Below are 56,749 nucleotides of genomic sequence, written 5' to 3' on the forward strand. Positions count from 1 at the left end.
GCCGGGACAGGGGCCGGCCGTGACGGGTCCCGGAAGCCGGTGCGGATCGTGAAACTCGACCGCACCACCAGCAAGAACCTGCAGAACCTGCTGACCACCCAGAACCCCGAACAGATCACCCAATTCATCACCGGCCAGCTCGCCGGCGGGAAGAACCTCCTAGAGGCGGCATCCACCGGACGGTTCGCCACCGGCACCCTGCGCACCGCCATACAGCTGCGAGACCAAACCTGCCAGGCCTACCAATGCACCGAACCGGCATACCGCACCGAGGTCGACCACCAGACCAGCTACGAAACCGGCGGGCCCACCAGCGCGGCGAACTCCCAGCTGCTCTGCCGCCACCACCACGAACTCAAAAGCCACCGCCTCCTGCCAGAACTCAACACCAGCACAGACCCACCACCCGACTAGAACAACGGCGGCCAGACCACACCGGCCGCCAGAGCTCACGCCGTCATCACAGCAGCCAGCCGCACACCCCACCGAGGACCCCAACCCCAGGGACCAGCCGGAGCCTCGTGCGGCCAGGCACCCCTGCACTCCCCCGCCGCGGCGGAACGGGACACGAAACTTGACAACTCCATAGCGCCCCCGGGCCTGCGTTCCTGCTGCGGCCGTTAGTGCTGCCCTAGATGGTTCCGGGCGAATTCCAGGGATTCGGCCAGCATGCGTTCCCGCTCCCCGACCTTCCTTGCTCCACGGGTGGCGACCTCTACTGCCACTGCACCCTGGAACCCGGTTCCGCCGAAATCCGGTGCGCCGAGAAGGTCCAGTGCTTCACTCACCCGCTGATTCCCATGCCCGGGCACCAGGTGGTCATCCTTGAACCCGTTGGACCATCCGTCGGTGAGGTGCACATGCCGCAGCCGGGATCCCAGCTTCCTGACCGCCTCATAGGAGTCGTCCTCTGCGGTCGCGGCATGAGAGAAGTCCCAGGTCACGTGCGGGTAGGGAAGGTCCACTGGGTTCCAGTGCGGCAAGTACATCTGCGCCTCGCGTCCGCCGGCGCGCCACGGGTACATGTTCTCCACCGCAATGGTCACCCCCGTGCGCTCCTCGATGGCGGCAATGCCCTCTGCGAACTGGGAGGCATAGGTGCCCTGCCAGCGGAAGGGCGGGTGAGCCACCACGACGTCGCAGCCGACTTCCTGAGCGAGGGCGGCAGAACGCTCCAGCTTCTCCCACGCCGAACCCCATACCTGTTGGGTCAGCAGCAGGGTCGGGGCATGGATCGCCAGTACGGGCATGCCGAATCGCCATGTGTGCTCGTTGAGCACCGAGGCCTGTTGGGTCTCGGCGCGATGGGTCACCATGACTTCCACCCCGTCGTAGCCGAGGTCCTCGGCGATGGAGAAGGTCTCGGCCACGCCCATCGGGTAGACCGAGGACGAGGACAGGCCCACTGGAATCCGGGGCGGCTGCTTCTCAGCCACGGGCGTGCTCCACGGCGATGGCGCGGACATCCTTATGAGTGGGCCGGCGCAGCGCACGGTCGAGGTCCACATGCCCCACGGCCGGCGCGTGCGGGATCTCTACCGAGGTGTCGCGGGCCAGAGCGTCGAGCCGGCGCAGGATCAGGCCCTCGCGCAGCGCCCAGGGGCAGATCGTGAGCTGCTCCACCCCGAAGGTCTTCATCGCAGTCTCGGCCACCAAGGCCCCAGCGAACACCTGGGCCGACCGCATCTGGGAGACCCCCGGCAGCTTGGCGCGCTCGGCGGAGCTGAGCTCCCCGAGCTGCTTCACCAGGGGTTTGAGGTCCTTGGCCGCCAGGGTCCGCTTCACATAGGGGCCGGCGGCCGAGGGAGCTGCGCCGGTGAGCCGCCCAAGCGATCGGAACGTCTTGGAGGTGGCGGTGATCTCCACCTGGTCGCGCAGCTGCGGGAACTCCCGCCGGGCGGCGTCCATCTCCTCGCGCACATAGGCCTTCAGCGCATTGACCTCCGCTTTGGTCGGGGGGTCCTGGCTGAGCCACTGGCGGGTGAGCCGGCCTGCGCCCAACGGAACGGACAGGGCGGTGGAGGGCAGCTCGTCCTGTCCGTAGGCGATCTCCAGCGAGCCGCCGCCGATGTCGAAGTTCAGGGTGTGCCCGGCGCTCCACCCGCGCCAGCGACGCACCGCGAAGAAGGTCATGGCCGACTCCTGGGCGCCGGTGAGCTCGGTGAGCTCCACATCTGCTTCGGCCTGCACCCGCGCGATGACCTCAGCCCCATTGGCGGCCTCGCGGATCGCCGAGGTGCAGAAGGAGAGCATGTCCTCAGCCCGATGCCGGGCCGCGAAGCGCACCGCCTCAGAGATGAAGCCGATCAGCTTCTGCTGCCCCTCCTCGCTGATCGCGCCCGCATCGTCGAGGTACCGCACCAGGGACAGCGGACGCTTGTGGGAAGCGAACGCCTCCGGCTTCGCCCCGATATGGGCATCCACCAGCAGCAGGTGCACGGTGTTGGAGCCGATGTCCAGCACACCCAGACGCATGACGTCCCCTCCGTGGCTCGTTCAGGCCTTCGTGGCAGTACGACGCCGCCCGCCCGACTTCTTCTTCGCCGGGCCCTTGGCTCTCTTCTCTGCGAGCAGTGAGTATGCCTGCTCTGCGGTCAGCTGGTCCAGCGAGACGCTGCGCGGAACAGTCGCATTGGTCTCCCCGTCCGTCACGTAGGGGCCGAACCGGCCGTCCTTGACCACCACAGGCTTCTCCGTGGTCGGGTCGGCGCCGAATTCCGCCAGCGGAGGCTTGGCCGTGCCGCGTCCGCGCTGCTTGGGCTGGGCGTAGATCTTCTTCGCCTCCTCCAAGGTGATGGTGAACAGCTGCTCCTCCGACTCCAGGGAGCGGGAGTCGGACCCCTTCTTCAGGTAGGGGCCGAAGCGGCCGTTCTGCGCGGTGATCTGCTCGCCGTCGTCGTCGGTGCCCAGCACCCGGGGGAGAGAGAGCAGCTTGAGCGCGTCCTCAATGGTCACCGTCTCCAGGTCCATGGACTTCAGCAGGCTGGCAGTGCGTGGCTTGGGCTGCTTGGGCTTCTTCTTGGGCTTCGGTTTGCCGTTCTTGTAGTACTCGGTGGGCTGAGCGTCCATATGGGCCTGGATCTCTTCCTCAGTCATCTCCTCGATGACCTCGGTGACATAGGGCCCGTACCGGCCGTCCTTGACCACAATCTCACGCCCGGTCTCCGGGTCGGTGCCCAAAACCCGCCCGGAATGCTGGGCCTGTTCGAAGAGTTCCTCGGCCTTCGCGGCAGTCAGCTCGTCCGGGGCGAGGTCGGCCGGGATATTGGCGCGCAGCGGGTCGCCGTCGGGATTCTCCGGGTCCGGGCGCTCCAAATAGGGGCCGTAGCGGCCCACGCGGACCTCCACGCCGTCGGCGACCTCGATGGTGTTCACCGCGCGAGCGTCGATCTCGCCGAGATTGTCCACCACAGCCTTCAGGCCCTCTTCGCCGGAGGACGCCCCGAAGTAGAAGCCCTGCAGCCAGGCCTCCCGCTCGATCTCTCCGCGGGCGATCTGGTCCAGGTCGTCCTCCAGCCGGGCGGTGAAGTCGTAGTCCACGTACTGGCCGAAGTGCTCCTCCAGCAGCCGGATCACGCTGAATGCGGTCCAGGAGGGCACCAGGGCGGAGCCCCGTTTGGTCACATAGCCGCGGTCCATGATGATGGAGATGGTCGGCGCATAGGTGGAGGGCCGGCCGATCTCCCGCTTCTCCAGCTCAGCCACAATGCTGGCCTCGGTGTAGCGCGCCGGAGGCGAGGTCTCATGGCCCTTGGCCTCAACATCAGTCCCGGTCAGCGGCTCGCCCTCGCTGAGCTCGGGCAGACGCTTGTCCTTGGACTCGGTCTCCTTCTTCTCCGAGTCGTCGGCGACCTCCTCGTAGGCGGCGAGGAACCCGGGGAAGGTGATCACCGTGCCGGAGGCCCCGAAGGTGGCGCGACGGCCGTCCTGGGCGGTGCCGGTCAGCCGCACACTGGCGGTGAAGCCCTCGGCATCGGCCATCTGGGAGGCCACCGTGCGCTTCCAGATCAGCTCATAGAGCCGGAACTCGTCGGCGGACAGCTCGGACTTCACCTGGCGGGGGGTGCGGAAGGAGTCCCCGGCCGGGCGGATCGCCTCGTGAGCCTCTTGCGCGGTCTCATTGCGGCGGGAGTAGTACCGGGGCTTCTCCGGGACTGATTCGGCGCCGTAGAGCTCGCGGGCCTGCTTGCGGGCGGCGTTGAGCGCCTCAGTGGACAGCGTGGTGGAGTCGGTACGCATATAGGTGATGTAGCCGTTCTCATACAGCCGCTGCGCTACCTGCATGGTCACCCGGGAGGAGAACCGCAGACGGCGGGCCGCGTCCTGCTGCAGGGTGGAGGTGATGAACGGCGGCTGGGGTCGGCGGGAGTAGGGCTTGTCCTCCACCGAATCCACACGGAACCGCGCCTGGGTCAGCGACTCAGCCAGGGACTCTGCGTCCTCGCGGGTGAGAACGACGACGTCGCGGCGGGACTTCTTCAGCTCCCCGGTGTCGGTGAAATCACTGCCGGTGGCGATCCGCTCGTCGTCGACTGCGTGCAGCTTGGCCGAGAATTCTTCGCCGCTGTCGGTGGCGAATTGGCCGGAGAGGTCCCAGTAGGAGGCCGGCACGAATGCCATGCGTTCGCGTTCGCGCTCCACAATCATGCGGGTGGCCACCGACTGGACGCGTCCGGCCGAGAGTCCCTTGCCCACTTTGCGCCACAGCACCGGGGAGATCTCATAGCCGTAGAGGCGGTCCAGAATCCGGCGGGTCTCCTGGGCGTCCACCAGGTCGGTGTCGATCTCCCGCGGGCTCTGCATGGCACGCTGGATGGCCTCTTTGGTGATCTCGGTGAAGGTCAGCCGGTAGGTGGGCACTTTGGGCTTGAGCACCTCGTAGAGGTGCCAGGCGATGGCCTCCCCTTCGCGGTCGGCGTCAGTGGCCAGGTAGAGCTCATCGGCGTCCTTGAGCAGCTTCTTCAGCTCCCGGACCTTCGACTTCTTGGACTCAGAGATCACGTAGTAGGGCTCAAAGCCGTTCTCCGGATCCACCGCGAACTTGCCGAAGGGCCCCTTCTTCATGTCCTGGGGGAGCTCCGAGGGCTGCGGCAGATCGCGGATATGCCCGGCGGAGGCGTCCACGATGAAATCATCGCCGAGGTATTTGGCGATGGAGCGGGACTTGGCCGGGGACTCGACGATGACGAGCTTCTTGCCTTCGGGCACTGATCTCCTTGATACGAATTGGTGGGTACGGTGCAGCTGCGGGGCGCCGTCGAGTGCTCACTATATATGAGACGACGACGGCGTCTGACCCGCGCTGGCGGGTTCGATGAAGCCGTCCTGGTAGAGCTCCAGCACCTCGGCGCGCAGCTGATCCTCCGCAGCGTCGGTCAGGGAGCACACCGCGGTGATCAGCTGGGAGGCAGTGTATTCCCCGTCCGCGGCGGCTAAGAAGCCGGCGGCCGCGGAGCTGATGGGACGGCTGCGGCGCAGACCTGCCCCCTGGCGGGCGAAGATGACCTCCGGGTGGGCGGCGCCGAAGCGCTGGTAGCGCTCCTCGGTGACATCGACAGCGGTCACCAAGGCGGTGTTCAGCACCTGATCCGGCTGCTGCAGGACGGCTGCGGCCCGGTCGACGACGTCTCCGATCACCGGACCCAGCGGCTGCTGCACCTCGCCGGTGATCTCTTCGAAGTGCTGCCACCGCTGCTGGTGGTCCCGCCGGCGCAGCCAGATGAGGCCGAATCCGATCTGGTCGACCTCGCGCTGAGCGAAGTCTCGCAGGTAGTCGGCGTAGCGGCGGCGGTACTGGTCGATGCTGCGTTCTTCGGAGGCATCGCGCAGCCAGGTCTCGGCGTACTCGGCCGGGGTCTGCACATCGCGCTGGATGAACCAGGCCTCCAGATCGGCCTGCTCCACCCAGGCCTTGGGCCGCTGCCACCAGTGCGCCGCACCGCGGGGAACCTCCCAGTTGCCCAGCATCTGCGCAGTGCCGCCGGCGGCGAGCACCCCAGGCAGTTCGGTGATCAGCTCACCCATGAGCTCATCGCCCTGCCGGCCGCCGTCGCGGTAGGTGTAGCGGTCCGTCTCCGTCTCCTGCGGCGAGCGCGGTGTGATCACAAAGGGCGGGTTGGAGACCACCAGGTCGAAGCGCCGGCCCGCCACAGGCTCCAGCAGGCTGCCCTGGACCAGCTCCACCCGGTCCTGGAGGTGTTCGGGGTCCAGGCCCAGGGCTGAGGCGTTGAGCACCAGGTTGAACCGGGCGAACTCCAGCGCGCGGGCCGAGAGGTCGGTGCCGGTGACGTGCTCGCAGTGGTCCAGCAGGTGAAGCAGCTGGATTCCGCAGCCGGTGCCGATGTCCAGACCGGTGCGCACCGGCCGCCGGTGAGTGATCGAGGCCAGGGTCAGGCTGGCCTGACCGACGCCGAGCACGTGGTCGTGCGGCAGCGGGCCGGCCACCTGGTGGGCGGAGAGATCACTGGTGACCCACATATCGCGGGTGCCGGCGCGGGTCTCCACCTGGTAGGGGCGCAGGTCCACCAGCGGGGCGACCTCAGAGTCGGAGCGCCGGGTGATCAGCCCCAGCTGCTGCAGCCCGGCAGCGCCGGTGCGTGGCAGGGCGGCGTCCACCTGTTCGGCGGTGACTTCCAGCGACACCAGCCACAGGGCGGTCAGCACCGCACAGGCCTGCTCCGGGGATTCCAGGATGCGCAGCTGGCCGGGAACCACCTGTTCACGGTCCAGCGCAGAGACCGCTTCGGGGCCCAACACCTGTGCGACGCCGTGGTGGGTGAAGTCGGCGTCGGCAAGGTCGTGGGCCAGCGCAGTGATCAGGTCCACGTCCTGCGCAGCCGGCGGCGAGGAGCTGAGCGTCATCGCAGCCTCATACGCTCACCGACTCAGCGGCCTGGTGGCGGCGCCGCGGCCGTGTCAGGGCTCCGGAGTTGGGGTGCTGGGGGTTTTCGGCCAGCCGCTTCCGGCAGGCTTGGCACCGAGTGGTCTCTGGGATGTGCCGGCAGTCGGTGCAGTAGAGCTGCAGGGTGGAGCAGCCGCGGTCGAGGCAGTTGTAGAAGGTTGAGGTCGGCGCCGCGCAGCTGACGCATTCGCCGATGGTCTTCGCCTGGTCGCTGAACCGGGTGTTCATCCGGCCGTCGAAGACGTAGAGCTCGCCCTCCCAGTATCCGGAGTCGCCGTAGGTCTCCCCGTAGCGGACGATGCCGCCGTCGATCTGGTAGACCTCCTGCCAGCCGCGCTCCTTCATCAGCGCGGAGAGCACCTCGCAGCGGATGCCCCCGGTGCAGTAGGTCACCACAGGCTTGTCCTTGAGGTGGTCGTACTTGCCGGAGTCCAGCTCGGTCACAAAGTCCCGGGTGGTCTCAGTCTCCGGCACCACCGCGTCTTTGAAGCGGCCGATCTGGGCCTCCATCGCGTTGCGCCCGTCGAAGAAGGTGACCTCCACGCCCTCGGCCCGCTTGGCCTCCACCAGCTGGTGCACCTGTTCGGGAGAGAGGTGCTCACCGCCGCCGATGACGCCGTCGTCGTTGACTTTGACCTCATCGAGGCCGAAGGCCACCAGCTCGGGCCGGACCTTGACGCTCAGCCGCGGGAAGTCCTCTGCCCCGCCGTCGGACCATTTGATCTCCATCCCGCGGAAGGGCTGGTAGCTGCGGGTCTGCTTCACGTACTGCTTCACCGCTTTGAGGGGTCCGCCGACGGTGCCGTTGATACCGTGCTCCGAGATGATGATGCGGCCTCGCAGCCCCAGTTCGCGGCAGAGAGTGTGCTGCCAGAGCTTGACGGCCTCAGGATCTTTCAGGGGCACAAACTTGTAGTACAGGGCGATGCGGGATGTGCTCACACCCTCCAGAGTACGCGGGTTTCGCTGCCGGCACATACGCCCCTGATCAGGGGCTCAGGCCCTGCAATCCCGGGGATGGAGGATGTGCTGCCGACCACTGAGATGAGGGGCACCCCCTACCATCGGAGCCGACACTCCCTATATGTTGGGAGTGAGCGAGCCGGGACCCGGCTCCGAATGAGTACGTGCAGTTGAGAGAGTGAGCCGGGCCACAGGCCATCGCCGCGATGGCCGGGAAGCGGACGAACGGAGTGAAGAATGACTTCTGAGCTGAGCGATGCACTGGTCCAGACGTGGGTGACCGGCTGGGCCCGCACCCACGGCTATGAAGTGCGCCATGACGGCAATGTGCACTCCGCACGTCTGAGCGCTGATTCCGACGACTGGGAGTACGTTATGTTCGACCCCAGCGAGGCGGACCTGCGCAAGGCCGCCTCGGCTGTGGCGAAGAGCCCCAACCGGCTGCTGACCGTCATCGCCGAGCCGGATTCGGACATCATGGCGGCCAAGGAGGTCGACGGGCTGAGCCTCATCAGCGATGAGGAGAAGCTGATGGTCGCCGATATGGAGATCCAGGATGTGGAGGATCCCATCACTCCGGAGAGCTTCACCGCCCACCGCGAGGATTTCGAGGGCTGGACCCTGTTCACCGTGAAGCAGGGGGAGAATGTGGCCGCCCGCGGCCGGATGGCGGCGGTGGATGAGTTCTGCATCCTGGACCGCATCTACACCTCCCCGGACTACCGGCGGCAGGGGCTGGGCACCTTTGTGACCCGCGCGCTGCTGGCCATCGCGCATGAGCACGACGTCGAACAGGGACTTCTGGTGGCCACCGCCGACGGTCAGGAGCTCTACGAGTATTTGGGCTGGACGCATCTGGGCGATGTGCACGTCTTCGGCTCCCCGGATTCCGGCGGCCGCAGCCGTCCCTCCCACTCGCAGATCGACGAGGAGATCTCGCAGTAGACGCTGAACACGGCGCCCTTGAGCTGCTGCGCGCCGCGGGGCTGCCCACTGAGGTGGGGCCTGAGGCGCGGATCCGGCATATCCGAACCCTCCCGGCTCGGCAGGCGGAGACCGCCGACTGGCCGGCGTGGGTGCCGGCTGAGCTGCGGGCCGCCTATCGCCAAACCGGTGCGGGCAGGCTCTACGCGCACCAGGTGGAAGCAGCTGAGGCGCTGCATGCGGGCAGGCACGTAGTTGTCGCCACCGGCACGGCCTCGGGCAAATCGCTGGCCACCCAGCTGCCGGGTCTGGCCGCTGTCTGCGGCGCTCCTGCCTGCGATGGGGTGGCTGCCCACCCCACCGGTGAGGCGACTGTTCTGTACCTGGCCCCCACCAAGGCGTTGGCCGCTGACCAGCTGGAGGCGCTGCAGGAGCTGGCAGAGACCGTAGGGGCTGCCGGTCCGGCTGGGGGAATCCGGCCGGCCTCCTATGACGGTGACACCGATCCCCAGACCAGGCAGTGGGTGCGGCGTCACGCCAATGTGGTGCTGACGAACCCGGATATGCTCAACGCCGGGATTCTGCCCAACCACCGCGGCTGGGCTCAGTTCCTGGCCCGGCTGCGGTATGTGATCGTCGATGAGGCGCACACCGCCCGCGGGATCTTCGGTTCACACACTGCGCTGCTGCTGCGCCGACTGCGCAGGGTGGCTCGCTCCTACGGTGCTGACCCGGTCTTCGCCGGCGCCTCGGCCACCAGCGGCAGCCCAGCAGAGAGCTTCGCCCGGCTGATCGGCGAAGCCTGTCCCAACCAAGACCCCTCGACCAACCACGATGCACACCGGACAGTGGTGGCCGTCACCCGTGACAGCTCCCCCCATGCGCCGGTGGATGTCTACCTCTGCGAATCGGCGGCTTCAGAGATCTCAGGGGACAACGGGGCGCCGCTGAAACGCAGCCTGACCGTGGAGGCCGCCGACCTGCTCACCGATCTGGTGGTGGCAGGGCGCCGGACTCTGACGTTCATCAAGTCTCGGCGCGGAGCAGAGACCATCGCCGCCGTCGCCCGCGACCAATTGGCAGAGATTGATCCCGCGCTGAGAGAGCGTGTGGCCGCCTACCGCTCCGGCTATCTGACCGAGGAGCGGCGCCAGCTGGAGGAAGCTCTGCGGACCGGGCAGCTGCTGGGCGTGGCCTCCACTCCCGCGCTGGAGCTGGGGATCGATATCGCCGGACTGGACGCAGTGATCATCGCCGGATGGCCGGGCACCCGGGCCTCCTTCTTCCAGCAGCTGGGCAGAGCCGGACGCGCCGGGCAGCGCGGCGCGGCCTTCTTCATCGCAGGCGACGACCCGCTGGACGCCTATCTGCTGGAGACCCCGGAGACAATCTTCGACACTGCAGTGGAGGATGCGGTCACTGACCCGCTGAACCCCCATGTGGCCGCGCCCCACCTGCTGGCTGCCGCCCAGGAGATGCCGCTTGTGCCTGAGGATATGGGTCAGGAGGGACTCTTCGGGCCCCTGGAGTGGCTGGTGGACTCGCTGACCAGCCAGGGGCATCTGCGCCGTCGCCCGCGCGGCTGGTTCTTCGCCCACGACGACGTCTCCGCGGCCTCCTGGGTCAGACTGCGCTCCGACGGGGCCGGACCCTGCACCATCGTCAACGCCGAGGACGGCACCGTCATCGGAGACATCGGTGCTGCCCAGGCGCAGTCGCAGGCCCACCCCCAGGCGGTCTATGTCCATCAGGGACGCAGCTACCTTGTGGAGGAGCTGGACCTGGAGCAGGGCACGGTGCTGGTCACCCCGGCAGACCCGCCGTTCTACACCCAGGCCCGGGAGACCACCTCCATTGAGGTGATGCAGACACTGCGGGAGCAGGACTGGGGAGATTTCCAGCTGCGGTTCGGGGAGGTGGAGGTCACCTCAGCGGTGATCGGGTTCCAGCGCAAAGCGCTGGGCAGCTCGGAGGTGCTCTCCGATGAGCCGCTGGACCTGCCGCCCTCGACCCTCCGGACCCACGGGGTGTGGATCACCGCACCGGAGACCGCGCTGGTGCGGGCCGGGGTCATCGTGGAGCATGTCCCCGGGGCGCTGCATGCTGCCGAACACGCCATGATCGGACTGCTGCCGCTGCTGACCAGCTCAGACCGGTGGGACATCGGCGGGGTCTCCACCGCACTGCATCGCGACACCGAGCTGCCCACCATCTTCGTCTATGACGGCCACCCCGGCGGCGCCGGCTTCGCCGAACGCGGCTTCGACATGGCCCTGCAGTGGCTGCGAGCCACCGAAGAGACGATCGCCGCCTGCGACTGTCCCGAAGGCTGCCCGCGGTGCGTGCAAAGCCCCAAATGCGGGAACCGGAACTCTCCGCTGCACAAGCAGGGGGCGCTGAACCTGCTGCGCGCCGCCGCAGGCGAGGCTTCCGCCGGTTAAGCCAGCTGCATCCCTCGGCGAGATTTCCCCTGGAAGAACCCCGGGGCCGGGGCGCGCCCCTCACTCCACAGTCCCACCAGGTGGCGCCCGCTCCAGCGGTGCTCCCCCGCACAGTGGACATGTCCCTGCCGCCAGGCAGGGGCAGCGTGCGGCCGGAGAGCCCGGCCGGGAAGGGAATTCCGATGCCACAGATACGCGAAACCACACCTGAGGACCACCGGACGCCAAGCGCCGCCCTGCAGAGACTCCACCGCGAGGAGGAGGGCCTGGCCACCGCCGAGTACGGCATCGTCATGCTTGCCGCAGTGGCTTTCGCAGGCCTGCTCACCGCCGTGCTGAGCTCTGAGACTGTCCGCGGCTGGCTGGAAGCACTGGTGCAGCAGGCGCTCAACGCCGGATAGGGAGCTGCGGTGCACACGCGCCAGACCATCCGGCACCAGGAGAGTGAGCGCGGCTCGGTCACCACTGAGTTCGCCGTCGCGCTTCCAGCGGTGGTGCTGGTGCTGCTGCTGGTGGTCTCGGTGGCGCTGGCCGGCGCCGCGCGCGTCGCGCTGGAGGATGCCGCCCGGGCCGCTGCCCGGGAGCTGGCCCGGGGCGCGTCCGCCGAGACGGCCCAGCAGACGGTGGTCTCCACCGCCGGCGCTGATGCAGAAGTCCACATCACCCAGCAGGGAGCCTATACCCATGTGCGGCTGACTCAGCCGGTGAGCATCCTCGGGCTGGTGGAAACAGGAGCCGAGCACACCGCTGAGGCACAGGTGCGCACTGAGCATGCCGGAGGGATGCCGTGACCGGAGGGATGCCGTGAACAGGTCGGCGGCGAACCGATGCACCCGGCGCGGCCCATGCGAGGAGCGCGGTTCGGGCACTGTGCTGGCTGTGGGCCTGCTGGGCGTGCTGGTGGTCCTGGTTGCGGTGGTCTACGCGCTCGGGCTGGCGGCGGCGGTCAACACCCAGGCCGCGCGGGCCGCAGACTTAGCAGCCTTGGCAGCGGCGGACACCGCCCGGGGGCTAGCGCCCGGGGACCCCTGCACCGAAGCCCGCCAGGTGGCCCAACACAACCAGGCGGTGCTGGAGGACTGCAGAGTCGGCGGCGCCTATGCCGGAGAGGTGCGGGTGCAGGTCAGCCGGGAGGCCACGATGGGCGCATTCGGCCACTTCCTGCCGCTGCCGCCGCTGCGCGCGACTGCTTCGGCCCGAGCAGGGCCTCCGGAGGCGCTGGAGGCCGACCCGCCGGGAGCCGACAGCGGGTAGATAGACTCACACTCCATGGAGACCAGCGCGCACACTGCAGACACCCATGAGGCGATCAGAGTCGAAGGGGCTCGTCAGAACAACCTGCAGAACATCTCGGTCACCATCCCCAAGCGGCGCCTGACAGTCTTCACCGGGGTCTCCGGTTCGGGGAAGTCCTCGCTGGTCTTCGGCACGATCGCTTCAGAGTCCCAGCGGATGATCAATGAGACCTATTCCGCTTTCCTGCAGGGGTTCATGCCGCAGCTGGCCCGGCCCGATGTGGATGTGCTCGAGGGCCTGACCACCGCCATCATCGTGGACCAGGAGCGGCTGACCGCCAATATCCGCTCCACGGTGGGAACAGTCACCGACACCCATGCGATGCTGCGCATCCTGTACTCCCGGATCGGTGAACCGCACATCGGCTCGCCCAACGCATTCTCCTTCAATGTGGCCACCGCCTCCGGCAAAGGAGCCCTGACAGTGGAGAAGTCCTCCTCGCCCAGCAAGCCGCAGCGGGCCGAATTCACTGTGCTCGGCGGTATGTGCCCCCGCTGCGAGGGCACCGGCAATGTCACCGACCTGGACATCGACCAGGTGGTGGACCGGTCCAAATCCCTCAATGACGGCGCCATCACGGTCCCGGGCTACAAGCCCGGCCGCTGGTCAGTGCGGTTCTACGCCGAGTCCGGATTCTTCGACCCGAACAAGCCGGTCGGCGAGTTCACCGAGGACGAGCTGCACCATCTGCTCTACCAGGAGCCGGTGAAGCGGAAGATCGGCGGGGCAAATATGACCTACCAGGGGCTCATCCCGCAGATCCAGAAGTCCTTCCTCTCCAAGGACCGGGAGGCGATGCAGACCCATATCCGCGCATTCGTAGACCGCGCAGTCACCTTCATCGCCTGCCCCGACTGCGGCGGCACCCTGCTCAACGAATCCGCCCGCAGCTCCAAGGTGGGGGGCATCAGCATCGCTGAGGCCTGCGCCATGCAGATCACCGACTTGGCCGAATGGGTCCGCTCCCTCCACGCTCCGGAGGTGGCACCGCTGCTGAAGTCTCTGGGCAAGACCTTGGATCACTTCACCGAGATCGGACTGGGCTACCTCTCCCTGGACCGGCCCTCCGGAACGCTCTCCGGCGGAGAGGCCCAACGCGTCAAGATGATCCGCCACCTCGGCTCCGCGCTGACCGATATCACCTATGTCTTCGACGAGCCGACCGCGGGCCTGCACCCGCACGACATCCAGCGGATGAACAAACTGCAGCTGCGCCTGCGGGACAAGGGCAACACGGTTCTGGTGGTCGAACACAAGCCGGAGGTCATCGCCATCGCCGACCATGTGGTGGATATGGGACCTGGTGCCGGCACCCAGGGCGGAGAGGTGGTCTACACCGGAGACGTGCACGGACTGGCCAGCTCCGGAACGCTGACCGGCAACCATCTGGCCTACCGCGCCCAGCTGAAGGAGCAGGTGCGCACCCCCGCCGGTGCGGTGGAGATCCACGGAGCCGATACCCACAATCTCAACAGCGTGGACGTTGATGTCCCGCTGGGTGTGCTCACCGTGGTCACCGGGGTGGCCGGATCGGGCAAGTCCTCCCTGATCCACGGGCATCTGGCGCTGGACAATGGGACCCCCAGGGAGGAGGTGGTGGCCGTGGACCAGGCACCCATCAAGGGTTCGCGCCGCTCCAATCCGGCCACCTACACCGGCCTGCTGGAACCTGTGCGCAAAGCTTTCGCGAAGGCAAACGGCGTCAAACCGGCCCTGTTCAGCGCCAATTCGGAGGGCGCCTGCCCAGCCTGCGCGGGGTCCGGGGTGATCGAGACGGATCTGGGCATCATGGCCACTGCCACATCCCCCTGCGAGGAGTGCGAAGGCCGCCGCTACCGCCCAGAAGCGCTCGAATACACCCTGGCGGACCGCAGCATCACTGAGGTGCTGGATCTGTCGGCGGCTGAGGCCCTGGAGTTCTTCAGCTCGCCAGAGGCCAGACTGCCCGCGGCCGCCAAGATCCTGCAGCGGCTGTGCGACGTCGGCCTGGGATACCTGCGGCTGGGGCAGCCGCTGAACACACTCTCCGGCGGCGAGCGCCAGCGCATCAAGCTGGCCACCCACATGGGTGGCGACGGCGGCATCTACATTCTCGACGAGCCCACCACCGGCCTCCACCTAGCCGATGTGGAGAACCTGCTCGGACTGCTGGACCGGCTGGTGGACTCGGGCAAGACGGTGGTGGTGATTGAGCACCACCAGGCTGTGATGGCCCACGCCGACTGGATCATCGACTTAGGACCGGGAGCCGGGCACGACGGCGGCGAGATCGTCTTCACCGGCACACCGCAGCACCTGACCAAAGCAGAGACGGTCACCGGCCAGCACCTGGCCGACTATCTCCGGTGAATCCCCGGCGCTCCGGGCTGAATCCCCACGGCACTGGCCGGAATCCCCACGGCGCCGGCTGGAATCCCCAGTGCCTCAGGAAGCATGCTCAGCACCACCGGCACCACTCCCAGCAGGATGAACGCCGGCAGGAAGCAGACTCCCAGCGGCAGCATCATCTTCACCCCCAGCTCCTCAGCGCGCCGCTGAGCCTCATGCCGGCGGGCGGTCCGCAGCTGCTCGGCAGCGGCCATCAGCATCGAGGCGCTGGGGGCGCCGGTGGCGTGGGCGAAGCTGAGCTGCTCACACACTGCGGAGAGCTGCTCGTCCCCACGCACCTGTTCGGCGGCCTGCTCCCAGCCGGCCCCGGCGGCCAGGGCGTGGTGCACCCGGCGCAGGTCTGCGGCCTCCGGCACGGCGTCGGCAAGTCGGATCAGCGCCGCCTCTATCCCTACGCCGGCCTGCAGCAGCGCCGCGGCGAGATCCAGCAGCATGGCGGCGTCGGCCGCCGCATCCGGCTGGGTGGAGCCGCGTCCCCGGCGCAGCCTCAGCCTCCCGCGCAGCGGCCTGCCGGTGGGTCCGGCGCCGGGCATCAGCAGCAAGGCTGAGGCCGTCACCAGGACGGCGGCAAGGATCCCCCACAGCTCACTCATCGCCCACCGCCGCGATCATGCGCGCACTCCAGAAGCCTCCTGCTGCCAGAAGCGCCAGCCCGGCGGTCAGGCACAGCGTCCCCCAGCCGCCGCCGAGCAGGGCAGCTAGCGGTGAGGCTCCCATGATCTGCCCGAGCATCACGCCGCCGATGGGCAGCAGTGTGAGGATCTGCTGGGTCAGCTTCGGCCCGGCCACCGCGGTGCGCACCTGGGCGGACAGCTCCGCGCGGTCCTCTGCCGAACGGGCCAGCTGCTCCACGAGTCTGGACAGCGGCGCTCCGGTGCGTTCTGACAGCCTGGCCACCCCAGCCAGGCGGTGCAGCAGTGTGCGCAGTGCAGCCGCATCGCAGTGCGATGCAGCTCTGCGCAGCCCCTCGGCGGCCCCGAGTCCGGTGTGCAGCGAGGCGGCGACGGTGGAGCACACCGAGCTCAACGGATGCTCCGGCGCAGTGCGGCGCCAGTGCGCGGCCAAATCTGCCCATGCCTGAGCCTCGCTCCGGCCGGACTGCAGCAGAGCAGCGTACTGCCGCAGCAGAGCGGCGGTCTCCTCCGGCTGCGGCTCCGCGACTGCCTTCCGCATCCTCAGCAGAGAGCCGGCGGCTCTGCGCAGCGTGAACGTACGGGGCACGGGGCGCCTGGGGCCGGCATCCGCAGGGGGGAGCAGCACCAGGATCGCCGCGACGCTCAGCGCCGCCGCTGGTGCCCACGCCAGCAGGCTCATCTCAGCAGCTCCTGCCAGGGCCCGGTCTGCCATCCTGGGCCGCGCCGCAGACTGTGGTGCTCCCAGGTCAGCACCGGGAGCATCTGCAGACGTCCGTCCCGGTAGGCGACCTGCGACAGCTCCACCGGTGTTCTTCTGGTCCCGTGACGCTGAACATGGATGACCACGTCCAGTGCGGCGGCGGCCTGCACGGCGACGGTCTCCGGCGTCATGCCGGCCAGCGCCCCCATGGCCGCAAGACGCGCCGGCACGGCGTCCGAGGAGTTCGCGTGCACTGTGCCCGCGGCTCCCTGATGTCCGGTGTTCATGGCGGTCAGAAAATCGCGCAGCTCCGCGCCCCGGCACTCCCCGACAATGAGGCGGTCTGGACGCATCCGAAGGGTCTGGCGGACCAGCTGGCCCATATCCACCTGGCCCGCTCCCTCCACATTGCCCTGGCGCTGCTGCAGGTGCACCACGTGCGGATGCACGGGCATCAGTTCTGTGGTGTCCTCCACCACCACGATCCGCTCACCTGCGGGCACTTCGCCAAGCATCGCCCCCAACAGGGCGGTCTTGCCCGATCCGGTGGCTCCCGAGATCAGGCAGTTCATCCGCTGCCCCACCACCGCCCCGATGACCTTCAGCCACTCATCGCGGGCCTCCCACTGATTCGCCAGCTGCTCCAATGAGGCGGTGGACCGGCGAGCCACCCGCACGGAGATGAGGGTGCCCTCCACGGCCACCGGCGGGATCACCGCGTGGATGCGGTACGGGCCGATCCGGCCGTCGGCGCACGGATGGCCCTCGTCCAGCCGGGCCCCTGCCGCCGCAATCAGTCGGCGCGCCAGCGTGCGGGCCTGCTCTTCGGACTCCAGCTGCACCCCGGTGCTGCGCAGCCCCTGCTCGCCGTCGGTCCACACCGTCCGGCTGCCATCGAGGATCACGTCCGTGACTCCCTCGGCGTCGGCGAACTGCTGCAGCGGACCGAGGCCGACCAGCTCGTCACGCAGCCGCTTCACCAGCTGCGCCGCAGTGGCTGAGCCCAGGGCTAGGCCTTCGACGCGCACCAGGTCAGCGATCCGGGCCGCGGTGACCGGTTCTGCCGAAGTGGTCAGCTTCTCCCGCAGAAGCTCCAGCTGCGGCTCATCCATCCCATCCCTCCGGCGGCTCGATGTGCAGTCCCTGAAGCAGCCCGGCGACAATGCGAGCACCCCGCCTGCTGCGCAGCAGGTGGTAGGCCTCACCCACATGGTCGCTGCGCGCCAGCCAGCGCTGTTCGGCCAACTCGGCAGTCACCGGGAGACCGACAGCCTGCTGCATCTCTTCCGGACCCCATCCGGCGGCTGCAGTGCGATTGAGCGCCAGCACCGCAGCCGAATGCGGCAACAGCTCCCGCAGCCGCTTGGCTGCCGCCGCTGCCCGCGGGGAGGCGCGGGCGACCAGTATGGTGCGCTCGGCCGGCTCCGGCAGCGCGGTGATGATCTCGGCCCGGGTGCCGACGTCGACAATGACTGCATCGAAGGCCCGGCGGGCGGCCCGGAGCACGGCAGGAAGAAGGCGGCGGCAGTGCTGAGGATCGGCGCTGCCGGTGAGGACCGCCACCCCGTCGGCCCCAGGCAGCGCATTGGCAAGATGCTTCGCCGAGATCTCACCTTCGGTGGCCAGCAGCCGCTCCCAGTCCAGGCGACCCTCAGGCAGACCGTGGTCGCCCTCCAGCTCGCTGCGGTGCGCACCGGTGACCAGCTCCAGCGCCCCGCTTCCCGGGCCCGGGCAGGCATCCAGCAGCGCCGGGCGCTGACCGCGCACCGCCAGCTCTGCCGCGCAGAGGTAGGCCACGGTGGTGGCTCCCGCTCCGCCGCCGGTGGACGCCACCGCCACCACTGGGCCCTGCGCCCGGTCCAGCACCCGGGAGACCAGCACTTCGCTCAGCCACCGTTCGGCCTGCGGCAGCGGCACTGGCACCAGTCCAGGTTGGGCCGCTGCGGCCTCCCACAGGGCAGACGGCTCGTCGCCCACCAGCAGGACCCCCTCTGCCTGGGCAGCGGTGGGCGGCAGAGCCTGCGGTGTGCACAGCACCGCAGCCCAGTCGCCGTCGGGGGCCTCGCCCCAGGAGGGGGCGGTGTGCAGGCGCACCCCGGCCACCGCGGCCAGCAGCGCGATCTCCTCATGCAGGGATTCCTCCGCACCGATCAGCAGCACGGCATCCTCCTGCGGCAGCTGGTCCGCACGATCTCGGTAGGCAGCCTCTGCTTCGCGGCGTCTCATGAGTGTGAGTCTGCACAGCGGCGCCCCCAGCCACCGAGCCGCCCATCCCGCCGTGCCCGCGCCGGCGTGGCTTCGCCTGTGCCCGGCTCCCTGGGGAAATATTCAGCCGGACCAGGTGCTGCGCGGCACGGGCTGAGAAGCCCCCGGTTCACAGTTCACGCGGCGCAGTTCAGGCTCGCGGAACTCACGCGCGGTGATACAGCAGCGGGTCCAGCTCCCGGGAGGCGTCCCAGGGATGCTCCAGACCCAGCCGATCGAGGATCCGGTCCAGCAGTATCCCGGTGAAGCCCCAGACCAGCACCGGGTCAGAGGAGCCCGCTCCGGTGTCGGACCCCTCCAGCAGGAACGCCGGGGAGGGCAGTCGGTGGCCGCCGCGCCGGACCACCGCGGTCCACCGGTTTGACGGGTCGGTCAGAGCAGCGGTGCGTACCTTCAGCACCCGGGCGACCTCCCCAGAATGTGGGGTGAGCACACCCGGGTCCTCGGTGCAGGCCAGAACCGGGGTGACAATGAATCCGCTGACCGGCACCAGCGCCTGAGGAAGCGAACCGACCACCTGTACGCGAGCCGGGTCCAGGGCTACTTCTTCTTGGGCCTCGCGCAGCGCTGCAGCGGCGACGTCGGCGTCGAAATCCTCCACCGCGCCGCCGGGGAACGCCACCTGACCGGGATGCTTGGCCAGCGCGGCGCTGCGTTCTGTCAGCAGCACCCGGGGGCCGTCAGCCTCCGGCCAGAACAGCACGAGCACGGCGGCGTGGCGGCTCTGCTCCATCGGCACTTCCGCGCCGGGCCGCAGGTTCAGCGGGATGCGGCGCCACCACCGGCCTTGGGCAGCATCCTCAGGGTGCTGCCGGGTGAAGTCTGCCCCCTGCTCAACCAGCCCGCCCAGTGTCCGGCTCAGCTGCGTGAGGCTCTGCGCGTCAGGCACTGAGCGTGTAGCCCTCCTCGCGCAGCTGGCGGCGGGTCCAGCCGGCACGCAGCTTCTCCAGCAGGTCCTCGCGCCCCGGGGCCAGCTCGTACTTCAGCAGCTTCTTCGCCTCCTCGGGGTCGGTCTCCCCTGTCCCGTAGCTGGGGCACAGCTGCGCCACCGGGCACGCCCCGCAGGCCGGGCGCCGTGAGTGGCAGATGCGCCGGCCGTGATAGATCAGCCGGTGACTCAGATCCGTCCAGTCCTTGGGTTCGAACAGCTCGGCGACGTCGCGCTCGACCTTCACCGGGTCAGTCTCCTCGGTCATTCCCAGCCGGCGGGCCAGGCGCCCAAAATGGGTATCCACCGTCAGGCCGGGTTTGCCGAAAGCATTGCCCAGCACCACAAACGCCGTCTTCCGGCCCACACCGGGCAGCTGGACCAGCTCCTGCAGGGAATCCGGCACTTCACCGTCGTGGTGCTCCACCAGCGCATTGGACAGCCCCAGCAGCGCACGCGTCTTGGCCTGGTAGAAGCCGGTGGGACGGATCAGCTCGGCCAGCTCCTGCTCGTCGGCGGCGGCCATGGCGAAAGCGTCGGGGTAGCGGGCGAACAGCCGTGGGGTGGTCTGGTTGACCCGCACATCGGTGGTCTGGGCAGAGAGCACGGTGGCCACCAGCAGCTCAAACGGGTTCTCAAAGTCCAGTTCGGCCACCGCATAGGGGAAGGTCTCCCCCAGGATGCGATTGATCCTGCGCACGCGCCGCTTCTTCCCGATCAGGGTCTTGTCCACCGGTGTGTTCTGCGCCATTCGAACCATCCTATGCATCCGGCCGCGGCCGCAGCAGCACCGCGCAGTGAGCTGAATCACATCATTGCCGCTCGTCTCGCCTCAATCTGGCGCACGCGCTATTGTGATGCTGGACACAGACGTCACAGAGACCGTTGCGCGGCGGCGATCGGTACACCGTGCCGCTCCCTAGAGCCGGCGATGAGCGGTCTCGCGAACAGGAGGAGCGCATGACCACGACTTCCCGATCCGAGAGCGTTCAGACCTTCCCTCCCAGTGAAGCGTTCGCAGCCGACGCCGTGGCCACGGCGCAGAAGTACGAGGCCGCCAAGGCCGACCGGCTCGGCTACTGGGCCGACCAGGCGCGCAGCACCCTGACGTGGGACAAGGACTTCACCGAGACGCTGGATTGGTCGGAAGCGCCGTTCGCCAAGTGGTTCATCGGCGGTGAGCTCAACGCCGCCTACAACTGTGTGGACCGGCACGTGGAGGCCGGGCACGGGGACCGGGTGGCCATCTACTTCGAGGGCGAGCCTGGGGACACCCGGACTCTGACCTATCAGGACATGGCCGAAGAGGTCGCCCGCGCGGCCAACGCATTCGAGTCCCTGGGCGTGACCAAGGGCGACCGGGTGGCCATCTATATGCCGATGATCCCGGAGACTGTGGTGGCCATGCTGGCCTGCGCCCGGATCGGCGCCATCCACTCAGTGGTCTTCGGCGGATTCTCCTCCGATGCGCTGCGCTCGCGGGCGGACGACGCCGAGGCGAAGCTGGTGGTCACGGCCGACGGCTCCTACCGCCGCGGCAAACCCTCCCCGCTGAAGCCGAATGTGGACGCCGCACTGGCCGCCCCAGGCCACACCGTGGAGCACGTCGTGGTGGTCCAGCGCAACGGCGAGAACGTGGATATGGAGTCCGGCCGGGATATCTGGTGGCACGATCTGGTGCCGCAGCAGTCCGCCGAGCACGCCTACGTGCCGCACGACTCCGAGCATCCGCTGTTCATCCTCTACACCTCCGGCACCACCGGTAAGCCCAAGGGCATCCTGCACACCACCGGCGGCTACCTGACCCAGACCGCGGTGACCCACCGGGACAGCTTCGACCTGAAGCCGGAGCAGGACATCTACTGGTGCTCGGCCGACGTCGGCTGGGTGACCGGGCACAGCTACATCGTCTACGGGCCGATGGCCAACGGCGCCACCCAGATCATCTACGAGGGCACTCCGGACACCCCGCATAAGGGTCGGCTCTGGGAGATTGTGCAGAAGTATAAGGTCACCCAGTTCTACACGGCACCGACTCTGATCCGCACCTGCATGAAGTGGGGCCGCGAGATCCCGGATCAGTATGACCTCTCCTCGCTTCGGGTGCTGGGCACTGTGGGCGAGGCGATCAACCCGGAGGCCTGGATGTGGTTCCGCGAGGTGATCGGCGCCAACAACGGTCCGGGCAATCCGCCCAAGGAGCACCCGGCCCCCATTGTGGACACCTGGTGGCAGACCGAAACGGGCGCCCACATGATCTCCCCACTGCCCGGCGTTACCGCCACCAAACCCGGCTCGGCGCAGACCCCGGTGCCCGGCATCGAGGTCGAAGTGGTCAATGAGGAGGGTAAGCAATTGGGCCGCGGCGAGGCAGGCCTGCTGGTGATCAAGGAGCCCTGGCCGGCTATGCTGCGCGGCATCTACGGGGACCCGGAGCGCTACAAGGAGACTTATTGGTCACGCTTCGGGGATCTGTACTTCGCCGGCGACGGCGCCCGGTACGACGACGACGGCGACATCTGGCTCATGGGCCGGGTGGACGACGTGATGAACGTCTCCGGGCACCGGCTCTCCACCACGGAGATCGAATCGGCCCTGGCGGCCCACGAGGCCGTGACCGAGGCCGCTGTGGTCGGCGCGAAAGACGCCACCACCGGCGAGGCGGTGGTCGCCTTTGTGATCCTCACCGGCGCGGCCGCTGAGGGCGCCGATACTGAGGCCCTGGAGCAGGAGCTGCGGGCGCACGTGGGCAAGGAGATCGGTCCGATCGCCAAGCCGCGCAATGTACTGGTGGTTCCCGAGCTGCCGAAGACCCGCTCCGGCAAGATCATGCGGCGCCTGCTGAAGAACGTGGCCAACGGCGACGAGGTGGGCGACGCCTCCACCCTGGCGGACCCCTCGGTGATGGAGAAGATCGCCGAGGATATGCGCACCAAGCACGGCAGCTGATCCATTCCGGCTGAGCGAAAGCGGCGGGCACCCCTCCGGTGGCGAGGCTGGGTCCCGCCGCTTTCGCATAGGCTGGCCCTATGACTGGGCGACTGCTGATTGTGCATGGTCCGAACCTGAACCTGCTGGGCACCCGGGAGCCGGAGATCTACGGCACCGGCACCTTGGAGGACATCAACGCCCTGTGCCGCGCCGCAGCCGCTGAGCACGGCCTTGAGACGGAATTCGTGCAGTCCAATCATGAGGGTGTTCTGGTGGACGCGATCCAGGCCGCCCGGGGCTCGGCCGACGGCATTGTGATCAACCCGGCCGCCTACACCCATACGTCGGTGGCGATCGCCGATGCCCTGGCCGCCGTCGGGCTCCCCACCGTGGAGGTCCACCTGTCCAATGTGCATGCCCGGGAGCCGTTCCGCCGGCACTCCTATGTCTCACCGCATGCCAGCGCTGTGATCGCCGGTGCGGGGGCCAACGGCTACCAGTTCGCCGTGGAGCATCTGGCTGACCTGCTGCGCGGCTGAGCAGCCGTTTTCTCAGCCCGCCTCCACCTCGGCGTCCGAGCGAAGGACACAGAACAGGTTGCCCTCCGGATCGGAGAACACCACCCACCCGGACCCCGGCCCATAGATGCCCCGGTGATCGGCCACCTCCGCGGCCCCGAGCGCACGCACCCTCTCGATCTCGGCATCCCGCGTTCCGCCTCGCGGACGCAGATCCAGGTGGATCTGCCTGGTGGGCGAGGGGTCTTCAACTTCCAGAAACAGCATCCGGTGTCCAGTACCGGGATCGACGATCATGCAGTGATCGTGCCCGGGCCCATTGGGGTCACCGGGGACGTCAGTGTAGTCCAGCAGGCGCTTCCACCATTCGGAGAGCTCATAGGCGTTGGCGCAGTTGATGGTGGTGTGAGATACGTAACACGTCATGCCCCGACTCTACGCCCGACTGCTCGGCCCGCCGCTCGGCCTGCGCTGCGGAGAGTCAGCGGTCCACGCACTGGCCTGTGGAGACAGTGTCGGTGAACGTATCGGGGGCAGCCAGCACGTCCCCGGCGCTCTCTGCGGTCACCGCGAATCCCACCGAATTGCCCTCCACGGCCCGGGCGAAGACCACCCCGGCCACCTCGCCGTCGGCGTTGACCAGCGGACCGCCGGAGTTGCCCTGCCGGACATCGGCGCTGACCTGGTAGATCTCCAGCTCAGAGGGGGACCCGCCGTAGATGTTGTTCACCGAGGACACGTCGCGAGCCTGCACCAGGGCTGGGCCGGCCACGAACGGCCCGCCGGAGGGATAGCCCATCACATAGCCCTGCTCCCCCGGCTCCATAGGTCCGCCCACCGGCGCAGGAGCAGCCGCTAAGGTGTCCACTGCCAGCAGCGCGATGTCGCTGGCCGGGTTGAAGTAGACCGCCCGGCCGGTGACCACCTGCCCGTCGGGCAGCTCCACCGAAGGTTCACTCACCCCAGCGACGACATGCGCATTGGTCACCACCCGGTTCGGCGAGACGGCCACGCCGGATCCAGTCTGGGACTGTCCGCAGGCCTGCGCAACGCCGGTGACCCGGGCGACCGACTGCGTGGTTGCCAGGGCGGCCTCGGTCAGTTCGCCGCCTTCCGGAACCTCCTCCGCCTCAGGGACCAGCAGCTGGGCAATCTCCGGGATGTCTGAGGCCATCACAGTGCTGCGGACCTCAGCGAACATGGTCTCCACCGAGTCGGGCACCGCCCCATCGATGGTCTGCAGCACCACCGACTGCCGCATGTGCTGGTTGACCTGGGGAAAGCCCATGGCCTGCACAGAGAAGCTGAGCGCTGCGATCACGATCAGCGCGACCGCCAGATTCAGCGCCCCGCCGATCAGCGAGCTGACAGTGCGCACCATCGGGGAGCGGAAGAGCCGCTGGACCTCCGAACCGGCCGCAGTGCCCAGCGCATGGCCGGCGGCGATGAGCACCAGAGCGCAGCCGATGACCGCGGCGATGCGCCCCAACGGATGCGGAACCCAGCCGGCCACCAGCGGGATGGCGAAGAACGCTGCGGTGGCGCCCACCAGGAATCCGGCGGCTCCTCCGATGGTGACCCAGACGCCTCGGGCCAATCCGGCCACCAGGAATCCGATCAGCACCAGCACCAGCACTACGTCCAGCAGCGTCACGCCCGCCGGCCCCCTTTCACCTGCATCAGTCCGCCCCTAAGAATGGCACATCTGCTGCCCGGCGGGTTGAGGTGGGGCAACACGTGGCCGAAAGACCCTTGAAAAGTATTAGCTTGTCATATGTTGGACCTGATAACTTCTAAAGGAATACTGCTGACAGTCCAAGACTCAAGAATGGATCGGCCATGGATCTCGACGTGCTGCGCCGCGCCCCCCTCTTCGCCACGCTCGATGACGATGTCTTCGCAGCGCTGACCAATGAGCTCACCGAGGTGGAGCTCTCCCGCGGGTCGTCCGTGTTCCACGAAGGCGATCAGGGCGATCAGCTCTACTTCATCGTCTCCGGCAAGATCAAACTGGGCCGCTCGACCCAGGACGGCCGTGAGAACCTCCTTGCTGTGCTGGGCCCCGGCGAGATCTTCGGCGAGATGGCGCTGTTCAACCCCGCTCCGCGCACCGCCACCGCCACCGCGGTCTCCGAGACCCGACTGGCAGGCCTGAAGCATCAGAGCCTCAAGGACGTCATCACCTCCAACCCGGACGTCTCCGTCCAGCTGCTGCAGGCCCTGGCCCAGCGCCTGACCCGCACCAATGAGTCCCTAGCTGACCTGGTGTTCTCCGATGTCCCCGGGCGTGTGGCCAAGGCCCTGCTGGACCTGGCCGACCGCTTCGGCCGTCCTGCCCCCGACGGCATCCTGGTCACCCACGAGCTGACCCAGGAGGAGCTGGCCCAACTCGTCGGCGCCTCCCGCGAGACCGTCAACAAGGCGCTGGCCGAGTTCGTCCAGCGCGGCTGGCTGCGCCTGGAGGCCCGCGCCGTGGTCATCCTGGACATCCAGCGCATCCGCCAGCGCTCCCGCTGAGCCCGCCAGTCCGGGCCCGCACCCGCTCCGGCGCGCGTCTTTCGTGAGTTAGGCTGGGGCCATGGCTGAACTGACCCAGTGGGAATACGCGACCATTCCGTTGATCATCCACAACACCAAGGGCATCCTCGACCAGTGGGGCGAGGACGGCTGGGAGCTGGTCACCGTGCTTCCGGGCCCCGACGGCAACGCCCCGGTCGCCTACCTGAAGCGCCCCAAGCAGTAGTCCCTCTCGCCCCGCAGGAGCACCTGAATGTCTGCCGTTGAAGACCGCCTGTCCGAACTGGGTCTGACCGTCCCCGAGGTTGTCCCGCCCGTGGCCGCCTACCAGCCCGCCGTCGTCGCTGACGGCGTCGTCTACGTCTCCGGCCAGCTGCCGCTGGTCAACGGCGAGCTTCCGTCCACCGGAAAGGTAGGCGCGGAGGTCACCGAGGAGAAGGCCTACGAGCTGGCCCGGATCTGCGGACTGAACCTGATCGCCGCGCTCAAGCAGGCCGTCGGAGACCTGGACCGGATCACCCGGATCGCCAAGGTCGGCGGATTCGTGGCCTCCACCCCGGAGTTCACCGGCCAGCCGAAGGTCATCAACGGCGCCTCCGAGCTGCTCGGCCACGCCTTCGCAGACGCCGGCGCCCATGCCCGCAGCGCCGTCGGCGTCCCAGTGCTGCCCCTGGACACCCCGGTCGAGGTGGACCTGATCGCACATGTCGCCTGAGCGCGACGTCCTGCCGGTCATCGTCGGCACGGACCTCAACGCCTACCACATGGCCGCCTCCTTCCATGAGGCCTACGGCATCCGGCCGCACCTGATCGGCAAGGTGCAGATGGGCTTCACCCACTACTCCACCATCATCGGGGCCACCACCTTCGTGGACAGGCTCGACGACACCGAGGTCTTCGTCCCCACTCTGCGCGACTATGCCGAGCAGCTGGACACCGACGCCGAGCTGCTGCTGGTGGGCACCAACGACCACTATGTCCGGCTCATCGTGGAGAACTCCGAGGCCCTGGCCGAGCACTACCGGTTCAACTACCCCAACGAGACCCTGCTGAACCAGCTGCAGGTCAAAGACCAGTTCTATCCCCTGGCCCAGCAGCACGGCCTGCAGATCCCGGAGACCCACATCCACCAGGTCGGGCAGCCGCTGGAGGCAGAGATCTCCCGGTATCCGGTGATCCTCAAACCCGGCGACGGCGTGCAGTACTACCGGCACAAGTTCCCCGGCCAGGAGAAGGTCTACCGGCTCTACAGCTACGACGACGTCGCAGCCACCATTGAGACCATTGAGGCCAGCGGGTACCGGGGCACGGTGATCATCCAGGACTTCATTCCCGGCGACGACACCTTCATCTGGGACTCGGTGCTGTATCTCAACAGCGAATCCCGCGCGGAGTTTGTGAACTTCGGTCAGGTGGTGCTGCAGGAGCATGAGGCCTCAGCCATCGGCAACTACACCGCCATCGTCTCCCGGTTCAACCGGGAAGTGATGACCCAATTGAAAGATTTCCTTGAGGCCGTGGGCTACACCGGTCTGGCGAACGTGGACCTGAAGTATGACGCCCGCGATGACGCGTTCAAGGTGCTGGAGGTCAATGTGCGTCAGGGCCGCTCCTCCTGGTACGCCACAGCGCAGGGCCACAACCTGGCAGCCGCGCTGGTGGAGGACGTGATCTATGGCCGGCGCAGCAGCGAGTGCACCTTCGTGGACGAGGAGGTGCTGTTCACGGTGGTGCCCACCAGCATTCTGCGCCGCTACGTCACCGAACCTGCGGTGCACGCCGATGTGGTGCGCCTGATCAGGGAGAAGAAGGTCCGCAACCCGCTGTACTACAGCGGGGACCGCCGGGCGCACCCGAATTCGCTGCTGCGGCTGGCCTGGCTGACCGTGCGCGGTATGCGCTACCGGAAGAAGTACGCCCGCGCCACCTGGCGCGACCAGCTCTGAGCGCAGATCAAATCTCGGTCTCCGGGGTCCGCTCAGCCCTCACGCCCGGCGCCGGGGCCGGCCTGCCGGTGGTGCAGGGCGTCACTGACCTCAGCCAGTTGTGCTCGCAGCGCCTGGATCTCCTCGCGCAGCTCGGCGGCCCCAGGCCCGGATGCTGAGCCAGGGTGCGAGTCCGATGGGGTCTGCGCCTCCGCCTGTGACGCGGCGGCGGGCTGGCCGTGCTGCTGCTGGCTGTCGTGCTGCGAACTTGCCTGGAACTGGCTGCTCTGGACGCTGGGCATGTCATGCAGGGTGTTCATCGCATCCACGATGACCGCGATGATCAGGTTCAGCGCGGTGAAGGCCGCCAGCACGATGAACGGTATGAAGAACGCCCACGCCCAGGGGTGATGGTCCATGGCGGGGCGCACGATGGTCTCCCAGCTGGAGAGGGTGGCGATCTGGAACAGGCTGAACAGGCTGGCGCCCATCGTGCCGAAGAACTCCGGCATCGTCTCGCGGAAGAAGGTGGTGGCCATCACTGAGGCGACGTAGAAGATCAGGGCCAGCAGCGCACCGGTGGAGAGGATCCCCGGCACCGCGTGCAGCAGTGCGGCTACCACCTTGCGCAGCTGCGGAAGCGCGGACACCAGTCTGAGCACACGCAGTACTCGCAGCGCCCGCAGCACCTCGAAGCCGCTCCCGGCAGGCACCAGCGCCACCGCGACCACCACAAAGTCGAAGACGTTCCACGCATCGCGGAAGAACCGCCACCCGAAGGCCAGCAGCTTCAGCAGGATCTCCACCACAAAGATGGCCAGGCAGATCGTGTCGATGCCCACCAGCACCCCACCGGCGGCAGAGGCGATCCTCTCCGAGGTTTCCAGGCCCAGCACCACAGCGTTGATCAGGATCACCAGGATCACGAACCGCTGCACGGGTGCGGATTCCACCCATTCGCCCAGCCGGCGTCGCCAGGGGGCATGGTGGGGTGAGGTCAGATGCGAGGCAGGAGTGGACATCGCAGATATCGTATCCGCTCCCGCCTCGACGCCGCGCCGCCGGAGGCGGGGAATCAGCCTCTGTTCAGGCCCCCATGGAGGCGGACCAGGCATGGTGCAGCTTGGCAAAGTAGCCTCCGGCATCGATGAGCTCCGCCGGAGATCCGTCCTCCACCACGCGTCCGTCCTCAATGACCAACACTCGGTCGGCGATCGCCACGGTGGAGAGCCGGTGGGCGATGATCAGAGCAGTCCGGTTCCCCAGCAGGCGCTCCAGCCCCTGCTGCACCAGCTGCTCGCTGGGCAGATCCAGCGATGAGGTGGCCTCATCCAGGATCAGCACCGCCGGATCCGCCAGGAAGGCGCGGGCGAAGGAGACCAGCTGCCGCTGTCCGGCCGAGATCCGCCCGCCGCGTTTGCTGACGTCAGTGTCGTATCCCTCCGGCAGGGCAGTGATGAACTCGTGGGCGCCCACCGCCTGGGCCGCAGCGATGATCTCCTCTTCGCTGGCATCAGGGCGGCCCAGGGCAATGTTGTCCCGGATCGAGCCGGAGAACAGGAAGGCCTCCTGGGTCACCATGGCCACGTGCCGGTGGTGGTCGGTCTCGGCGAGCTCACGCAGCTCCACCCCATCCAGGGTCAGGGACCCGGACGTGACGTCGTAGAACCGGGCGAGCAGCTTCACCAGGGTGGACTTTCCGGCGCCGGTGCGGCCCACCACCGCTACGGTCTGGCCGGCGGGGATGTGCAGGTCCAGCTGCTTCATCACCACCGGGGCGTCGTCGCTGTATCTGAACTCAGCATCCCGGAACTCGATCTCCCCGCGGCATTCGGGCAGCCGCTTCGGCCGGGGGACCTCGCGGACCTTGGGCGCCTCCTCCAGCAGGCCGGAGACCTTCTCCAGGGCTGCGGTGGCCGACTGAAGCGAGTTGTAGAACATCGCGATCATGTCCAGCGGCTGGAAGACCCGCTTGGTAGCCAGCGCGATGGAGGCCAGCAGACCGGCGCCCAGATCCCCTTCCAGCACCCGGAATCCGCCCCAGAGCAGCACCAGGGCCACCGAGACGTTGCCGATGAGCATCAGCGAGGGCTGCAGCACCCCGAAGAGCCCGATGGAGCGGACCATATCGTCGCGGTAGATCTTGGCCAGCCTCTTGTACTGGCGTGAGCGGGCGTTCTCCCGCCGGAAGGCCTGGACTGCGCGGATGCCGGTCATGGTCTCCACAAAGTGGACGATCATCTTCGCGCTGGAGATGCGGGTGCGGCGGTAGGCGACCTCCGCGTTGCGCTGGTACCAGCGCCCCAGGAAGTAGATCGGCACGATCGCAGCCAGCAGCACCAGCCCGGACCGGAAGTCGGTGGCCCAAATGTAGAGCGTGGTGAAGAGCATGAACATCAGGCCCTGCACCAGCTGGTTGACTCCGCCGTCGAGCAGCTCCCGCAGCGCCTCCAGGTCTGAGGTCTGCCGCGAGATGACCCGGCCGGAGGTGTAGTCCTCGTGGAAGTCCAGGCTCAGCGCCTGGGTCTTGCGGAAGACCTCATCACGCAGCTTGAACAGCATCGCCTGGGAGGCCTCGGCGGTCATGCGGGTATAGAAGTACAGCAGCACACCGGCGGTGACCGCGCAGATCAGGTAGAGCCCGGCGGGGACCCACAGGCCCGTCATGTCCCCGTCGATCAGCCGCGGGAGCCCCCAGTCGATGGCCAGCCCTCCGGCGATGAACGGCGTGGCGGCCTGGGCGCCCTGGGAGACGACGACGGCGAGGGCGGTCAGCAGCAGCTTCAGCCGCACCCCCTTGGAGGCGCGCACCAGCAGGCCCAAAGACCGCCGTCGGATGAACTTCCGCTCCTCGGGGGTGAGTTCTACGTCCTCTTCACCGGCGGTGCCGCGCAGATGGCGGAAATCGTCTTCTTCGGGCGCCGGCGCATCCTGGGAGAGGTCCAGCTCGCCGCTTCCGGCCACAGCAAAGGGCAGCTGGTCCTCAGCGGTATGGTCCCCGGTAGTGCTCGGGCGTCCGTTGCTCGGCGTCGGCTGCGCGGCGCGGGTGCGGGTATCCTGGGTCATCGCGGCACCTCCTGATGCTCGGAGGTCACTGGGCCGGTCCGGGCATCGACGGTCTGCGGTGCCGCGTCCTGTTCGGCGGGGATGGCGTCCATCAGCTGCTCGCCGGTGGGGGCGGGGGGCTTCATAATGGCCCGATAGGTCCCGCTGCGCTCCAGCAGTTCGGCATGGGTGCCGACGTCGATCACCTCGCCGCGGTGCAGGACTGCCACTCGGTCAGCCAGCGCCACTGTGGAGGGGCGGTGAGCCACGATCAGTGTCGTGGTGCCGCGCAGCACATCGCGCAGCCGCGCCGTCACTCGCTCCTCAGTGCGCACGTCCAGGGCGGAGAGCGGATCATCCAGCAGCAGCACCGACGGTTTGGCGGCGATGGCCCTGGCCAGCGCCAGCCGCTGCCGCTGACCGCCGGAGAGGCTGAGTCCCTCTTCGCCGATGCGGGTGTCCAGACCCTCCGGCAGGTTCTCCACGAACTCGGCGTCGGCGGTGTGCAGCGCCTCGGCGAGCACACTGTCCAGCTGGTCGGCCTGCGGCGCCTTCTCCCGCGGCGGGTGCTGGGGGTCCTCGGCGTCGCGTTCGTGACCGGTGCCCAGCAGCACATTGGAGCGCACCGAGGCGGAGAACAGGGTGGGGTCCTCGAAGGCCACGGCGATCCGCGAGCGCAGGTCCGGCAGATCGTAGTCGCGCACGTCCACGCCGTCGACCCGGACTGATCCGCCGGTGACGTCGTAGAGCCGCGGGATGAGGTTCAGCAGGGTGGAGGTGCCGCCGCCGGTGGCGGAGACCAGCGCCATCGTCTCGCCGGGCTCGATGCGCAGGTTCACCCCCTTGATCAGATCTTCAGTCGCGTCGGGATAGCGGAAGCGGACGTCCTGCAGCTCCACCACTCCGCGTTCGGGCGCGGTGGCCGGCTGCTCCGGGGAGACGATGTCCGGGGTCACGTCCATCACGTCCACGTGGCGGTCGATGGCGGTCTTGGCCATGAACACCATGCCGATGAGCATGCCGATCCCCTCGATGGGGTTCTTCAGCACCACCGCGGTGGCGAAGAAGGCCACCAGGGCGCCTTCGGAGACCGCTCCGGTGGCCACCTGCCACAGGCCCACAAAGATGCAGGCGGCCAGCACACCTTCGGGCAGCAGGACCATCAGCATCTGGAACTTGGCCAGGGTGCGCATCTTGGAGACTTCCAGCTCCCGCAGGCGGCCTGCCTCGCGGACGAAGCTGCTGCGCGCCCAGTCGCTGCGGCCGAAGGCCTTCAGCACCCGGATCCCGTGGACCGACTCCTCCACTTTGGTGGCGACCTCGCCGGCCTGGTCCTGGGATGACCGGGAGTAGTGTACGAACTTCTTCCGGAAGGCCGGGCCCAGCAGGATGACGGGGACGGCCGCGCAGAGGAACAGCAGCGCCAGGGCCGGCACGGCGCGGAACATCAGCACGAAGCCGACCAGCACGGTGATGGAGGCGGTCACCAGCATCAGCGAGCCGAAGGCGAAGAAGCGGCGCAGCATATTGAGATCCGCGATCGCACGGGACTGCAGCTGACCGGCCTCCCAGGCGCTGTGGAACGTCGAGGACTGGTGGATCAGCCGGTCGAAGAGCGAGGTGCGCATACTGGTCTCGGCGTCGGAGGCCGGCGGAATCACGAAGTACCGGCGCAGATAGACCAGCACAGCCTCGAGCACGCCCAGGGCCAGCACCACGGCGAAGGCTGCCCACACCACGGAGGTCAGGGCGCTGTCGGCCTCGAAGTTGTCCACCATGGCGCCGAGCACCTGGGGGATGGCCAGGGCGATGATCCCGGCCCCGATGGCGGCGAGCACGCCGAAGGTCCAGCGCAGCTTCAGCCCTTCGAGATAGGGAACCAGGCGCGCCAGTGCTTGAAGGAGGGTTCGACGTCGTCCGTTCTCGACGTCACGCTGCGCCCGCTCAGACTGTTGCATATCGCAACTACTTTACTCCTTGTGAAATGCGCCGTCCACTGGGATTCCGGGGCTGGGTCGGCAGCCTCCGGCAATCCTTGCAGGAGGGGTTGAAGAGATGCGCCGGATGAATTGACGGCCTCGTTACCATGGTAGCTATGGCGTCTCGCAAGTCCCCTCTTTTTGACACGGCTACCACCGTGGGCAAAATTATGTCCTTCCTGGGCATCAGCGCCCTGTGCGGCCTGCTCGCTGCGGGTCTGGTCTTCCCCCTGGCGGCCACCGGGGGCGCAGCCGCCTCGGCCGGCAGCGACGTGCTGGAGGAAGTTCCCACGGAGCTGGCCGAAGAGCCGCTGTCCACCCCATCGCGGATCTACGCCAACGACGGCGAGACGCTGCTGGCCACCTTCTATGAGGAGAATCGCCAACCGGTCAGCTATGACCAGATCTCCCAGCACATGAAGGACGCGCTGATCGCCATTGAGGATGAGCGGTTCTTCGAACATGGCGGCGTCGACGCTCAGGGTGTGGCCCGCGCCATGGTCCACAACCTGACCCGGCCCACCCAGCAGGGCGCCTCCACGCTGACCATGCAGTACGTCAACAATGTGCTGAACAACGCCTCCGTGGTCCGCGGTGAGGGAACGATTCTGGGATCCTTCGCCCAGGAGAAGACCTATGCGGACAAGCTGCGTGAGATGAAGCTGGCGGTCTCGGTGGAGCAGGAGATGACCAAGGAGGAGATCCTTGAGGGCTACCTGAACATCGTGATGCTCGGCGGCACCAACTACGGGGTGGAGGCCGCTGCCCAGTACTACTGGGGCATCCCGGCCTCAGAGCTGAATATTCAGCAGTCGGCCACTCTGGCGGGACTGGTGCAGTCGCCCAACTACTATCGGCCGGACCAGAACCCGGAGGCGGCCCTGGAGCGGCGCAACGTGGTACTGGGGACCATGCTGCGCAACGGCTTCATCACGGAGGAGGAGTACGACGAGGCCGTCGCCTCTGAGCTGGACCTCGACGTGACTCCGACGCGCTCCGGTTGCGTGGAAGCCACCATGGGCCACTACTTCTGCGACTACGTGGCGAAACTTATCCGCAACGACGAGACATTCGGCGAGACGGAGGAGGACCGCGAGCGTCTGCTGTACCGCGGCGGATTGAACGTGGTCACTACTCTGGACCCGGATGCACAGACAGAGGCCGAGGACACTGTCTACGAAACAGTGCCGGTCGACGATCCTTCCAATAACCGCGCCTCCCTGATCTCTCTCGATCCCGAGACCGGCAATATTCTGGCCATGGCCCAGTCGACGGTGTATGACCCGGAGCCTGAAGACGGCAATACCACCGTGAACTACAACCTGAACTTTGAGTACGGGCAGTCCGGAGGCTTTAACGTCGGTTCAACCCTCAAACCGTTCATCGCCGCAGCCTACGTGGAGGAAGGCGGCTCCATGGACGACGTTGTCGATGCCTCAGTGGATGAATATGAGTATCACGAGGAGTGGACTGCCTCCTGCATGCCTGGCGGTACCGTTCCACTGCTTCCCGACGGGGAAGGTGATGAGTCCGAGGCGTGGACACTCGAGAACGTCGGCGACAACATGAATCGCCGTATGACCATCGACTACGGCCTGTACTACTCAATCAACACCGCCACCGCAGCGACCGCACACGATATGGACCTCTGCGCCATTGACGACATCCTCGACCGACTTGAGATCAAGCGCGCCAAAGAGTTCAACGGCACCTTTGACGTGAACCTGGCCAGCACCCCTGCTGCCATGCTCGGCGCTGCAGAAATCTCTCCCCTCACGTTGGCTAGGGCATACGGCGCATTCGCCAATGATGGCGTCATCTGTCAGCCGCGTGCGCTGCTGGAGGTCACTGACCAGCAGGGCACTGAGTATGACCTTCCCGAAGAAGATTGCGAGGAGAGGGTCGACCCCGACGTCATCGCGCAGGTCAATGACACGCTCGTCAACATTGCAGAGCGTCCGCTCGGAGATTCTCCCTTCACCCCCGGCAATCCGCCATTCCCCATGCTTGGAAAGACCGGCACTGCCGCGGGATCCTCCAATACGTGGTTCGCCGGTTCCACTGAAGGCATGACGAGCGTGGCCCACATCGGCCGGACAGATGGCAACGCGCGGCAGCTGACGCCGACCATCAATGGCGTTACCTATGAGGACGGCTTCTACGGCTCCTCGCTGGCCCAACCCATGTGGTACGACTACATGGTCGAAGTGGCCGAAGCCTATCCCACCGGGGATTTCCGCGAATCCTCCAATTCTCCGTTCAGCGACCGCCGCGATTACCGCTACAGCTCGCCGATCCCGGGATCCAGCTCCGACAACGGCGACTCGGACGACGACGACTCAGACGACGACTGAGCCATGAGCACTCCGCTGGTGCGCGCGTCGGTCACCGGCGCGGGCGCACTGACTGCGCTCGGCGCTGCCGCGCTGGTCTACGCCAACCGGGTGGAGCTGACCCGCTTCACCCTTCGGCGTGCCGCGGTACCCGTAGCCGGGCTGCCCGGGCCGCTGCGGATCCTGCACATCTCCGATATCCACTATGTGCCCGGGCAGCGGAAAAAGCTGCGCTGGCTGCAGCGGCTGGGCGAGCTGGAACCAGACCTGGTGGTCGACACCGGTGACAACCTCTCTCGCCAGGATGCTGTGCCGGAGGTTCTTGACGCCCTGGCTCCGCTGCTGCAGTTCCCCGGCTGCTTTGTGCCCGGCTCCAATGACTACTACGCACCCCGGTGGAAGAACCCGCTGAGCTATCTGGCCGGACCCTCCCACCTGAGTCCGGATGCTCAGACACTGCCCACCGGCGACCTGTTCTCCGCCTTCGAGCAAGCTGGTTGGGCAAATCTGACCAACGCACACAGCGCCGCCGAGGTCGCTGGCCTGCGCGTGGAGTTCTCCGGGGTGGACGACCCCCACCTGAACCAGGATGAGTTCAGCGGCTGGACCGGGTACCAGGACCCCAGCCTCCCGCGGCCGGACCTGCGGATAGGCGTGGCGCACGCCCCGGTGCGTCGAGTGCTGCAGACCTTCGCCGACTCGGGGGCCGACCTGGTGCTGGCCGGCCACACCCACGGCGGGCAGGTCTGCCTGCCCAGTCTCAGCGGCCGCGGGCGAGCGCTGGTGACCAACTGCGATCTGCCTGCGGCCCACGCCAAAGGGCTTCATCAGGTCCCGGCATCCGACGGCGGGCGCACCTGGGTGCACGTCTCCGCAGGGATCGGCACCTCGGCTAAGGCGCCGATCCGCTTCTTCTGCCCTCCCGAAGCCACCCTGCTGACGCTCACCCCCGCGTAGAGCAGACCGGGCCATATCCAGCGCGGCGGGAGCCCCACCGGATATCTCACCCCCGCGCAGACCTGACCGAACAGGACCACCGGGCAAAGTCAGCTGGCAGCGCGGGGGCGGCACCCCTGGTCCTGATTCACCACGGATCCCGACTCAGCGGGGACCGATTCAACGGGCCCGACTCACCGGGACTCCTCCGTGTCAGGGACGCCCTTCAACTCAGGGACCCGGAACTATCAGAGGCTCGGTTCAGCTCCGGTGATGCGGCGGAAGGCGTCCACATAGCGTTCGCGGGTGGCGCGAACAATATGCTCCGGCAGCGCGGGAGGCTCCTGGCCGCCGGCACGGTCCCACCGGGAATCCGGGCTGGTGAGCCAGTTCCGGACGAACTGCTTGTCGAAGCTGGGCTGCGGGCCGCCGGGCTGCCACGCTTCTGCGGGCCAGAAGCGGGAGGAGTCCGGGGTCAGCACCTCATCTGCCAGTACCAGTTCGCCGTCGTCATCCAGCCCGAACTCAAACTTGGTGTCAGCCAGCAGGATCCCCGCCTCCCGGGTCCGCTCCTCGGCTAGCCGGTAGATGCGCAGACTGGTCTCGCGCAGCCGGCGGGCCAGATCGGCTCCGTTCTGCTCTGCCAGTGCGTGAAAGGTGATGTTCTCATCATGGTCGCCCTGCTCCGCCTTGGTGGACGGGGTGAAGATGGGTTCAGGAAGCTGCGATCCGTCCTGCAGCCCCTCCGGCAGGCTGATGCCGGTGACGGTGCCGTGCTTCTGATACTCCAGCAGTCCCGATCCGGTGAGGTATCCGCGCACGATGGCCTCAGCGGGCACCATGGTCATCCGCCGTACGATCAGTGCGCGGCCGGCCACCTGCTGCGGCACCCCGTCAGGGCCCGGTTCGCTGGTGACCACGTGGTGGCCGATCCCCTCGGCATCCAGCTGCTGGAACCACCACAGGCTCAGCTGGGTCAGGATGGCGCCCTTGCCGGGGATGCCGGGGGTCAGCACATGGTCATAGGCGCTGATGCGGTCAGTGGCGACCATCAGCAGCACGTCCTGGCCCGCCCAGGCGGAGCCGGGTGCCGGCTGGTACAGCTCCCGGACTTTCCCGGAGGCCACGTGCTGCCAGCCGGGCAGCTGCTGGCCGGGGGCCCAGTCCGCGCCCGCGGCGCTTCGCTCGGCTGCCGCTGCCGCCGAGGGTGCCGGGGCTGGACTCGGTGCTGCGGCCGACGCATTCGGCGCCCCAGGGCCGCCGGTCTGCGCCGGAATCGAGGAGGTCGCCGTCTGCACCGAATTCGACGGGGAGGTCACGCTGATCTCTCCGCGCACTGCTTTCGCGGCGATGTCGGTGCGGTACTGCATACCGGGCCAGCTGATCCGGTCGGCGCCCGCGTAGGCCCGCTGCACCGCCTCCTGGAGGCTCTCGCCGGTGGCTACCACGGCCACCACGCGTCCTCCAGAGGTGACCAGGGCGCCGTCGTCGTTGACAGCAGTCCCCGCGTGCAGCACCGCCACGCCGTCAAGCTGCTCAGCGTCCTCCACCCCGGTGATCACGTCCCCCTTGCGCGGGGAGTCGGGGTAGTTCTCCGCAGCGAGGACGACGTCGACCGCGCTGCCGGGGCGCCACTGCAGCTGCCGGTCCTCTCCGAGGCGGCCGCAGGCAGCATCCAGCAGCAGACGGCCCAATCCGGTCTCCAGCCGCTCCAGCACCGCTTGGGTCTCCGGGTCGCCGAACCGGACGTTGAACTCCACCACTCGCACGCCGCGGGAGGTCACCGCCAGCCCGCAGTACAGCACGCCGACGAAGGGGGTGCCGCGGGCGGCCATCTCCTGCACGGTGGGGCGGGCCACCTTCTCCACCACCACGGAGGTGAAGTCGCGGACTGCGCCGTCGTCGTCGGTCTCGGTGTAGTTCTCCAGCCAGTCCAGGGGGGTGTAGGCACCCATCCCGCCGGTGTTGGGGCCCTGGTCCTGGTCGAAGATGCGCTTGAAGTCCTGGGCAGGGCTCAGCGGCACCAGGTTCTGTCCGTCGCAGAGCACGAAGAGGGAGACTTCGGGGCCGTCGAGGAACTCTTCGATCACCACTGTGCCGCCGGCGGCGAAGCAGGATTCGGCGTGGGCCAGTGCCGCGGAGCGGTCTTCGGTGACCACCACGCCCTTGCCGGCAGCCAGGCCGTCGTCCTTGACCACGTAGGGGGCGCCGAAGCGGTCCAGCGCATCGGCTGCGGCGGTGGGGTCCGCGGCGTGGACGGCCTGGGCGGTGGGCACACCGGCGGCGGCCATGACTTCCTTGGCGAAGGCCTTGGACGCCTCCAGCTGGGCCGCCTGCTGGGAGGGGCCGAAGACTGGGATGCCGGCCTCGCGCACGGCGTCGGCGACTCCGGCGGCCAAGGGGGCCTCGGGGCCGATGACCACCAGGTCGAATCTGCCGTCGACTGCCAGAGCGGCGATTGCAGATCCGTCGTCAGCGGCTGCGTCGTGGCAGGTGACCTGCCGGGCGATTCCGGCATTGCCGGGGGCCGCCTCCACGGCCTGGACTGCGGGGTCGCGCCGCAGTGCGCGGATGATTGCGTGCTCTCGCCCACCGGGGCCCACCACTAGAACCTTCACAGTGCCCCAGCCTACCGGGGCGGGCCTGCGGCATAGAGTGGCCGTATGGATGCGCCCCGGATCACTGCACCCCGCCTGGAGGGACTCGAGCAGATCGCTGCCGACGAGCTCGCCACAACCTTCTCCCTGGAGGGCAGACTGCTGCGCTCCGAGGAGATCACCGGCAACCACCTTCGCGAGGTGAGCGTGGTGGAGTCCCGCCTGGAGCACCTCACCCTCACTGACGCCGACTTGACCGGCATCAGCCTGGCTGAATCAGAGGTGCACCGCCTTTCGGCCGCCCACCTGAAGGCACCACGGTCCCGGTGGCGGGAGGTGGCCGTCACCGGCTCGCGCATCGGCGCAGCCGAGCTGTATGAGGCCGAGTTCTCTGGGGTCCGGGTGAGCGGCAGCAAGCTGGACCACCTCAATCTGCGCGCAGCGCAGCTGAGTGATGTGCTCTTCGAAGACTGCAGGATCGGGGAGCTGGATCTCGGCGGGGCACGAGTCCGCCGGATGCGGCTGATCCGCTGCACGGTGGACACGGTGGCGCTGGAGGGCGCCGAACTGGCAGATGTGGATCTGCGCGGGGCAGAGCTGAGAGCCGTGGTGGGCCTGGCCTACCTGCGGGGTGCGCTGATATCCGCCTCCCAGCTGCAGGAACTGGCTCCGCATCTGGCCGCCCAAGCCGGGATCCAGGTGGATTTCGATTAGCTGATCACCGCCTGCGTGCTACCGATATCCCTCGCTTTTCAGCGGGCGGCCTCTGCGGGCCACATGTGAAAAGCCAGCGACGGCACGGGCCAGTTTGGCCGTGGGTGCCGTGCGCGGGCGCTGCGGCGAGGCGCGCGGCGGGGTGCCGAGCGGGCGGGCGCGGCACCGCTTCACGCAGCGGTTCAGCGGTGGTTGCGCCGCACCCACTCTTGGAGGGCGTCGCGGACCAGCTGCGCACCCTCGGCGCCGCCGTAGTTGGCGGCAAAGCGTTCGTCGGCCACATACATCTCAGCCAGGCCGAGCAGATAGTCGGCGTCCAGCTGACCATCGGTCCGCGGTGCGCTCGGGACACCCTCCAGCCACGCGATGTGCTGCGAAGCCAGGTCCTGAGCGCGTGCAGAGTCCGGAACTGCGCCGTCGTCGGCGGCGGAGCGCCACGCGGCGTTGAGCGACTCGACCTCCGCAGTGAAGCGGCTCTTCTCCTCGGGGCTGAGTCCCTCCCACCAGTCGCTGCTGCGTGTCCAGGCATCGGCTCCCCAACGCTGGATGACCTCGTCCTTGTGCTGTGTGTGGTCGAACCCGTCGAACATGGTGTCCGCCATGAGCTCACCACCTCCTTCCAGAGTTGTGATCGTGTGTTGAACCGAGGCGATCTGCCGCCCCAGTCGCTCCTGCTGGGAGCGCAGGCTTCTCAGATGCTCGCGGAGCACCTGGGCCTGCGCGGCCCGATCAGCCCCGGCGCCTCGGTCGGCGGGGGCTGATCGGCCGGCCGGAGCGGGTCGGTCGCCCGGAGCGGGTCGGTCAGCCTCCAGTGCTCGGCTGATGTCCGGAAGGCTCAGGCCCATCTGCCGCAGCAGCAGGATGCGCTGCAGGCGGAGAAGCGCCTCGGCGTCATAGTGCCGATAACCATTGACGCCCACCCGTGAGGGCGGCAGCAGCCCGATGGCGTCATAGTGCCGCAGGGTCCTACTGGTCGTCCCGGTGAGGCGAGCGACCTCCTGAATGGACCACTCGGCCTCCCCGGCGGCGGCAGTTTCGGCCGTCATGCTGCACTCCTTTCAGCTGGTGCCTCCACGCTAGAGGTTGACGCAACGTCAAGGTCAAGAGAGGGCCCTCAGGGCTGCAGCTCTTTGAGATAGCACAGCATGCGGAAGTCCTCGCCCGGCTGGATATTGGTGAAGCCGTGGCGCTCGCAGAACCTCCGTGCATCGAGGTCAACTTCATCCACGTTGATGTGCATCTCGGAGCCGCCGCGCGCTTGCACCTCAGCGATCGCCTTCTGCAGCATCAGACTCCCTAGGCCGCGGTTCCGGCGCGAAGGCTGAACATAGAGTTCATCCAGGACCGCCAGCGGCCCGTCGTCGTAGATGGTCGGCCGCAGAGTCACCAAAGCGTGCCCAGCGGGGCCGGCACGCTCGCCTGCGAGGAGCACGAATCCATGATCGCCGGCGATGATGCAGTGGAAACGTTCTGCCAGCTTCTCCACCGGCGGGCACGGCGAATTGAACTCCGCATCGAATCACGCCTGCAGAGCAGCGGCGGCAGGAGCTTCCTCCGCAGAGGCCAGCCATACGGTGGGCGGGAGTCCCATCACCTGATCATTTCAAAACAGATAAAAGATATATGCGCGCACTTTTAAACTATGTCCGCTGGTAACTTGCGTCAAGACGCCGGGGAGACTCCCGGAATTTCCCCCGCGCAGTGAAAACCGCGCCTCGTAGACGAGTTCCCGGGCAGGGGGAGGCGGCGCCTCATGCAGGACTCCCTCGCGGTGAGAGGCCTCGTCTTTTATGCACGCGCCCCCGGGCACGCTCCGCGGCGGGGCGCAGCCGCACCGGGTGCCCGCCGATAGGCTAGGGACTATGAGTACTGTGCAGACCGCCTCCCCCGCCGCCTCCGCAGAACTGGCACTGGTGACCCGCGCCGGTGTGGTGGAGTCGCGCCATCTCGGCTCAGCCGTACTCCTCGGCCCCGACGGCAGCGTGGTGACCTCCCTGGGCTCGCCGGAGTCGATCATCTTCCCGCGCTCATCGCTCAAGCCGCTGCAGGCCATCGCCTCGCTGCGAGCCGGAGCCCTGATCAGCCCCGAGGCTGTCGCTCTGGCCTGCGGCTCGCACATCGGATCCCGCCGCCACCAAGAATTGGCGTCCCGCACCTTGGCCAAAGAGGGGCTGGACCAATCCGCACTGAAGTGCCCGGCGGCCCTGCCGTCCCGATCAGCGGACCTGCGCATCCACATTGAGGCAGGCAAGGCCGAAACACCTCTGGCCTTCAACTGCTCGGGCAAGCACACCGCCTTCCTGGCAGCCTGCCGCACCCAGGGGTACCGGCTGGCCACCTACACCGATCCGCAGCATCCTCTCCAGCAGCGCGTCACTGAGGTCTACCAGGAGTACACCGGCGAGGCTCCGACGCTGCACGGGGTGGACGGCTGCGGCGCCCCCGCTGCGGCGATGCCGTTGACCGCACTGGCCCGCGGCTTCGGAAAGGTCGCCTCAGCGCTGAGCCGACGCGATGCCGAAGTCCATGCCTTCACCGTGGCCCAGGCAATGTTGGACTACCCGTGGGCGGTGCACGGCCAGGGTCAAGCGGACACTGTGGTGATGGAGGAGCTGGGCCTGCTGGCCAAGTCCGGCGCCGAAGGCGTGCTGGCCGTGGCCGCACCCGACGGCACCGCCGCGGCGGTGAAGACCCTGGACGGCTCGGGCCGGGCCAATCACTTGGTGGCACTGAGCCTGCTCGGCGCCCACGGAGCCGTGGACCTGGACCGGCTGGAAGCTGTGCTGAAGAAGATCGTGCCGCCCATCACCGGCGGGGCGGAGAACACAGTGGCCGGCAGTCTGCGGCTCTCCGATGGGGTCACCGCCGCTCTCCGTCACCTCTGAGGAGCACCCGATGCCTGCACGCCGCCGCATCTCTGCGCAGCAGGGCGCCGCCGCCGTGACAGCGTGGGTCCAGGGCGATGCCTCCCGCGGCACCACCGCCACCGCAGTGCGCTACCTGCTGGAGGAGCTGACCGAACGCGCCCCCGGCAACTCGGTGGAAGTCCGGGTGCCGCCCTTCGGGGTCACCCAGTGCGTGGCCGGACCTACTCATACCCGCGGCACCCCGCCGAATGTGGTGGAGTGCGATGCCGCCACCTGGCTTCAGCTGGCCACCGGCTCGCTGACCTGGGAGCAGGCCTCCGCTGCCGGGCGCATCAGCGCCTCCGGCACCCGGGCAGACCTCTCCACGCTGCTGCCGCTGATCTGAGGCGCCCGAAGGTGGGTACGGCCGGCCCCTTTGCTCCGGCGACCTGCTGCCGGGAGTGTCGGCCTGCGCACGGGCAGCTCCCGCTGATCTGAGGGGCGCCAGGCAGCACGGCTGGGGCCTGTAGAATTGTCCCTATGCCCTCGACCACGCCGCACCGTACGGTGAGCGTCCGCACCGCCCCTAAGCTGCTGCCCTTCCTCATCGGCGCAGTGGCAGTGGCATTCACAGCCGCCGTCGTCGTCGTGTATTCCACCCCGCCGGCGGAGAACTACACCCGCGCCTCCTCCCTGGGACATATGACGCTGGTGTTCTGCATGCCGGCGCTGGCCCTGGCAGCCACCGCCTGGCTGACCGTGGAGAAGCTGCTGCGGCGCAAGAAGGAGACCTACAGCATTGCGCCTGCGGAGAGGACAGCCGATGGCCCGCGCTGACGGCCGCCTGAACTTCAACCTTCTGGACGAGGATCCGCTGCCGCAGGACGAATGCGGAGTCTTCGGAGTCTGGGCTCCCGGCGAGGAGGTCTCCAAACTCAGCTACTACGGGCTCTACGCGCTGCAGCACCGCGGCCAGGAATCGGCCGGCATCGCCACCAGCGACGGCAACCACATCCACGTCTACAAGGACGTCGGACTGGTCTCCCAGGTGTTCGACGAGACCACGCTGACCACCCTGCGCGGGCACATCTCGGTGGGCCACTGCCGCTACTCGACCACCGGCGGCAACCAGTGGTCCAATGCCCAGCCCACATTGGGCGACACACCCCACGGCACAGTAGCCCTGGGGCACAACGGCAATCTCACCAACTCCGGCGAGCTCTACGACCGCATTGTTCAGCGCCACGGCAGGCCCAACTTCGGCGAGCTGGCCCAGGGCAACACCACTGATACCGCGCTGGTGACCGCACTGCTGAAGGATCAGCCCGGCGAGTCCCTGGAGGAGCAGGCCCTGGCCCTGCTGCCGACCCTGAAGGGCGCGTTCTGCCTGGTGTTCATGGACGAGAACACGCTCTACGCCGCCCGCGATCCGCAGGGAGTGCGTCCGCTGGTGCTGGGCCGGCTGAGCCGCGGCTGGGTGGTGGCCTCGGAGCAGTCAGCCCTGGCCACTGTGGGAGCCAGCGTGATCCGGGAGATCGAGCCGGGTGAGTTCATCGCCATCGATGCCGACGGCGTCCGGTCCCACCGCTTCGCCGATGCCGCTCCGGCCCGCTGCGTCTTCGAATACGTCTACCTGGCCCGGCCGGATGCGAACATCAACGGCCGCAGCGTCTACGAATCCCGGGTGGAGATGGGGCGCCAGCTCGCCCGGGAGGACACCCACGACGCCGACATCGTCATTCCGGTGCCCGAATCAGGCACCCCGGCGGCGGTGGGCTACGCCGAAGCCTCCGGGCTCCCCTTCGCCCAGGGTTTCATCAAGAACTCGTATGTGGGCCGGACCTTCATCCAGCCGAGCCAAACCCTGCGCCAGTTGGGAATCCGGCTGAAGCTCAACGTGCAGGAACACGTGGTCAAGGACAAGCGGGTGGTCGTCGTCGACGACTCCATCGTCCGGGGGAACACGCAGCGTGCCATTGTGCGCATGCTCAAGGAGGCCGGCGCCGCCGAGGTGCACGTGAAGATCTCCTCCCCGCCGATCAAGTGGCCCTGCTTCTACGGCATCGACTTCGCCACCCGCGCCGAGCTGATCGCCAACGGCGCGACTATGGAGGAGATCACTCAGGCGGTGGGCGCAGATTCGCTGGCCTACATCAGCGAACAGGGAATGATTCAGGCCACCGGCCAGCCGCGCTCCACCCTGTGCACCGCCTGCTTCTCCGGGGAGTACCCGATCGAGCTGCCCCCGGAGGACCGCCGCGGCAAGATGCTGCTGGAGCAGCCGGTGCTGCCCGGGATGCCGCACCGCCGGGTGCAGGCCGGATGCGAACCGGGCCCCGACGCAGAGTTTGAGCTGGACGAGACGGAGGCGCCGCTGCGTGAAGAGGCCCTCAAGGACACCACGGCGAAAGCAGGCAGATGACAGCACACCGCAGCGGCGGCGCACCGATCACCTACGCCTCCTCAGGGGTGGACGTGGAGGCCGGCGACCGTGCCGTGGAGCTGATGAAGGCCCATATTGAGGCCACCCACACCCCGCAGGTGGTGGGCGGATTCGGCGGCTTCGCGGGCCTTTATGACGCCTCCGAGCTCAAGCGTCTGCCGCGGCCGCTGCTGGCCACCTCCACCGACGGGGTGGGCACCAAGGTGGCGATCGCCCAGGCGCTGGACAAGCACGACACCATCGGCTTCGACCTGGTGGGCATGGTGGTGGACGACATTGTGGTCTCCGGGGCGAAACCGCTGTTCATGACCGACTACATCGCCTGCGGGAAGGTGGAACCGGCCCGGATCGCCGACATCGTCTCCGGGATCGCCAAAGCCTCCGCAGAGGCCCGCACCGCCCTGGTCGGCGGGGAGACCGCCGAGCATCCGGGGCTGCTGGGTGAGGACGAGTACGACGTCGCAGGGGCCGCCACCGGCGTGGTGGACGCCTCCGCGGTGCTGGGACCTGAGCGGGTACGGGCCGGGGATCTGGTGATCGGCATGGCCTCCTCCGGGATCCATTCCAACGGCTACTCACTGGTCCGCCGAATTGTGAAGGAGGCGGGTTGGGCCTTCAGCCGGCATGTCCCCGAATTCGGACGCACCTTGGGCGAGGAGCTGCTGGAACCCACCCGGCTCTACACCCAGCCCTGCCTGGATCTCGTCACCGCGCTCAACGGTGATCCCGCTGAGGGCGAGATTTCTCCCGAGGCGCCCGTGCGCGGCTTCAGCCACGTCACCGGAGGCGGTCTGGCCGCAAACCTGGCGCGAGTTCTTCCAACCGGCCTGCTGGCCACTGTGGACCGCTCCACGTGGGGGTGGCAGCCGGTGTTCCGCGTGCTCAGCAAGCTCGGCGGCGTGCCGCAGGCCGATGCTGAGCGGACCTGGAATCTTGGCGTGGGCATGGTGGCCGTGGTGGCCGCAGAGCAGGCTGATGCGGCTATCGCCCAGCTCAACGCCGCGGGTCAGCGCGCCTGGGTGATGGGTGAGATCAGCCGCTACGACGCTGCTGACTCCCGTATCACTGCAGCTGGTGAGGACTTTGTGCAGGGCGCCAAGGGTGTCGACGGCGGCGGCGTGCTGCTGACCGGCTCCTACGCCGACTGAGGCTCCGGCTTTCTGTTCCGCCCCGATGCGAGAACTGCGGCTCTCGGTGGATCGTTATTAATTTGCAATAGCAACATGTTGTTTGCCGCTGCAATGTAGGTCATGCTGGTGGCACACCGTCTGTCGCCCAGAAGGAAGCCGCTCATGACTGCCCCACTCCGCACTTCGATACTCTCAGCGCTGGCCGCCTTCGGGCTGTTCTTGGCCGGTTCAACGGCTGCCTCGGCGGCCGGTGAAGAGATCCCCTTTGACCTCCACGGCACCGTTGAAGGTCCAGAGATCACCTTCGAATGGGAGGAGATCCCCCAAGCCGAGGCCTACCAATGGACCATTAATGTGGCGGGCACTGACGGCGTCTTCGACTCTGACGAAATTACCGAGACCAGCGCAGTCATCGACGTCGAGGAGATGGGTCTGGCCGGAAACGAACCAGAAGACTATCTGGAGATGGACCTGACGCTGGGCTTCGGTGTTGCCGGTGTCTTTGCTGACCCTCAGCAGTACTACGCCTTCGAGCAGCTGCGTTTCCAGCTGGTCCAGCTCGACGACGGTTCCTTCACCGTTGGCCCTCCTTATTCGGATCCGATGCTCAGCGAGGAGGAGGCTGAGGCGCACTTCGCCGAGCACTTCACCGTGGTTGAGGATTCCGCAGAGACAGAATCTCCCACTACCGAGCCCTCCCCCACTACTGAGAGCCCCGAGCCCACCGAGGAGACCACCAGCGCTGAACCGGAGGAGACCAGCGCATCGCCCACACCACAGGAGACTGACTCTCCGGAGACAGCGCCGGCCAGCCAGGAGGACCCGCTGGGCGGCTGGGGCACTCCGCTGATGATCGGCCTGGGAGTGCTGGGACTGGTGCTCATCGGCGTCGGCATTGTCATGGCTGTCCGACGCGGGCGCGCCTAACGCGGTTGAGCGTACAACTCACGGTCCACTTGCTTGAGGAAGATCCACAGCCGGGCTGCCGCCCAGGCGAACAGCATGCCGACTGGCAGCAGAGCCGTGCCCAGAATCGAGACGATCAGCTGCGCGGCTGTCTGTTCACCTAACAGGGGCGTCAACCGAGCGACAGAGATCAGCCCGTTGAATATCAGCGCGAACGCAGCGATGCCCATCAGTAGCCAGCTTCCGCGGCCGGGGTCGCCGAAGAGCCGATTCGCCCGCTGGGGCCAGGGGCGGCCGGTCTGACGCTGGCGCTGCCGCAGCAGTTCTTCGCGCTGAGCCACAGTGATGTTGCCGGGCGTGACCGTGCGCTGTGTTGACTTGGGCTCATCTGCACGAGGCATGAAGGACCTCCTGCCTGCCACGCTAGGTGAGGCGCTGCCGCGTCACAAGGGGGTTATCCAGCAGGCATGGCTGAATGACGACGGCGGGGAGAAGGCACCCGCCCGCGGCGGCGAGGCACTTCATCGGCGACCCGCCGCCGGCCCCTCGCCACAACGGATGGGAACCAGTAGCAACCGCCCGCGAATCTCCCACCCGTTATGGCGGTTTTGACCGAAAATCCGGCCCGCTGTGCCACAACGGATGGGACACAGTCATCTTCCGCGGCAGAATGGACTAAGTGATTCGGCTTTTTATTGACTGCGACCCGGGCATCGACGACGCCATCGCCCTGGGCTACGCCCTCTGCCAGTCGGACGTGGAGATCACCGGTATCGCGGCCAGCGCCGGTAACGTCCCGGTGGATGCAGTCACCCGAAATGCGCTGGCCTGGCTGGAACTCACCGGCCGCACCGACATTCCCGTCCACCGCGGGGCCGAGAACCCAGTAGCGCACCGCGCGGGCGACCCGGCTCCGATCTTCGCCGACGACACCCACGGTCCGCTGGGTGCAGGTCACGCAGTGCTGGATGAACCGACGACGACGGCGCATCAACTCTCCGCCGCCGAAGCCTGGGTGCAGACCGCCCGAACACATCCGGGTGAGGTGATCGGCGTCGTTCTGGGTCCGCACACCAATCTGGCACTGGCGCTACGCCTGGAACCGGAACTCCCCACCCTGCTGAAGCGGCTGTTCATCATGGGCGGGGCCTTCAACTACCGCGGCAACACCCATCCGACCACCGAATGGAACATCACCTGGGATCCGGAGGCTGCCGCTGAGGTGTTCGCGGCCTTCGGAGCTCCGGGGACCCCGCTGCCGGTCATCGGCCCCATCGAGGCCACCGAGGCAGTGGTGATGACCCCGCAACTGTTGGGACAGATCACGTCCTCATCCTCAGCAGCACCCCGCTGGCGGCAATATCTGGGGCAGCTGGCTGAGGCACTGCGCTTCTACTTCGAGTTCCATGAATGGGACGGCCACGGCTACCTGGCGCAGATCCATGACCCCTATGTGACCGCCGCGGCCATCGGCTGGGCACGAGCACAGACAGCAGATTCGCTCCCGGCCGCTGAACAGGAGATAATCCCGTGGGCGCATACCGCAGATGCCGCCGTCGATGTTGAACTGATCGGCACCCTGACCCGCGGTGAAACGGTGGCCGATTGGCTCGGCCGCTGGAACCGGCAGCCCAATGCCACCCTGATTCGCAGCCTGGATGCCTCGCAATTCTTGACGCACCTGGCCGAGACTCTGATGAGAGGACCTGACCAATGAGTACCGACCCGACCTCTGGGCAGGGGTCCGCTGCAGCCGCGGCGGATCCCGGAGAAACCCAGCACACTGAATCCCTGTACCGACCGCTTCCTGCTCCCGCATGGACTCTGGCGGCCATCGCCGCCGGCTCCCTGGTCATCCTCGGCACCTATCTGTGGGTGCTGACCAGCCAGCCAGCCACGCTCGGCCAGGATCTGGGCCACACCACTCTGGGTGTGATGCTCGGCTATTTGACCGGCGCCGCTCTCATCGCCGCCGGCACACTCCCCCGCATTCCGCGCAGCGTCTACGCGCTCATGCCCGTCGCGATCGCTCTGAACATCGTGGTGGGTCAGGTGGTGGGAACCCTCACGCCCATCCCGCTCTATCTGGACTCTCTGGGCACGGTAGTTATCGGCGTCATCGCCGGTCCCGCCGCCGGAGCCCTGACCGGCATCCTCAGCAACGTCATCTGGGGTGTGACCATCAACCCCACCGTCATCGCCTTCACCGCCGGCGCGGCGTTCATCGGTGCCGCCGCCGGCTGGGCCGCCCGCTCCGGCGCCTTCCGCGCGCTGTGGTGGGCCGTACTGGCCGGGGCCGTGGCCGGAGTTCCCGCCGGCGCACTGGGTGCACCCGTGGCGGCGTACCTGTTCGGCGGCGGACTTGGCGTGGGCACCGGCGGCGCCGTGGCCACTCTGCAGGCCGCCGGCCTGGAAATGCTGCACGCGACCTTCGCCCAGTCGGTAGTCAGCGACATCGCCGATAAGGCCATCATCTTTGCGCTGGCCTTTGCCGTGCTGTGGGCCCTGCCGCGCCGTATGCGCGGACGGTTCCCCTTCACAGCGCATTCCTTCCGGCGCACCTCACCGCGCACCCGGTGACCACTCCCGACGGCGCCGGCAGCCCACGTTCTCTTAGGACGCCGGCGCCGACCGTGATGCACCCCTCCACCGAGCTGGTGCTGCTGGGCTGCGCCCTCCTGCTGGTCTACGGGGTGGCCTCACCGGTGGTGCCGGCGTCGGTCCTGGTGCTCTCCTGCCTGGGAGCGGTGCTCTCCACGCGGGTGCGCTTTGCGCGCTGGCTGGCGGCGCTGGTCGTACTGGCCGGTCCCATGCTGATCATGGTCGGCATCATCCAGGGGCTCTTCTATCCGGGAGAGGCCGTCACGGTGCTCTGGCAGGCTGGACCCGCCGCCCTCACGGTGGAGGGACTGGCGGTGGCGGCTCAGCTGTGGCTACGCGTGGCGGCCATGATTGCCCTGTGCGCCCTGCTGGCCTTCGCCTCTAACGCCTCGCGCGTGTTCGACGGCCTGGTGGGGCTGCGTCTGCCCCTGAGCGTGGCCTATATCTGCGCCACCGCCATGACCCTGGTGCCGCTGATCCGTCGTCGCACGTCCCAGGCTCTGGATTCCCGCGCGGCCCGTGGCTGGGCGACGGACCGGTGGACTATTCGGGTGCGCCTGCTGCCCGGGATCCTCGCCGGGCTGCTGACCACCTCGCTGGTCCAGCTGGATCAACGCCACGATGCGCTGGTGCAGCGCGGATTCGGCCGGCACCGTCATCCCACGCCGGCGCGGACCTACCGTAAGGCTACCGGCGAGCGCGCACTGCGGTGGGCGGCACCGGTGCTGAGCGTGGCTCTGGTCACCGCCTCCCTGACCGATGTTCTTGCGCTGCCCTCAGCAAGTGACCTCCTGGAGGTGCTCCGTGGCTGATCTTCCCTCTGCTCGCTCCGCCGGGTCCACCCCCCTGCTGCAGCTGCGCGGTGTGAGCTTCTGGTACCCGGAGGTGACATCCGACCACGCAACCGCGCCGGCTGCGCTGCAGGACGTCGCCCTGAGCCTGGCCGCCGGTGACGCCGTGGCCGTGCTGGGCCCCCAGGGGTCGGGGACCTCAACTCTGTGCCGTGCCGCCGCCGGGTTGCTGGCCGAACACGGGCGGCTCACCGGCAGCGTCACCGTCTGCGACGCTGCGCTCCCCGGTCAGGAGTCCGCTCAACCTGCCGGCGTCGCACCTGTGGCCCTGCTGGGCGATGATCCAGAGGCCCAGCTGACCGGCATGGCCTCGGTGATCCTGGATGAGATCCAGCTCCCGGGGCGACTGACCGGGCACCCGCTGTCCGAATGCGCGGCCCGGGCCCAGCAGGTGATGGAACTGCTGGGCATCGCTGAGCTTGCCGGCCGCCGGGTGGAGGAGCTCTCCGGAGGCGAGCGCCAGCTGACGGCCTTGGCCTCCCTGCTCACGCTGGACCCGGCGGTCCTCATCCTGGATCAGCCCAGTCTCTCGCTCGACGCCGCGGCCCGGGCTCGCCTGCTCAACGCACTGCGGCAGCACTGCACGGCGGGTGGGGCCGTGCTGATCGCCGCCCACCAGTGGGACGAGGTGACGGCGTTCTGTCCGCGCACCCTGTTCCTAGAGGCCGGGTCGCTGCAGAACGCGTCACTGACGAACACCGCGAAACGGGACGACGACGTCGCCCGCCTCCTCAGTCCGGCAGCTGTCGACGATGCCAGCACTGCAGCAAACCGCTCCTCACACAACGCCGGAAGCCCGACTTGTGCCGCCCGCGGGGTGTGGGATACCACCGGGGCCGCAGCGTCCCCCACCATCGCAGAGGTTCCGGTCTCCGGGCCGTCCTCCGCACCGGGGTGGTCGCCCCTCCTGCAGACCCGGGGCCTGACCGTTGTCCGGGGCGGGAGCACTGTTCTGAATGGCGTAGACCTGTCCCTGATCCCGGGCACCATCACGGGCGTGCTTGGTCCCAACGGAGCGGGGAAATCGACGCTGCTGCGTGCCGTGGCCGGGCTTCTGCCGAACAGAGCCACCGGCGCGGGGGCCACCACGGTGTCTGGGACTGTCCTGGGCCCCGCCGGTGTGGACCTCACGAATCTGCCGGCCTATCAGCGCGCCGGCCACCTCGCCTGGGTGGGGCAGGATCCCGGGGTACAGCTCTCTGCCTTCACGGTGGAGAAGGAACTCTGGCAGACCCGCAGAGGTGAGGGGCGACGTCGTCGTGCACCCTCGGCGGACGAAGTGGCCGAGGTGCTCGAGCGCACCGGACTGTCCGAGCACGCCCAGACCCACCCCTATGACCTGACGCCTGCCCAGCGCAAGGATGTGGTGATTGCAGCGGCGCTGCTGCTGCAACCGCGCGTACTGCTGCTGGATGAACCCACCCTGGGCCGCGACGGGCCCTCGATGGAGCGGCTGACCCGTCTGCTGCGCGGCCTGGCGCATGCCGGCTGCGCGGTACTGCTGACCACCCATGACCATCGCTGGGCGCAGACGCTCTGCGACACCCTGATCACGCTGACCAAGACCCCGAGGACATCATGAGCACTCCTGTGACCCCCTTCGCCCAGGTCGGCAGCCGGTTCTACCCGACCCTGCTGGCGCTGCTGGCCGCGTTCTATCTGATCTCCAACATCGCCGCGACCAAGACCATGGCCTTTGACCTCGGCTTCGCTGAATGGGTGGTGGACGGCGGGGTGTTCCTGTTCCCGCTGACCTATCTGATCGGCGGGCTGATCGCGGAAGTCTACGGTTTCCGGGCCGCGTTCCGGGCCGTGCTGGTGGGTTTCAGTGTGATGGTCATCGGCGCGGTGGTCTTCGGTCTGGTCACCGCCTCTCCGGCCACAGAGGGCGCGTGGAATCAGGAAGCCTTCGAGATCCTCTTCGGCTGGGACGGGGTCTACCTGCGGATCCTGGTGGCCTCACTGCTGGCATTCCTGGCCGGACAGCTGGTCAATGCGGTGGTGATCGTCCGGATCAAGGCGCGCTTCGGCGAACGGAACCTCTGGGCACGGCTGATGTCGTCCACCGTCTTCGGGCAGATCGTGGACACGTTCCTGTTCGGTCTGGTGGCCTTCAGCGCGTTCACCGCGTTCCTCGGGCTGGAGCCCATGATGAGCTGGGGCGAGTTCGGCAACTACCTGGTGCTGGGCGTGATCTACAAGTGCCTCATCGAATGGGTGCTGCTGCCGGTGACCTATGCGGTGGTGGGCGCGCTCAAGCGCCGCGAGCCCAGCTACCTGGGTGGGAGACCTAGCCGTTAAAGACCGGCCCGCACGCTTGTATCACAGGCGTACGGGCCGGACTACAGGCGACCCTGGCTTCCAGAAGCTCAGTCCTGGCGGCACTGCTGCGCGGTTGCTTCGGAAATGCGTCCATCGGCGCGGTCCGCTGCGAGCTGCGCTTCCGCACGCTCCTCCGGAGGACCATAGCCGCCGCCGCCCGCTGTCTCGATCGAGGCGGTCTGTCCCGGCTGCAGGACGGTGTAACCGTGGTCGACGGGCTGTGCGTCCTCGCTAAGAACACATCGGGCAGATTGCCCCGGGCCGCCTCCAAAGAGCCCCCAGGGCTGCGATTTCTGTCGGCTCGTATCTAACCAGAAGTGGACGTCGGGGGCCTCCACCCGAATCTTGCGCCGGATACCCATGCCACCACGGTGGCGTCCTACGCCGCCGGAGTCCTCTATCAGCTCATAGGACTCCACTACCAGTGGGTACTCGGCCTCTAGACTTTCCACCGGCAGGTTGGAGGTGTTAGTCATGTGCACCTGCACTCCATCGAGGCCGTCTTTGTCATGACAGGCTCCACTGCCGCCCCCGATCGTTTCCAAGTACACGAAGTCTCGACCGCGGGAAGCGTCATGTCCCGAGAAGTGCACCCCCGTAACGGCTCCGTTTGAGGCTGCAGTCACTCTTTCGGGCAGAGCATCCACGAGAGCACCATGAATGAGGTCGACGACTCGTTGGCACGTCTCGATACGGCCATTGACTGCCGCTGGCGCCGTGCAGTTGAGGATGGATCCCTCGTCCGCGACGATCGTAACCGGCCGGTACAGTCCCGCGTTCGGCACGATGTCGGGGTCAATCAGTGTCTTTAAGGTGTAGTAAACCGTCGCATAGAGCCCTGTCCAAACGACATTGACGCTGGCCCGCACCTGCGGGGGGTTACCTGAGAAGTCGAAGAGCATCTCGTCCCCGCTGATCCGGATCCGGACGCGCAGAGTCAGCTCTTCGTCCAGCTCGGGAGCGTCGAATAGATCCTCGAAAGTGTACTCACCATCAGGAAACTCAGTGATAGCAGCACGAGTCCTACGCTCGGTGTAGTCAAGAAGGTTCGACGAAACCCCTTCAATGACATCTACTCCGTAGCGTGAACAGAGCTCCTGATACCGAGTGATGGCCACGCCCAATGCAGCTTCCTGTGCGCGCAGGTCCGCAGTCCGTTCCTCGGGGATTTGGCAGTTCAGCAGGATAAGACTGAGTAATTCCTCCTGCTGGACCCCTTCGCGAACCAAATGCACCGGGGGGATGCGGATCGCCTCTTGGAAGATGTGCGCGTGCCCACGGTCACCAAAATCCGCATGGTGGGCCAGGGTAGCCGCCCACGCAGAAATTCGACCACCCACGAAGATGGGGGATGCCAGGACGATGTCGGGCAGGTGCGAGCCGCCTCCGGTGTAGGGATCGTTGCCGATAAAGACATCTCCCTCACGGATATCCGCCTCACTGAAGCGGCCCCTGATGGCACCAACGATGCCCATTAGAGAGCCGAGATGCATAGGGGAACCGCCCTCGTCCTGAGCCAGCGCTAGGCCCTCAGCGTCGAAGAGGCCAGCGGTACAGTCCCGTCGTTCTTTGATATTGGGGGAGAAAGCTGCTTTCACCAATGTCTCGCCCATTTCCTCGACGATGGTAGAGAGAGCTGAGCCCACTACCTCGACGATGACCGGGTCTAGCTGGCCAGTGGCACGTGCTGAAGTTGTCATGCTTCTTCTCCGATCGTAATCACGAGGTTTCGCAGGGAGTCGACGACGCAACGGTCCCCGGGCAACAGAATTGTGGTGGTGTCCATCTGCTCGACAACGGCAGGACCTTGAACCACGTTGCCGGGCATCAACTTGCTGCGGTCGTAGACCGTGATGCTGCGGAATCCCTCCTTGGGGTCGAAACAGGTCTCACGCGTCCCGATTGCGGCGCCCGAAGGATCTTCCCCGCCCAGTTCGCTATGACGCAGTTCCACGCGAGGGGCGCTGCCCTGGGCCTCTACTCGGAACGTCACCGCCTCAAGACGGGCTTCCGGTGAGGAGTAGCCATAGACCCGCTCATGCTCTGCGTGGAATGCCTGCGCAATGACCTCCATCCCGTCCTCACCTAGTTCTTCTGGCATTTCCACCGGCAACTCGAAGTTCTGACCCGCGTACCGCAAGTCCAACCGGCGTACAAGGCGACGACCCTCTTCAGCGACATCCTCCTCGGCGAACCACGCCGCGGCTTCAGCGGAGAGTTCAGCGAAGACGTTAGCTACCTGTGAAGCGGTCTCGTGGGTGAGGCTCGTGATACGAGTGCGCATGAAGTCTGCCTTCACGTCAGTCATCAGCAACCCCATGGCTGACTGAGCGCCAGGTATCTCGGGAACAACTACGCGGGACATCCCCAGTTCCCGGGCGAGTCGGGAAGCGTGCAGCGGTCCAGCTCCTCCAAAAGGCACCAGAGCATAGTCCCGAGGGTCGTAGCCCTTCTGCACCGAGACCACCCGCAAGGCACGCGCCATATTGGCTGTGACGACGCGGAGTATCCCCAAGGCGGTTTCCTCCACGGAGAGGCCGAGGGGATCTGCGAGGCGACGCACGGCATCAACAGACTTCTCGCGGTCAATCTTCATCTGCCCGTTGAGCAGATATTCAGGGTTGAGCATCTGCAGGACCACATTGGCGTCGGTAACTGCTGCGCGCTCACCATTGCCATAGCAAGCCGGCCCCGGGAACGCGCCCGCGCTCTCCGGGCCCACGCGCAGGTGACCACCCGTGTCGATCCATCCCAGAGAGCCTCCCCCAGCCCCGACGGTATGGATGTCCAACATCGGCGACCGAATAGGCCGGCCGTCCAGCTCCATGCCAGAAGTGACCTTGGGACGCCCCCCTTGGACCAGCGAGATGTCCGAAGACGTACCACCCATGTCGAAGGTGATGATGTCATCAAAGCCCGCGGCAGAGCAGATCTGCGCCGCCCCGACTACACCCGTGCTCGGGCCTGAGAGGACCAAGCGCACCGGCATGGCCTCGGCAGTCGCGAAGGGAATGACTCCGCCGTTGCTCTGAGTGATGTGTGGAACGGCGGTGAGGCCTTCGGCGGCAAGCTTCTCTCGCAGAGCCGCAAGGTAGCGGTAAACGACAGGTCCAACATATGCATTGGTGACCACGGTAGAAAGCCGCTCATACTCACGGAACTCCGGCAGCACCTCACTAGACAGGGAGACGTAAGCCTCGGGATGCTCTTCCCGGATGATGTCAGCGATGCGCCGTTCATGCTTCGGGTCCACATAGCTGTAAAGCAGGCAAACGGCCACCGCTTCAACACCGGCAGACTTCAGCTGCCGTGCCGCTTCGCGAACCTCGCCCTCGTCAAGCTCCCTCTCCACCTCGCCTGTGCTGCGCAGGCGTTCTGCCACCTCGAAACGGTGCCTCCGAGCCACGAATGGGGCGGGCTTATCAGCACGGGCGTCGTACATATCGGGGCGTCTGCCACGTCCCAACTCAAGAAGGTCCCGGAACCCTTCGGTAGTGATCAGCCCGGTGAGCACGCCGTTGCCGGTGAGCAGCGTGTTGGTACCGACTGTGGTGCCATGGGCGAAGTAGTTGACCTCGCTAATATTTCGGCCCCCGATCTGATCAAGGATCTCGGAAACGCCACGTAGGATCGCCCGGCCCGGATCGTCGGGGGTGCTGGATACCTTACGCACATGCACATGCTGGGTAACGTCGTCGAAGGCGACGACGTCGGTAAACGTCCCACCTGTGTCGACACCGATACGAAGACTCATGAGTTGACTACCTTCGGGTCTGTTTCGGATACGGGATGATAGGAGATCGGATGTCCGAATGCTCCGTGGATGAGGCATACCTGGGCCGCATGGGCACTCGCCGAGGCAGCTACCGTTTTGGCATCACGGCCACTGAGCAGACCTACCAGCACCGAGGCTATGAAGGCGTCCCCCGCCCCCAGGGTGTCAATCACAGCCACCCGCTCAGCTTTCTGGAACAGCACACCTTCCGGAGTGCCCAGGTAGGCCCCCTCACCCCCACGCGTGGCGATGACGTTCTTGGTACCCCGTTCCAGCATTGCCTCTACCAGCTCGAGGGATTCCTCCCGTGAAAGATGGTTTGTCGAGAAGCTAGCCAAAAAGAGGTGCTGGGCCAGCTCTACCGACTCTTTGAGAGTGAAGCGGCTGCCGAAGTCAAAGGACACTTTCGATTGTCCTGCCATTTCGGGAATGTTCGACCGCAGCGACCCGGTGTACGCCGTATGGACCGTGTCAAAGTTCGCCATAGCCTTCAGTTGGCTTTGGTTCAGGTCGAAGGGCTGGACGGATCGATCGGAGCCAACAAACACCCGGTCCGTATCCACGATCTCGACCTCGGCATAAGCGTTGTGACCGTGAGCCACCTCTGTCAGGTCAGTGGAGACGCCCTCCACCTCCAGCGCCCGCTTCAGATGCCTGCCGCCCTCGTCATCTCCCAACACGCCCATGTATGCCGCACGGGCTCCGAGCCGGGAGGCGAAGACGGCGACGTTGACCGCGTTGCCACCGGGGTAGCCGACGCCTAGGCGCCTGTAACGGTCGATGACGTTGTCGCCGGCTCCGAGGATCTTCATTAGTACTGCACCTTGTACATGTATCGACGGACAGAGGTGTCATGCCCACGACGGGCAGCAACGTGGTCGAGCACCCGACGTTCGGCACTCATGAGGGCGATGACGCTCAGGTCTTCACGAGCCTGCC

Annotated in this window: 51 protein-coding genes (1 of these 51 cut by a window edge); 27 read left to right on the forward strand and 24 right to left on the reverse strand. The window is 67.2% G+C overall.

Going from position 1 to position 56,749, the window contains the following annotated elements; translation table 11 throughout:
* Window positions 1–414, forward strand: a 414-nt coding sequence (locus tag Q1K09_RS00875; RefSeq protein WP_300342410.1) for an HNH endonuclease signature motif containing protein, incomplete at its 5' end; no start/stop codon positions are given.
* Between the two features lie 206 nt (window positions 415–620).
* Here Q1K09_RS00875 and Q1K09_RS00880 read toward each other — a convergent pair.
* Genes Q1K09_RS00880 through Q1K09_RS00900 form a run of 5 tightly spaced genes read right to left on the reverse strand, consistent with a single transcriptional unit; the run spans window position 621 to window position 7,843 of the window.
* Window positions 621–1,466 (reverse strand): sugar phosphate isomerase/epimerase, encoded by an 846-nt coding sequence (locus tag Q1K09_RS00880; RefSeq protein WP_300342411.1) that lies wholly within the window; start codon window positions 1,464–1,466, stop codon window positions 621–623.
* The gene (locus Q1K09_RS00885) at window positions 1,429–2,475 is read right to left on the reverse strand and encodes a Ppx/GppA family phosphatase (protein ID WP_300342413.1); all 1,047 of its coding nucleotides are present in this window, start codon (window positions 2,473–2,475) and stop codon (window positions 1,429–1,431) included. The genes Q1K09_RS00880 and Q1K09_RS00885 overlap by 38 nt, the downstream gene beginning before the upstream one ends.
* 21 nt (window positions 2,476–2,496) lie before the next feature.
* The gene (gene topA / locus Q1K09_RS00890) at window positions 2,497–5,208 is read right to left on the reverse strand and encodes a type I DNA topoisomerase (RefSeq protein ID WP_300342415.1); all 2,712 of its coding nucleotides are present in this window, start codon (window positions 5,206–5,208) and stop codon (window positions 2,497–2,499) included.
* 60 nt (window positions 5,209–5,268) lie between these two features.
* The gene (locus tag Q1K09_RS00895) at window positions 5,269–6,861 is read right to left on the reverse strand and encodes a methyltransferase (protein ID WP_300342417.1); all 1,593 of its coding nucleotides are present in this window, start codon (window positions 6,859–6,861) and stop codon (window positions 5,269–5,271) included.
* Between the two features lie 7 nt (window positions 6,862–6,868).
* Window positions 6,869–7,843, reverse strand: coding sequence for a rhodanese-related sulfurtransferase (locus Q1K09_RS00900; protein ID WP_300342419.1), 975 nt, complete (start codon window positions 7,841–7,843; stop codon window positions 6,869–6,871).
* 258 nt (window positions 7,844–8,101) lie between these two features.
* Here Q1K09_RS00900 and Q1K09_RS00905 point away from each other — a divergent pair, with 258 nt between their 5' ends.
* The 6 genes from Q1K09_RS00905 to Q1K09_RS00930 all read left to right on the forward strand — a co-directional run bounded on the left by Q1K09_RS00905 (window position 8,102) and on the right by Q1K09_RS00930 (window position 14,874).
* Window positions 8,102–8,809: a GNAT family N-acetyltransferase gene (locus Q1K09_RS00905; RefSeq protein WP_300342421.1), complete on the forward strand. Its 708-nt coding sequence runs from the start codon at window positions 8,102–8,104 to the stop codon at window positions 8,807–8,809.
* 53 nt (window positions 8,810–8,862) lie between these two features.
* Complete coding sequence (locus tag Q1K09_RS00910; protein ID WP_300342423.1) at window positions 8,863–11,229, forward strand: DEAD/DEAH box helicase; 2,367 nt, start codon at window positions 8,863–8,865, stop codon at window positions 11,227–11,229.
* Between the two features lie 182 nt (window positions 11,230–11,411).
* Complete coding sequence (locus tag Q1K09_RS00915; protein ID WP_300342425.1) at window positions 11,412–11,630, forward strand: DUF4244 domain-containing protein; 219 nt, start codon at window positions 11,412–11,414, stop codon at window positions 11,628–11,630.
* Between the two features lie 9 nt (window positions 11,631–11,639).
* Window positions 11,640–12,020: a TadE family type IV pilus minor pilin gene (locus Q1K09_RS00920; protein ID WP_300342427.1), complete on the forward strand. Its 381-nt coding sequence runs from the start codon at window positions 11,640–11,642 to the stop codon at window positions 12,018–12,020.
* Window positions 12,001–12,483, forward strand: a complete 483-nt coding sequence (locus tag Q1K09_RS00925) for an Rv3654c family TadE-like protein (protein ID WP_300342429.1) — start codon at window positions 12,001–12,003, stop codon at window positions 12,481–12,483. The genes Q1K09_RS00920 and Q1K09_RS00925 overlap by 20 nt, the downstream gene beginning before the upstream one ends.
* Before the next feature lie 15 nt (window positions 12,484–12,498).
* Window positions 12,499–14,874, forward strand: coding sequence for an excinuclease ABC subunit UvrA (locus Q1K09_RS00930; RefSeq protein ID WP_300342431.1), 2,376 nt, complete (start codon window positions 12,499–12,501; stop codon window positions 14,872–14,874).
* Here Q1K09_RS00930 and Q1K09_RS00935 read toward each other — a convergent pair.
* From Q1K09_RS00935 to nth, 6 genes are all read right to left on the reverse strand, one after another.
* The gene (locus Q1K09_RS00935) at window positions 14,862–15,506 is read right to left on the reverse strand and encodes a type II secretion system F family protein (RefSeq protein WP_300342433.1); all 645 of its coding nucleotides are present in this window, start codon (window positions 15,504–15,506) and stop codon (window positions 14,862–14,864) included. The genes Q1K09_RS00930 and Q1K09_RS00935 overlap by 13 nt on opposite strands.
* Window positions 15,499–16,227: a type II secretion system F family protein gene (locus Q1K09_RS00940; protein ID WP_300342435.1), complete on the reverse strand. Its 729-nt coding sequence runs from the start codon at window positions 16,225–16,227 to the stop codon at window positions 15,499–15,501. Before Q1K09_RS00940 ends, Q1K09_RS00935 begins: the two co-directional genes overlap by 8 nt.
* Window positions 16,224–17,360, reverse strand: a complete 1,137-nt coding sequence (locus tag Q1K09_RS00945; RefSeq protein ID WP_300342436.1) for a TadA family conjugal transfer-associated ATPase — start codon at window positions 17,358–17,360, stop codon at window positions 16,224–16,226. The genes Q1K09_RS00940 and Q1K09_RS00945 overlap by 4 nt, the downstream gene beginning before the upstream one ends.
* Complete coding sequence (locus tag Q1K09_RS00950; RefSeq protein WP_300342437.1) at window positions 17,353–18,474, reverse strand: hypothetical protein; 1,122 nt, start codon at window positions 18,472–18,474, stop codon at window positions 17,353–17,355. The genes Q1K09_RS00945 and Q1K09_RS00950 overlap by 8 nt, the downstream gene beginning before the upstream one ends.
* 184 nt (window positions 18,475–18,658) lie before the next feature.
* The gene (locus tag Q1K09_RS00955) at window positions 18,659–19,402 is read right to left on the reverse strand and encodes a CoA pyrophosphatase (protein ID WP_300342439.1); all 744 of its coding nucleotides are present in this window, start codon (window positions 19,400–19,402) and stop codon (window positions 18,659–18,661) included.
* Entirely contained in the window at window positions 19,395–20,192 is a 798-nt protein-coding gene (nth, locus tag Q1K09_RS00960; protein ID WP_300342440.1) for an endonuclease III, read from the reverse strand. Before nth ends, Q1K09_RS00955 begins: the two co-directional genes overlap by 8 nt.
* A gap of 209 nt (window positions 20,193–20,401) precedes the next feature.
* Between nth and acs the strand changes: the two genes are divergently transcribed.
* Both acs and aroQ read left to right on the forward strand, forming a co-directional pair.
* On the forward strand, window positions 20,402–22,390 hold the full coding sequence (gene acs / locus Q1K09_RS00965; protein ID WP_300342441.1) for an acetate--CoA ligase: 1,989 nt from the start codon (window positions 20,402–20,404) through the stop codon (window positions 22,388–22,390).
* Window positions 22,391–22,470: 80 nt separating this feature from the next.
* Complete coding sequence (gene aroQ, locus Q1K09_RS00970) at window positions 22,471–22,911, forward strand: type II 3-dehydroquinate dehydratase (RefSeq protein WP_300342443.1); 441 nt, start codon at window positions 22,471–22,473, stop codon at window positions 22,909–22,911.
* 12 nt (window positions 22,912–22,923) lie between these two features.
* Here the strand turns inward: aroQ and Q1K09_RS00975 are convergent, their stop codons facing one another.
* Window positions 22,924–23,316 carry a VOC family protein gene (locus Q1K09_RS00975; protein ID WP_300342445.1) on the reverse strand — a complete coding sequence of 131 codons (393 nt, stop codon included), beginning with the start codon at window positions 23,314–23,316 and terminating at the stop codon, window positions 22,924–22,926.
* Window positions 23,317–23,371: 55 nt separating this feature from the next.
* Window positions 23,372–24,544 carry a MarP family serine protease gene (locus Q1K09_RS00980; protein WP_300342447.1) on the reverse strand — a complete coding sequence of 391 codons (1,173 nt, stop codon included), beginning with the start codon at window positions 24,542–24,544 and terminating at the stop codon, window positions 23,372–23,374.
* A gap of 185 nt (window positions 24,545–24,729) precedes the next feature.
* On the opposite strand from Q1K09_RS00980, the gene Q1K09_RS00985 reads away from it, so the two are divergent.
* From Q1K09_RS00985 to Q1K09_RS01000, 4 genes are all read left to right on the forward strand, one after another.
* The gene (locus tag Q1K09_RS00985; protein WP_300342449.1) at window positions 24,730–25,407 is read left to right on the forward strand and encodes a Crp/Fnr family transcriptional regulator; all 678 of its coding nucleotides are present in this window, start codon (window positions 24,730–24,732) and stop codon (window positions 25,405–25,407) included.
* Between the two features lie 61 nt (window positions 25,408–25,468).
* The gene (locus Q1K09_RS00990; protein WP_168888476.1) at window positions 25,469–25,633 is read left to right on the forward strand and encodes a hypothetical protein; all 165 of its coding nucleotides are present in this window, start codon (window positions 25,469–25,471) and stop codon (window positions 25,631–25,633) included.
* Between the two features lie 27 nt (window positions 25,634–25,660).
* Window positions 25,661–26,122, forward strand: a complete 462-nt coding sequence (locus Q1K09_RS00995) for a RidA family protein (protein ID WP_300342452.1) — start codon at window positions 25,661–25,663, stop codon at window positions 26,120–26,122.
* Window positions 26,112–27,353 (forward strand): ATP-grasp domain-containing protein, encoded by a 1,242-nt coding sequence (locus tag Q1K09_RS01000; RefSeq protein WP_300342454.1) that lies wholly within the window; start codon window positions 26,112–26,114, stop codon window positions 27,351–27,353. Before Q1K09_RS00995 ends, Q1K09_RS01000 begins: the two co-directional genes overlap by 11 nt.
* 32 nt (window positions 27,354–27,385) lie before the next feature.
* Here Q1K09_RS01000 and Q1K09_RS01005 read toward each other — a convergent pair whose 3' ends face one another.
* The 3 genes from Q1K09_RS01005 to Q1K09_RS01015 form a co-directional block, all read right to left on the reverse strand.
* The gene (locus Q1K09_RS01005) at window positions 27,386–28,354 is read right to left on the reverse strand and encodes an ion transporter (protein WP_300342455.1); all 969 of its coding nucleotides are present in this window, start codon (window positions 28,352–28,354) and stop codon (window positions 27,386–27,388) included.
* 64 nt (window positions 28,355–28,418) lie between these two features.
* Entirely contained in the window at window positions 28,419–30,398 is a 1,980-nt protein-coding gene (locus tag Q1K09_RS01010) for an ABC transporter ATP-binding protein (protein ID WP_300342456.1), read from the reverse strand.
* A complete protein-coding gene (locus Q1K09_RS01015; RefSeq protein ID WP_300342458.1) occupies window positions 30,395–32,335 on the reverse strand; it encodes an ABC transporter ATP-binding protein in 1,941 nt (646 codons plus the stop codon). Before Q1K09_RS01015 ends, Q1K09_RS01010 begins: the two co-directional genes overlap by 4 nt.
* A 137-nt stretch (window positions 32,336–32,472) precedes the next feature.
* On the opposite strand from Q1K09_RS01015, the gene Q1K09_RS01020 reads away from it, so the two are divergent.
* A complete protein-coding gene (locus Q1K09_RS01020; RefSeq protein ID WP_300342460.1) occupies window positions 32,473–34,710 on the forward strand; it encodes a transglycosylase domain-containing protein in 2,238 nt (745 codons plus the stop codon).
* Window positions 34,711–34,713: 3 nt separating this feature from the next.
* Window positions 34,714–35,646, forward strand: coding sequence for a metallophosphoesterase (locus tag Q1K09_RS01025; RefSeq protein ID WP_300342461.1), 933 nt, complete (start codon window positions 34,714–34,716; stop codon window positions 35,644–35,646).
* Between the two features lie 227 nt (window positions 35,647–35,873).
* Here the strand turns inward: Q1K09_RS01025 and purD are convergent, their stop codons facing one another.
* Window positions 35,874–38,243, reverse strand: a complete 2,370-nt coding sequence (purD, locus tag Q1K09_RS01030) for a phosphoribosylamine--glycine ligase (protein ID WP_300342463.1) — start codon at window positions 38,241–38,243, stop codon at window positions 35,874–35,876.
* Window positions 38,244–38,288: 45 nt separating this feature from the next.
* Between purD and Q1K09_RS01035 the strand changes: the two genes are divergently transcribed.
* The gene (locus Q1K09_RS01035; protein ID WP_300342465.1) at window positions 38,289–38,936 is read left to right on the forward strand and encodes a pentapeptide repeat-containing protein; all 648 of its coding nucleotides are present in this window, start codon (window positions 38,289–38,291) and stop codon (window positions 38,934–38,936) included.
* 182 nt (window positions 38,937–39,118) lie between these two features.
* On the opposite strand, the gene Q1K09_RS01040 is transcribed toward Q1K09_RS01035, so the two are convergent.
* Together Q1K09_RS01040 and Q1K09_RS01045 are read right to left on the reverse strand one after the other, a co-directional pair.
* Window positions 39,119–39,982 (reverse strand): MerR family transcriptional regulator, encoded by an 864-nt coding sequence (locus tag Q1K09_RS01040; protein WP_300342467.1) that lies wholly within the window; start codon window positions 39,980–39,982, stop codon window positions 39,119–39,121.
* Window positions 39,983–40,050: 68 nt separating this feature from the next.
* The gene (locus Q1K09_RS01045) at window positions 40,051–40,422 is read right to left on the reverse strand and encodes a GNAT family N-acetyltransferase (protein ID WP_300342469.1); all 372 of its coding nucleotides are present in this window, start codon (window positions 40,420–40,422) and stop codon (window positions 40,051–40,053) included.
* 376 nt (window positions 40,423–40,798) lie between these two features.
* On the opposite strand from Q1K09_RS01045, the gene Q1K09_RS01050 reads away from it, so the two are divergent.
* The 6 genes from Q1K09_RS01050 to Q1K09_RS01075 all read left to right on the forward strand — a co-directional run bounded on the left by Q1K09_RS01050 (window position 40,799) and on the right by Q1K09_RS01075 (window position 46,282).
* Window positions 40,799–41,821 (forward strand): asparaginase, encoded by a 1,023-nt coding sequence (locus tag Q1K09_RS01050; RefSeq protein WP_300342470.1) that lies wholly within the window; start codon window positions 40,799–40,801, stop codon window positions 41,819–41,821.
* 10 nt (window positions 41,822–41,831) lie between these two features.
* Window positions 41,832–42,188, forward strand: a complete 357-nt coding sequence (locus Q1K09_RS01055) for a sterol carrier family protein (protein ID WP_300342472.1) — start codon at window positions 41,832–41,834, stop codon at window positions 42,186–42,188.
* Window positions 42,189–42,322: 134 nt separating this feature from the next.
* Window positions 42,323–42,619, forward strand: a complete 297-nt coding sequence (locus Q1K09_RS01060) for a hypothetical protein (protein WP_300342474.1) — start codon at window positions 42,323–42,325, stop codon at window positions 42,617–42,619.
* Complete coding sequence (gene purF, locus Q1K09_RS01065; RefSeq protein ID WP_300342475.1) at window positions 42,606–44,204, forward strand: amidophosphoribosyltransferase; 1,599 nt, start codon at window positions 42,606–42,608, stop codon at window positions 44,202–44,204. Before Q1K09_RS01060 ends, purF begins: the two co-directional genes overlap by 14 nt.
* Window positions 44,201–45,373, forward strand: a complete 1,173-nt coding sequence (gene purM, locus Q1K09_RS01070; protein WP_300342477.1) for a phosphoribosylformylglycinamidine cyclo-ligase — start codon at window positions 44,201–44,203, stop codon at window positions 45,371–45,373. Before purF ends, purM begins: the two co-directional genes overlap by 4 nt.
* Window positions 45,374–45,517: 144 nt before the next feature.
* On the forward strand, window positions 45,518–46,282 hold the full coding sequence (locus Q1K09_RS01075) for a hypothetical protein (protein WP_300342479.1): 765 nt from the start codon (window positions 45,518–45,520) through the stop codon (window positions 46,280–46,282).
* On the opposite strand, the gene Q1K09_RS01080 is transcribed toward Q1K09_RS01075, so the two are convergent.
* Window positions 46,279–46,662, reverse strand: a complete 384-nt coding sequence (locus tag Q1K09_RS01080) for a hypothetical protein (RefSeq protein ID WP_300342481.1) — start codon at window positions 46,660–46,662, stop codon at window positions 46,279–46,281. The two genes, Q1K09_RS01075 and Q1K09_RS01080, sit on opposite strands and share 4 nt — an antisense overlap.
* Before the next feature lie 278 nt (window positions 46,663–46,940).
* On the opposite strand from Q1K09_RS01080, the gene Q1K09_RS01085 reads away from it, so the two are divergent.
* The 5 genes from Q1K09_RS01085 to Q1K09_RS01105 are packed head-to-tail and all read left to right on the forward strand — an operon-like array spanning window position 46,941 to window position 52,014.
* Window positions 46,941–47,978: a nucleoside hydrolase gene (locus Q1K09_RS01085; RefSeq protein WP_300342483.1), complete on the forward strand. Its 1,038-nt coding sequence runs from the start codon at window positions 46,941–46,943 to the stop codon at window positions 47,976–47,978.
* The gene (locus Q1K09_RS01090) at window positions 47,975–48,841 is read left to right on the forward strand and encodes a histidine kinase (RefSeq protein WP_300342484.1); all 867 of its coding nucleotides are present in this window, start codon (window positions 47,975–47,977) and stop codon (window positions 48,839–48,841) included. The genes Q1K09_RS01085 and Q1K09_RS01090 overlap by 4 nt, the downstream gene beginning before the upstream one ends.
* A gap of 56 nt (window positions 48,842–48,897) precedes the next feature.
* Window positions 48,898–49,674 carry an energy-coupling factor transporter transmembrane protein EcfT gene (locus Q1K09_RS01095; protein WP_300342654.1) on the forward strand — a complete coding sequence of 259 codons (777 nt, stop codon included), beginning with the start codon at window positions 48,898–48,900 and terminating at the stop codon, window positions 49,672–49,674.
* Window positions 49,667–51,295, forward strand: coding sequence for an ATP-binding cassette domain-containing protein (locus Q1K09_RS01100; protein ID WP_300342486.1), 1,629 nt, complete (start codon window positions 49,667–49,669; stop codon window positions 51,293–51,295). The genes Q1K09_RS01095 and Q1K09_RS01100 overlap by 8 nt, the downstream gene beginning before the upstream one ends.
* A complete protein-coding gene (locus Q1K09_RS01105; protein ID WP_300342488.1) occupies window positions 51,292–52,014 on the forward strand; it encodes a queuosine precursor transporter in 723 nt (240 codons plus the stop codon). Before Q1K09_RS01100 ends, Q1K09_RS01105 begins: the two co-directional genes overlap by 4 nt.
* Before the next feature lie 68 nt (window positions 52,015–52,082).
* Here Q1K09_RS01105 and Q1K09_RS01110 read toward each other — a convergent pair whose 3' ends face one another.
* The 4 genes in view from Q1K09_RS01110 to Q1K09_RS01125 are tightly spaced (each overlapping or abutting the next) and all read right to left on the reverse strand, a layout consistent with a single transcriptional unit that may run on beyond the window.
* Window positions 52,083–53,735, reverse strand: a complete 1,653-nt coding sequence (locus Q1K09_RS01110; RefSeq protein WP_300342490.1) for a hydantoinase B/oxoprolinase family protein — start codon at window positions 53,733–53,735, stop codon at window positions 52,083–52,085.
* Window positions 53,732–55,789, reverse strand: coding sequence for a hydantoinase/oxoprolinase family protein (locus Q1K09_RS01115; RefSeq protein WP_300342492.1), 2,058 nt, complete (start codon window positions 55,787–55,789; stop codon window positions 53,732–53,734). The genes Q1K09_RS01110 and Q1K09_RS01115 overlap by 4 nt, the downstream gene beginning before the upstream one ends.
* Complete coding sequence (locus Q1K09_RS01120) at window positions 55,786–56,622, reverse strand: PfkB family carbohydrate kinase (protein WP_300342494.1); 837 nt, start codon at window positions 56,620–56,622, stop codon at window positions 55,786–55,788. Before Q1K09_RS01120 ends, Q1K09_RS01115 begins: the two co-directional genes overlap by 4 nt.
* Window positions 56,622–56,749 carry the 3' portion of an SIS domain-containing protein gene (locus tag Q1K09_RS01125; RefSeq protein ID WP_300342496.1) on the reverse strand. The gene runs 892 nt beyond the window's last position, so only the last 128 of its 1,020 coding nucleotides appear in the window; its start codon lies beyond the right edge, outside the window — the gene reads right to left on this strand; the stop codon is at window positions 56,622–56,624. Before Q1K09_RS01125 ends, Q1K09_RS01120 begins: the two co-directional genes overlap by 1 nt.

The sequence above is a fragment of the Nesterenkonia sp. genome (assembly GCF_029265375.1).
Classification (GTDB): domain Bacteria; phylum Actinomycetota; class Actinomycetes; order Actinomycetales; family Micrococcaceae; genus Nesterenkonia.

Bases quoted from the DNA above. Each gene is read 5' to 3' on its own strand.
- Q1K09_RS00880 (WP_300342411.1), bottom strand. From the start codon at position 1,466: ATGTCCGCGCCATCGCCGTGGAGCACGCCCGTGGCTGAGAAGCAGCCG.
- Q1K09_RS00885 (WP_300342413.1), bottom strand. From the start codon at position 2,475: ATGCGTCTGGGTGTGCTGGACATCGGCTCCAACACCGTGCACCTGCTG.
- Q1K09_RS00895 (WP_300342417.1), bottom strand. From the start codon at position 6,861: ATGACGCTCAGCTCCTCGCCGCCGGCTGCGCAGGACGTGGACCTGATC.
- Q1K09_RS00905 (WP_300342421.1), top strand. From the start codon at position 8,102: ATGACTTCTGAGCTGAGCGATGCACTGGTCCAGACGTGGGTGACCGGC.
- Q1K09_RS00915 (WP_300342425.1), top strand. From the start codon at position 11,412: ATGCCACAGATACGCGAAACCACACCTGAGGACCACCGGACGCCAAGC.
- Q1K09_RS00925 (WP_300342429.1), top strand. From the start codon at position 12,001: ATGCCGGAGGGATGCCGTGACCGGAGGGATGCCGTGAACAGGTCGGCG.
- Q1K09_RS00930 (WP_300342431.1), top strand. From the start codon at position 12,499: ATGGAGACCAGCGCGCACACTGCAGACACCCATGAGGCGATCAGAGTC.
- Q1K09_RS00935 (WP_300342433.1), bottom strand. From the start codon at position 15,506: ATGAGTGAGCTGTGGGGGATCCTTGCCGCCGTCCTGGTGACGGCCTCA.
- Q1K09_RS00940 (WP_300342435.1), bottom strand. From the start codon at position 16,227: ATGAGCCTGCTGGCGTGGGCACCAGCGGCGGCGCTGAGCGTCGCGGCG.
- Q1K09_RS00945 (WP_300342436.1), bottom strand. From the start codon at position 17,360: ATGGATGAGCCGCAGCTGGAGCTTCTGCGGGAGAAGCTGACCACTTCG.
- Q1K09_RS00950 (WP_300342437.1), bottom strand. From the start codon at position 18,474: ATGAGACGCCGCGAAGCAGAGGCTGCCTACCGAGATCGTGCGGACCAG.
- nth (WP_300342440.1), bottom strand. From the start codon at position 20,192: ATGGCGCAGAACACACCGGTGGACAAGACCCTGATCGGGAAGAAGCGG.
- acs (WP_300342441.1), top strand. From the start codon at position 20,402: ATGACCACGACTTCCCGATCCGAGAGCGTTCAGACCTTCCCTCCCAGT.
- aroQ (WP_300342443.1), top strand. From the start codon at position 22,471: ATGACTGGGCGACTGCTGATTGTGCATGGTCCGAACCTGAACCTGCTG.
- Q1K09_RS00975 (WP_300342445.1), bottom strand. From the start codon at position 23,316: ATGACGTGTTACGTATCTCACACCACCATCAACTGCGCCAACGCCTAT.
- Q1K09_RS00985 (WP_300342449.1), top strand. From the start codon at position 24,730: ATGGATCTCGACGTGCTGCGCCGCGCCCCCCTCTTCGCCACGCTCGAT.
- Q1K09_RS00990 (WP_168888476.1), top strand. From the start codon at position 25,469: ATGGCTGAACTGACCCAGTGGGAATACGCGACCATTCCGTTGATCATC.
- Q1K09_RS00995 (WP_300342452.1), top strand. From the start codon at position 25,661: ATGTCTGCCGTTGAAGACCGCCTGTCCGAACTGGGTCTGACCGTCCCC.
- Q1K09_RS01000 (WP_300342454.1), top strand. From the start codon at position 26,112: ATGTCGCCTGAGCGCGACGTCCTGCCGGTCATCGTCGGCACGGACCTC.
- Q1K09_RS01005 (WP_300342455.1), bottom strand. From the start codon at position 28,354: ATGTCCACTCCTGCCTCGCATCTGACCTCACCCCACCATGCCCCCTGG.
- Q1K09_RS01010 (WP_300342456.1), bottom strand. From the start codon at position 30,398: ATGACCCAGGATACCCGCACCCGCGCCGCGCAGCCGACGCCGAGCAAC.
- Q1K09_RS01015 (WP_300342458.1), bottom strand. From the start codon at position 32,335: ATGCAACAGTCTGAGCGGGCGCAGCGTGACGTCGAGAACGGACGACGT.
- Q1K09_RS01020 (WP_300342460.1), top strand. From the start codon at position 32,473: ATGGCGTCTCGCAAGTCCCCTCTTTTTGACACGGCTACCACCGTGGGC.
- Q1K09_RS01025 (WP_300342461.1), top strand. From the start codon at position 34,714: ATGAGCACTCCGCTGGTGCGCGCGTCGGTCACCGGCGCGGGCGCACTG.
- Q1K09_RS01035 (WP_300342465.1), top strand. From the start codon at position 38,289: ATGGATGCGCCCCGGATCACTGCACCCCGCCTGGAGGGACTCGAGCAG.
- Q1K09_RS01040 (WP_300342467.1), bottom strand. From the start codon at position 39,982: ATGACGGCCGAAACTGCCGCCGCCGGGGAGGCCGAGTGGTCCATTCAG.
- Q1K09_RS01050 (WP_300342470.1), top strand. From the start codon at position 40,799: ATGAGTACTGTGCAGACCGCCTCCCCCGCCGCCTCCGCAGAACTGGCA.
- Q1K09_RS01055 (WP_300342472.1), top strand. From the start codon at position 41,832: ATGCCTGCACGCCGCCGCATCTCTGCGCAGCAGGGCGCCGCCGCCGTG.
- Q1K09_RS01060 (WP_300342474.1), top strand. From the start codon at position 42,323: ATGCCCTCGACCACGCCGCACCGTACGGTGAGCGTCCGCACCGCCCCT.
- purF (WP_300342475.1), top strand. From the start codon at position 42,606: ATGGCCCGCGCTGACGGCCGCCTGAACTTCAACCTTCTGGACGAGGAT.
- purM (WP_300342477.1), top strand. From the start codon at position 44,201: ATGACAGCACACCGCAGCGGCGGCGCACCGATCACCTACGCCTCCTCA.
- Q1K09_RS01075 (WP_300342479.1), top strand. From the start codon at position 45,518: ATGACTGCCCCACTCCGCACTTCGATACTCTCAGCGCTGGCCGCCTTC.
- Q1K09_RS01080 (WP_300342481.1), bottom strand. From the start codon at position 46,662: ATGCCTCGTGCAGATGAGCCCAAGTCAACACAGCGCACGGTCACGCCC.
- Q1K09_RS01090 (WP_300342484.1), top strand. From the start codon at position 47,975: ATGAGTACCGACCCGACCTCTGGGCAGGGGTCCGCTGCAGCCGCGGCG.
- Q1K09_RS01095 (WP_300342654.1), top strand. From the start codon at position 48,898: ATGCACCCCTCCACCGAGCTGGTGCTGCTGGGCTGCGCCCTCCTGCTG.
- Q1K09_RS01105 (WP_300342488.1), top strand. From the start codon at position 51,292: ATGAGCACTCCTGTGACCCCCTTCGCCCAGGTCGGCAGCCGGTTCTAC.
- Q1K09_RS01110 (WP_300342490.1), bottom strand. From the start codon at position 53,735: ATGACAACTTCAGCACGTGCCACTGGCCAGCTAGACCCGGTCATCGTC.
- Q1K09_RS01115 (WP_300342492.1), bottom strand. From the start codon at position 55,789: ATGAGTCTTCGTATCGGTGTCGACACAGGTGGGACGTTTACCGACGTC.
- Q1K09_RS01120 (WP_300342494.1), bottom strand. From the start codon at position 56,622: ATGAAGATCCTCGGAGCCGGCGACAACGTCATCGACCGTTACAGGCGC.